The following is a 54,197-nucleotide window of genomic DNA, read 5'->3' on the forward strand; positions in this document are numbered from 1 at the left end:
CGCGCCGAAGTGACGCGGATCTGGCGGGAACAGCGCCGCGAGGTCCTGCTCGTCGCGGTCCTGTCGCCGATCGCCTACATCCTCGTGCTGTTCGCCCTCACCATGGCGCCGGTCAGCCTGGTCGCGCCCGCCCGGGAGCTGAGCATCGTGCTCGGCGGCCTCGCCGCGTGGCTGGTCCTGGGCGAGCGTGACGCCGTGCGGCGGCTGGCCGGGTCGGTGATCGTGCTGTCCGGCATCGCCGCGATTGCGGCCGCCTGAGCCCGTCCGGTAGGGATGGTCGGATGGAGATCCTGAAGAGCCGGCTGCTGATCCGCCCGCGGGACGTCGCCGCGTCCACGGCGTTCTACCGCGACACCCTCGGCCTGGCCGTCGAGCGGGAATTCCCCGGTGGCACCGTGTTCTTCCTCGGCCACGGCTCCCTGGAGGTCTCCGGTGCGGGCGAGACGGGCTCGTCGCCCGATCTGGTGCTCTGGCTGCAGGTCCGGGACCTCGCCGGCACCCTGGCCGAGCTGAAGGGCAACGGCCTGGAGCCGGTGCGCGACGCGCGGCGCGAGCCGTGGGGCCTCGACGAGGCCTGGATCGCCGATCCGGACGGCACGCGGATCGTGCTGGTCGAGGTGCCCGAGGGACACCCGATCCGCACGGACACCCGCTAGGCGGGCTTGACGGCGCGCAGCTGCGCGGCGAGCGCGGCGAACCCGGGCGGCTCCCAGGTCCAGGTCTGCAGGTCGGCGAAGCCCGCGGCGGCGGCTTCGTCGGCCAGGACGTGCCTGCTCACGGGCAGCCACTTCTCGTGCGCGGACAGCAGCAGCCGGCCGCCCGGGCGCAGCACCCGGAACAGCTCGGCGAACCCGGCCGCGCGGTCTTCCCACAGCATGACGTTGTTCACGCTCAGCACGACGTCGACCGAGCCGTCGGGCTCGCCGGTGTGCGCCGCCGACCCTTCGCGCAGCTCGGCGCGGTCGCCGCAGCGCTCGTGGCACAGCGTGAGCATCTCGGGGGAGGGGTCGACGCCGACGGCGCGCCCGGCCAGGCGGGCGGCGGCTTCCAGGCCGACGCCGGGGCCGGGCCCGACGATCAGGACGGTCTCGTCGGGCTCGAGCTTCGCGAGGTCGACGACGCGGTGTTCGGTGGCGGCGTTGCCGCGGGCCATGACCCAGCCGCCGAGGCGGCCGAGCGTGCCGGTGGGGTGACCGAACGTCCGGTCGAGGACGCGGGCGAAGCCGCTGGTCTCCGGCTGGGGAGGGGGTGCCGGCTGGTGCGGAGTACTCATACTTCGAGGGCACCACGGATCGCGAAACCCCGCATCGGGGATGACCCCCAACCGCACCCGGAGGGCCATGGGACCATAGAGGTGGCCATCCCCGACTTTCCGAGGACTCATTCGAGTGACGACGTTCGCCGACACGACCTTCACGCCTCCGGAGCTCATCCGGAACTTCTGCATCATCGCGCACATCGACCACGGCAAGTCCACCCTGGCCGACCGCATGCTGCAGCTCACCGGCGTCGTGGAAGAGCGGGCCATGCGCGCTCAGTACCTCGACCGGATGGACATCGAACGCGAGCGCGGCATCACGATCAAGGCGCAGAACGTCCGGCTGCCCTGGAAGGTCGACGGGCAGGACCACGTCCTGCACATGATCGACACCCCGGGCCACGTCGACTTCACCTACGAGGTCTCCCGGGCCCTGGAGGCGTGTGAAGGCGCTGTCCTGCTGGTCGACGCCGCGCAGGGGATCGAGGCCCAGACGCTGGCCAACCTGTACCTCGCGCTGGAGAACAACCTCCAGATCATCCCGGTGCTCAACAAGATCGACCTGCCCTCGGCCGACCCCGACAAGTACGCAGGTGAGCTGGCCCACATCATCGGCTGCGAGCCGGAAGACGTCCTGCGGGTCTCGGCCAAGACCGGCATGGGCGTCGGCGCGCTGCTCGACGAGGTCGTGAAGTCGGTTCCGGCGCCGCAGGGTGACGCCGACGCGCCCGCCCGGGCGATGATCTTCGACTCGGTGTACGACACGTACCGCGGCGTCGTCACCTACATCCGCGTCGTCGACGGCAAGATCACGCCGCGCGAAAAGATCAAGATGATGTCCACCGGCGCCACGCACGAGCTGCTGGAGGTCGGCATCATCTCGCCGGAGCCCAAGCCCAGCAAGGGCCTCGGCGTCGGCGAGGTCGGCTACCTGATCACCGGGGTGAAGGACGTCCGGCAGTCGAAGGTCGGCGACACCGTGACGTCGGAGCGTCACGGCGCGAAGGAAGCGCTGGCGGGCTACCGCGAGCCGAAGCCGATGGTCTACTCCGGGCTGTACCCGGTCGACGGTTCGGACTACCCCGAGCTGCGCGAGGCGCTCGACAAGCTCCAGCTGAACGACGCCGCGCTCGACTACGAGCCGGAGACGTCGGTGGCGCTCGGCTTCGGCTTCCGCTGCGGCTTCCTCGGCCTGCTGCACCTGGAGATCACCCGCGACCGGCTCGAGCGCGAATTCGGCCTCGACCTGATCTCGACGGCACCGAACGTGGTCTACGACGTGGTGCAGGACGACGGCAAGGAAATCCACGTCACCAACCCGTCGGACTGGCCGACCGGGAGCAAGATCGACAAGGTGCTCGAGCCGGTCAGCAAGGTCAGCATCCTGGCGCCGTCCGAATTCATCGGCACGATCATGGAGCTGTGCCAGAACAAGCGCGGGCAGCTGCTCGGCATGGACTACCTGTCCGAGGACCGGGTCGAGCTGCGGTACAACATGCCGCTCGGGGAAATCATTTTCGACTTCTTCGACACGCTGAAGTCGCGTACGCGCGGCTACGCGTCGCTGGACTACGAAGAGGCCGGTACGCAGGCGGCGGACCTGGTCAAGGTGGACATCCTTTTGCAGGGCGAGGGCGTGGACGCGTTCTCCGCGATCGTGCACAAGGACGACGCCTACAACTACGGCAACCGCATGGTGAACCGGCTCCGCGAACTGATCCCGCGGCAGAACTTCGAGGTGCCCATCCAGGCCGCCATCGGCGCGCGGATCATCGCCCGCGAAACGATCCGCGCCATCCGCAAGGACGTGCTCGCCAAATGCTACGGCGGTGACATCTCGCGTAAGCGGAAGCTGCTGGAGAAGCAGAAGGAAGGCAAGAAGCGGATGAAGACCGTCGGCCGGGTCGAGGTCCCGCAGGAGGCTTTCGTCGCCGCACTGTCCACTGAGGACTCCGGGAAGAACAAGAAGTAGCGGTTTCCGTTGAGGCGACTGTTTCTATGATGTGACAGCGGCACCCATATTCACGCTTCCGCGTGAATATGGGTGCCGAACCCGTGTTCGATGCGGTTTCTGTCGGTGCTCTCTGGTTTCCTCTGGTGCGAAGAGCGAAAGGAGAGCACCATGACGGTCATGGCGGACATCGAGCATCCCAACGATTCGGGCCCCCTGACGGTGCACGACCTCGAGGGGATCCCGTTCGATGGCCGACGCTACGAACTCATCGACGGGGTGCTCATCGTGAGCCCTGCGCCGGGACTCAGACACCAGAAAATCGCTTACCGGCTCTATGGCGTGCTGGAAGCTGCGTGCCCGCCCGATTTCGAGGTGGTCGGCGCGCCGTTCGCGGTGCACTCGGGTGACAAGATCGAACTACAGCCGGACGTCCTGGTCGGCCGGGACGAGGACTTCACGGACAAGGATCTCCCGGCGCCACCCGTGCTGGCGGTCGAGGTGCTGTCACCCAGCACGGCGATTCACGATCTCAACACCAAGAAGGCGGTCTACGAGCGGCTCGGAACCGGCAGCTACTGGGTGATCGATCCGGAGGAGCCCGCGCTGACGGTGTTCGAATTGGACGCGGACGGTCACTACCAGCAGGTGGCCAAGGCGGCCGGTGACGAAGTGGCCGAGATCGAGCGGCCGTTCCCGGTGCGGATCGTGCCAAGGACCTGCTGGGCCGGCTCGGCTGAGCCCGGTCAGTGGCGCCGGAGACGGGGGGTGCCGCGGAGCTGGGCGTGCAGCTGCCGGTGGCGCAGTTCCTTCCGGAGCCGGTCGAGCACGGCGTCGAACAGGGCCGGGGTGAGGATCGCCGTCTGCTCGAATTGCCTCCGCTCGGGCGGTGCCGGCTGCAGCTTGCTTCGCGGCGCGTAGCGCTGCACTGAGCTCTCGACGCCGCCGCCGGTGACCAGATCGACCCAGAGGGCGTCGCGCAGGTAGCCGTCGCCGAAGCGGGCCGAACGGCGAACGGTGACTTCCGCGATCTCCGGCCAGGGCACCAGGCGCGTGCTGAGCGTGCCCGCCGGCAGGCGGATGCCCTCGTCGCCGATGGTGAGGTCGCGCAGGCCCTCGAACCCGCGCTTGAGGTCGCGGGCCCGGGAGACGCGGTAGATCAGGACGGCGGCGAGCACGGTCGCCGCGTAGGCGCCGCCGATCAGCCACGGCGAGAGGCCGCGCACCAGCCCGGTGGCGAGCGCCCCGCCGAAGCCGGCGTCGGCGACGACGAGCAAGCCGACCAGGACCTTGACCGGCGTGGTCACGCGGGGCGGGGACTCGGACAACGGGACGACTCCTGGGGCCGGAAGGGTCAGGGATTGCCGATTATCCGGTCTGCCCGGATGAACACCGCGACCCGCCGCTCTTCGGCCATGACCCGGTCGTACTCGGCCCAGTCGTCGTGGGTGCCGGTGGCGGCGATGAAGACGTCACGCAGTAGCTGCGGCAGGCCCGCGGGGTCGAAGGCGGGGTCGGGATCGTCGGGCCCGATGAGGTGGGTGGCACCGGTGACGGAGAGCCAGTTCCAGCCGCGCCGGAAGGTGACGGTGGCGTGCCCGGACCGTCGCAGCAGGAGAAGCTTGTGCGCTCGGCCGACGGCGACGTAGGCGACACCCGGGGCACCGGTCACCGGATCGTCGAAGACGCCGACGTTGACGACGGAGGCGTGCACGGTGCCGTCCGCCCGCGTCGTGGCGACGGTGGCGAGGCCGTGCTCCTGCAGCGACAGCGTGCGAACCTGCTCCAGATCTGCGCTCATGCCCCAACCTAACCCGCCGCACGGGCCGCCCGTCCGGGTTTCACCGCGCGAAGTGCGCCGATAACCGTCCGCACAGGAGGTCGACGTCGGCGCGAGGCGCCCCGGGCCAGTCGACGTCCATCCACCCGACCTCGGCGGGAGTGCCCCGGTGCCGCACGAAGACGTGCTGGTGGAAGTGGTCGATGCCCCGTCCGGCCATGGCCGAGTGCACGGACTCGGGAGCCAGTTCGGCCCGCAGCGCCCGGGCAGCCACCCAGGCGGCCCGCGCGACGGTCAAGGCTTCGGCTTCGGTGAGCCCGTCGAGGTTCGCCACGTGCCGCCGGGTCTCGACGAAGAGGTAGCCGGGGAAGGCGCCGGGTCGATGACTGACGACGGCGAGCTCGTCGGCCCAGATGACCGGCCCCACCAAGGGGCCGGTACCGCTGTGCTTGGCGCAGATCGGGCACGGCATGACCGCAGCGTACTGCGCCACGGGTCAGGTCGAGGCTCGATCGGTGGGAGGCCAGACGTGGCCGGCGGCGTCATCCGCGACCCGGACGTGGTCGAGGACGACGGTCCGTTCGAAGGTCGCGGCGGCGAAGGAGACGGCGCCGCCGAACACCGCGCCGTCCGGGTGGGGTACGCCGTCGACCGTGCGCACGCCGCCGAACAAGGCCTCGTCGCGGAACACGGCTTCGTCGAACATCGCGCCGTTGTGGAAGACCGCTCCCCGGAAGAGCGCCGAGCGGTGGAAGCGGGCCCGTTTGAAGTTCGCGGACGTGCGGAACTCGCTGCCGCCGAAGATGGCGTAGCCGGTGAATTCGACGTCCTCGAAGCGGTTCCAGCCGGCGAACCGCGCACCGCCGAACCGGACGTTGCCGACCCGGCACCCCCGGAAGTCGAAGTGACACAGGAGCGCGCCCGTCAGGTTGAGGGTGATCCCGGGCCAGAACTCCGGACGCGGCTCGCCGGGAGCGTCGCCGGGGTAGAGGTGGTCGGCCAGGATGCGCTGGGCCGTCGCGCGCACCTCGAGCTCCTGGTCGCTCGCGTGCCCGTCGGTGCCGGTCGGTGCTGACTCCGCCGGGTCCTGGCTCGAACCGGGGGCGCGCAACGACGACCAGGGCGGCAGCCGGGGCCCGGTGGGCAGCGTGTACGGCAGCCGGAGGTAGGCGCAGAGGAGGTTGACGATCGTCTGCCGCTGGTCCGGCGTGTTCTGCGCCAGCCGCTCCAACGCGTAGAGACCGGCCAGCCGGATCGGTGTTTTCTCGGATCCCAGCTGGTCAGCCGCCTTCGTGTAGAGCTCGGTGATCCGCCGTTCCGCCGCGTCGACCCGGGCGTCTTCGGCCAGCCGCCGCTGGTGTGCGGCCGTGTCCGAGGCCACCTGCTCGACGTGCTTTTGCGCGTGGTCCCGCTGGGCGAGCTCCTGTTCCTTCCGGCGGAGTTCGAGCTCGCCCAGGCGCTGCCGTCGCGCGGCCAGCACGAGCGCGACGGCGCCGCCCGCGCCGAGGACCACGTTCCCGGTCGCGCGGAACACCTCCAGCTGCGCCTGGTCCGCGGGTGTGCCGGCGCCGAAGAGCGCCAACAGCAGCCAGAGCGTCCCGACCGCGACCACGACCACGATCAGCCCGGCGAACACGATGGCCCGCGTGGTGAGCACCTTGCCCAGGCGCTCCTCGCGAAGGCCGATCGTCTCCGCGCCCTCGCCGGCCGGTCGAGCTGGTGGTTTGCGCACCGCTCGACTGTGCCACGCCCGGGGCAGGCCCGGAACCAGTTCCGGGCCTGCCCCGGGAGGGAGGCAGCTCAGCAAGCGCCGTTGTCGGTCCATACTCCCCACTGGCCCGTGGTTCCCGGCTCCTCGCCCTGCGTCCACCACTGCGCCGTCCACTTGTGGCCGTTGTGGGACACCACGTTCCCGCTCGTGTACACCTGCGTCGCGGTCCACGCCGGGTCCGCGCACGTGCCCGGGTTCGTCGTCCCGCCCGTGTCCCACGCGATCTGCGCCGACCGGTAGAAGTTGATCCCCTGCGCCACCCAGCGGGGCGCCTGGGCGCCCAGCCGGGTCCGGAACGCCGTCCAGTCGTGCGTCGACCACGGTGACCAGCCCAGCTCCGCGTGCGCGGCCAAGCGGGGGAACGCCAGGTAGTCGATGTCCGAGGGTGTCACCACCGTTTCCGTCCACAGGGGCGACTCCACGCCGCGGACCGCCGGTTCGCCCACGCCCGACAGGTACGCTCCCGGGTTCCAGCCGTACGCGTCCTGGACCTCGATGTAGCCCGCCCACGACAACCCGATGGGCGTCGAGCTGTTGTACTTCATGTCCAGGTACGCCTTGTTCGCCGGCGACAGGATCACCTTGCTGCCGCGGGAAACCGCCGTCGACACGCCCGCGTCGGAGGTGGACGTCCCCCAGAACTGCGGGGTCGCCGAAGCCGGCAGGGACGCCTTCGCGATGTCGTGCCAGCCCACCACCGACTTGCCCGTGGCCGCCACCAGGGGGAGGACCTTGTTGACGAACGTGAGGTAGTCGGCCGCCGACGTCGAGGACGCTTCGTCGCCGCCGATGTGGAGGTACGGGCCCGGGGTCAGGGCCGCCAGCTCGCGCAGGACGTCGGCGATGAACGTGTACGTGATGTCCTTCGAGATGCACAACGAGCTGTAGCCGACCGCCGTGTCCGTGCGCAGGGCCGGGGCCACCCCGGTGCAGTTCAGCTCCGGGTACGACGCCAGCGCCGCGTTCACGTGTCCCGGCATGTCGATCTCCGGGATGACGGTGATGTGGCGCGAAGCCGCGTAGTTCACGATGTCGGTGTACTGCGCCTTCGTGTAGTAGCCACCCGCGCCGCCGCCGACCTGGGTGCTGCCGCCGTACGTCGTCAGGCGGGGCCAGCTGTCGATCTGGATGCGCCAGCCCTGGTCGTCCGCCAGGTGCAGGTGCAGGTTGTTGATCTTGTACTGGGCCAGCTGGTCGAGGTACCGCTTGACCGTCGACACGGGGTGGAAGTGACGGGCGACGTCGAGCATCGCGCCGCGGTAGCCGAAGCGCGGGTAGTCCACGATCGTCGCCCCCGGGACGCTCCACGGGCCCTGCTGGGCCGCCGGGCTTTCCACCTTGCCCGGCAGCAGCTGCCGCAGCGTCTGGACGCCCGCGAAGAGCCCGTCCGCGGTGGTGGCCCGCACGGTGACCGACGACGCCGTCGACACCAGCTGGTAGCCCTGAGCGCCGACGCTCGCGGGTGCGCCGCCGAGCAGCAGCGCGATGCTGTCGGACGGCACCGACACGGGGGCGTCGGACACCGGCAGCGCGAAGCCGGTCGACGGCCGCAGCACGCCGGCCAGGTAGTCGCCGACCTGCCTGGCCGGCGCCGAACCGGCCTCGGTGACGATCTTCGTCGTCGAGACCAGCGGGAACGCGACCCCGGCCGCCGGGGTCACCGAGACCGGCGCCGGCACGATCGACTGCAACGCCGGGGTGGCCGCCGCGGCCGGCGTGAGGTGGGTGGCTGTCGTGCCGGCGCCGATCAGGGCCAGCACGGCGAGTGCGCGGCCGAGCCGCCGCGCCAAGGACTGCTTCACCGGGGGACCTCCTGGCGGGAAGGGCGCGACCTCGCCGTCGCACCTGCCCGGATCGTCGCACTTCCGGCGGTCGTGGTCTAGACCAGTCTGGGTGGTTAAGCTCGCGCGGTGACGCGGGACTTCGTGCCGGGATCGCCGTTCGCGCTGCTCTCGGAAGCCGAAACGGCCGCCTGGTACGCCTACATGAAGGTGCACCTGCGCCTGGACTACGAGATGAACCGGCAGCTGCGGGCCGACAGCGGCCTCTCGCTCGCCGACTACCACGTCCTGGTCGCCCTGACGAGCGATGCCGCCGGCCGGATGCGGGTCACCGACCTCGCGATCCGCATCGGCTGGGAGCGCAGCCGGCTGTCGCACCACCTCAAGCGGATGCGGGACCGCGGGCTGGTCGAAACCGGGACGGCCGCCGAGGATCGCCGCGTCACCGAGGTGGCGCTGTCCGAGGCGGGTTGGGCGTCGTTGCGGCAAGCGGCCCCGGACCACGCCGGGTTCGTGCGCGAAGCGGTCCTGGGCGCCCTCGAGCCCGGTGAGCTGGCGCAGCTGACCACGCTGCTCGACCGTGTCTACGACCGGCTGGTCGAACGCGGCACCCTGCCCCGGCCGGACGACCACCCCTGACAGTTGCGTGACATGTCACCTAATATGGGTGTGAGACCCGAGGAGGACGTGATGGCGACGGTGGCCGAGCTGATGGAAGCCAATCTGCTGCAGGTGTTCAACGAACGGGACGACGAGCGGCGCGCGAAGGCGATCGCCGCGACCTACGCGCCCGACGTCGAGTTCGCCGACCCGGAAGGGGTCGCGACCGGCCACGCGGAGCTGAACGCCAAGGCCCGCGGGCTGCTCGAACAGTCGCCGGGCTTCGTCTTCGCACCCGGCGGTCCCGTGCTGGTCAACCACGACCTGGGCCACCTCGCCTGGCAATTCGGCCCGGAAGGCGCGCCGCCGGTCGTGCGGGGGATCGACATCGCGCTCGTCGAGGACGGCGTGATCAAGAAGCTGTACACGATGTTGCTGCCCGGCTGAGTACTACGCTCGGGGCATGTTCGACGAGCTGACGTTCCCGGTCGTCGCCGCGCCGATGGCCGGCGGTCCCACCACCCCGGAGCTGGTCGCCGCGGTGTCCGAGGCCGGTGGCTTCGGCTTCCTCTCCGCCGGCATGCTCACGCCCGCGGCGCTGAGCGCGCAGATCGACCGCACCGCCGAGCTCACCGGGCGGCCGTTCGGCGTCAACCTCTTCGTCCCGCAACCCGACACCGGCGCCGACGTCGGCGCGCACCGCGAGCGGCTCGAGGCGTTCGCCCGCGAGTACAACGTCGAGCTCGGCGAGCCGAAGTGGGACGACGACGCGTACCCCGCGAAGCTGGACGTCGTGCTCGAGAAGCGGATCCCCGTGGTGTCGTTCACCTTCGGGCCGCCCTCGCCGTCGGACGTGCTCCGGCTCCGCGACGCCGGGGCGAAGGTCGTCATCACCGTGACCACCCCGGAGGCCGCCCACCGGGCCGCCGACCTCGGCGCCGACGCGCTCGTCCTGCAGGGCTTCGAAGCGGGCGGGCACCGGAGCCTGTTCACCGACGACCCGCGGCTGCCCGGCGGCGGCGCGGAATACGGCGTCCTCGCGCTGCTCAGGCTGGTCGCCGCCCGCGTGGACCTGCCGCTGATCGCCGCCGGCGGGCTGGTGCACGGGGCCGACGTCGCCGCCGTGCTCGCCGCCGGAGCCGTGGCCGCCCAGCTGGGCACCGTCTTCCTGCGCGCGGACGAAGCGGGGACGTCGGAGGCGCACCGCAAGGCGCTCGCCCTCGCCGAGCGCGAGACGGCCTTCACCCGCGCCTTCAGCGGCCGCCCGGCCCGAGGCCTGGTCAACAAGTTCATGGACGCCCTCTCCGAGGGGGCGCCGGCCGCGTATCCGCAGCTCAACAACCTGGCGGGCCCGGTGCGCAGGGCGTCGGCGAAGGCCGGTGACCCGGAAGCGATCTCGCTGTGGGCGGGCCAGACCTACCCGCTCGCCTACGACGCCTCGGCCGCCGTGATCATCGAGCGGCTGAAGGTCGAGGCGCGCGAAGCCGCCACCCGCCTCGACCGGATCCGCTAGTGTCGCGCGTCCGAAGTTCAGTGACAGCGGCCCGGTCCCCGCTCTTCCCGGACGTCAAACAACTTGCGACGCGCGACACTAGCCGCCCGTGCGGTTCAGCAGCGAGTGCCGCCGGCTGTAGAGGAAGTAGACGACCAGGCCGATCACGAACCAGACGCCGAACCGGATCCAGGTTGCCGGCTGCAGGAACGTGATCAGCCAGAGCGAGAACACGATGCCGATCGCGGGCACCACCGGCATGCCCGGCGTCTTGAACGTCCGGGGCAGGTCCGGCTGCTTGTAGCGCAGCACGATCACCGCGACGCAGACGACGACGAACGCCAGCAGGATGCCGATGTTCGTCAGCTCGGCCGCCTCGCCGATCGGCAGCACCCCGGCGATGATGGCGGACGCGCCGCCGAGGATCCACGTCATCCGGCTCGGCACCTGGCGCTTCGGGCTGGTCTTGCCGAACCACGGCGGCAGCAGGCCGTCGCGGCTCATCGAGTAGCCGACGCGGGTGGCGCCCATCAGGAACGTGAACAGCACGGTGAGGATGCCGATGATGGCTCCGATCGCGATCACCGTGGCCAGCCCGGAGAGGCCGACTGACTTGAACGCCGTCGAGAAGCCGCTCTTCGGGTCGATCTCGGTGTACTTCTGCATGCCGGTCAGCACCAGGCAGGCCAGCACGTACAGCACCATCGAGATGGCCAGCGAGTACAGGATCGCCTTCGGCATGTGCCGCTGCGCATCCTTGGATTCTTCGGCCGCCGTCGACATCGCGTCATAACCGAAGACGGCGAAGAACACCGTCGCGGCGCCGGTCACCGCGCCGCCGAAGCCGGCCGGCGCGAACGGCGTGTAGTTGCCGGTCTTGACGTAGAAGAAGCCGACCAGGATGACCACCAGCACGATCAGGACCTTGATCCCGACCATGGCCGTCTCGAACCGGGCGGCGCTGCGGATGCCGCGGTTGAGCAGGTACGCGATCAGCAGGCACAGCAGCGCGGCGAACAGGTCGACCTTGTGGCCCGGACCGGTCCCGGGCGCACCGAGCATCCACGCCGGCAGGTCCAGGCCGAGCTGGCCGAGCAGGAAGCTGAAGTAGCCCGAGATGCCGATCGCCACCACCGCCACGATCGCGGTGTACTCCAGCAGCAGGTCCCAGCCGATGAACCAGCCGACGATCTCGCCGAGCACCGCGTAGCCGTAGGTGTAGGCCGAACCGGCCTTCGGGATCAGGCCGGCGAACTCCGCGTAGGAGAACGCCGCGGCGGCGCTGGCGACCCCGGCGATGAGGAACGAGATCAGCACGGCCGGCCCGACGCCGGGGATGCCCGCCGCGTCGTCGCCGTGCGCGACACTGCCGGCGAGGGCGAAGATCCCGGCGCCGATGATGCCGCCGACGCCGATGGCGGTCAGCTGCCACAGCCCCAGAGTGCGTTGCAGGCCGCCGCTTTCGGCCGGGTCCTGGATGTGGTCGATCGGCTTGCGCCGGAAGATGCCGGAGCTCGAGCCCAAGCCTCCTGGAGCGGACATCATCGTCTCCCGAACGGTCGGTGGAGGGCCCGGATCACGGACCCTCGCGGGAACCTACCGCCAACCCGGCGCGCCGACAGCCTGAGCGCGTCAGCCCGCCGCGGTGTCCTCGCTGACGGCCTTCGGTGCCGTCGCGGCCGCCCGCTTCGCCTGGGTGGTCCGGACCGCGCTCGCCGCGAAGTAGGTGAGCAGCTCCGCGACCTCCACCGGGTCGTCCAGCTGCGGGCAGTGCCCCCAGTCCTCGCGGACCAGCAGCCTGCTGTGCGGTACCAGGGTGTGCAGCTGCCGGCCGGACGCGGCGGTGACGAGCTTGTCCTTGCCGCACGCGACGACCAGCAGCGGGACCTCGACCGAGTCGAGCCGGTAGGCGTCGGCGAGTTCCGCGACGAGCTGCCGGGCCTCTTCCAGCCGGCTCTTGGTCGCGCGGTAGTCCGGGAAGAGCGCGGTGAAGCGCTGCACCTGGGTGGCGTCGGCCGCGCCCGAGTCGGCGTACAGCAGCCGGGGGACGAGCTGCTCGGCGACCTTGCGCACCAGGAACCCCGGCACCGGGAGGGGCAGGGACGAATACAGCCGCAGCGGCAGCGGGTAGCGCGCGACCGCGCGGATCAGCCACGAGTCGACGAAGCCCGGCGCGGCGATCGAGACGACGCCGGAGATCGGCACCCTGCTGTTCTGCGCCGCGCGCAGGCTCATGGTGCCGCCGAGGGAGTTCCCGGCCAGCACGACCGAGCCGAGCACGGCCTGTTCGCGGACGACGGCGGTGGTGAACGCGTCGAGCTGCGGCAGCATCGGACCCGGCCGCAGCGGCTGGGCGTCGCCGAACCCGGGCAGATCGACGGCGACCGCGGGGATCCCGGCGGCCGCGAGCTGCTCCAGGGCGGGGCGCCAGGTGTCGGCGCTGTCGCAGTAGCCGTGCAGCAGCACCAGCCGCGGAGCGGTGGGCCGGACGTGCGGGGTGGCAGACCTGCGGCGCAGGGAGCGGCGCGAAACCTCCGGCTCGGCGACGGTTTCGCCGACCTCGAGCACGCGGGTGCGGACACCGGCGTAGCGCCGGAAGGAGACCCGGATCGGGTCCTCGTCACTGGGCCGGCCGCCCGGGACAGCCGGCGCGGGCCGCTTCGTTGCGGTCATTCCTCAAGATTACCTGGCCGGGGTGGGGTTTTGGTGGAATTTCGGTGCTAACGACCAGGTCTCGAACTGAAGACGTGAAATATTCACGAGATGCCGGGCTGGGCGGATCAAAGGGTCCGCCCAGCTCACGGCGGGTCTAGCGGGTGAAGACGATCTTCCCGGCGGTGTCCCCGTCGAGCATCGCCTGGAAGCCCTTGGGTGCCTCGGCAAACGGAAGTTCCGCGCCGATCTGCGGCCGGACGCCGGTCAGGTCGAGGTAGGCGAGCAGGTCCGCGAGCTCGTCGCGGGTGCCCATGGTCGAGCCGGCGACGCGCAGCTGGAGGAAAAAGACGCGCTGCAGTTCCGCGTGCGCGTCCGGGCCGCTGGTCGAGCCCGAGACCACGATGATCCCGCCCGGCTTGAGCGACTTGACCGAGTGCGACCAGGTCGCCTTGCCGACGGTCTCGAACACGGCGTCGACGCGCTCGGGCAGCCGCGCGCCCGATTCGAACGCCTGGTGCGCGCCGAGACTGGTGGCGAGGGCGCGCTTCTCCTCGGTGCGGCCGGTGACCCAAACCCGGAACCCGGCCGCGCGGCCCAGCTGGACCAGCGCCGTCGAGACGCCGCCGGAGGCACCCTGCACGAGCATCGTCTGCCCCGGCCGCAGCCCGGACTTCACGAAGAGCATCCGGTAGGCGGTCAGCCAGGCCGTGCCCATGGTGGCGGCTTCGGCGAAGCTGAGCGCTTCGGGCTTCGGGACGACGTTGCGCGCGGGCACGACGACCTGGTCGGCGAAGGTGCCCTGGTGCTTCTCGGTGAGCAGCGTGCGCTTCGGGTCGAGGGTGTCGTCGCCCTGCCAGCCCGGCGCGTTGATCACCGAGTGGATGACGACCTCGGAGCCGTCGTCGAGGGTGCCGGCACCGTCGCAGCCGAGGATCATCGGGAACTGCTCCGGCTTGATCCCGACCCCGCGCAGCGTCCAGAGGTCGTGCATGTTGAGGCTGGCCGCCTTGACGTGCACGCGGACCCAGCCGTCGGGCACCTCGGGTTCGGGGCGCTCGCCCACGACGAGCGAGTCCAGCGGGCTGTCGGCGTTGGGTTCCTGCGCGTACACGGCGAACATGCCTCGCAAGGTACCGCCCCAGAGGCACGACGGCAGCAGAGCGCGCGTAGGCTCACACTGTGTTCAACGGGCTTGCCGACTGGTGGGACGGGGTCGAGCTGTGGCTCGCCCAAGCCTGGTTCCCGGTGCAGTTCGTGCTGGTCATGGTGGTCGTCGTGCCGCTGTGCCTCGCCGCCGCCTGGGTGCTCGACAAGGTCGTCGACCTCTTCGCGCGACGGTTGACTCCGGGGCGTGACGACGACTCCGACGGGTCGGCATAAGCTCGCGCACCATGTTCAACCGAAGGCGGATCACCGCCGCGCTGATCGGGCTCCTCGTGCTGGTGCTGGGGGGCTGGCTGGTCAAGGACGTCGTCAACGACGATGCGCCCGCACCGGGCACCTCGGCGAGCACACCCGCCCAGAGCAGCACACCCGCCAAGGGCGGCGCCGCTGTGCCGGGCGCGGACTCCGGGCTGCCGGTGAAGGCGCTTTCCGCGCTGCCGCCGCAGGCCTCGGACACGTGGAAGCTGATCGAGGCGGGCGGCCCGTACCCCTACCCGCGCAACGACGACGTCGTGTTCGAGAACCGCGAGAAGCACTTGCCCGGTAAGAAATCCGGTTATTACCACGAATACACGGTGAAGACTCCCGGCAGCGCCGACCGCGGCGCCCGGCGGCTGATCACCGGGCAGGCGCACGAGCTGTACTACACCGGCGACCACTACGCGTCGTTCGTCGTCGTGGACCCGGCCCGATGAGCGCCGACGAGCTGGCGAAGGCCGCCGCGGAAGAGGCGTTCGCCCGGGGCGCGTACCCGCACCTGGTGAACTCCCGGCCGACGGTCGACAAGGCCGGCACGCTGAGCGCCTTCGCCGAAGCACTGTCCTTTCCGGACCACTTCGGGCACAACCTCGACGCGCTCTACGACTGCCTGACCGACCTGTCGTGGCTGCCGCCGGGTGAGCACGTGCTGATCTGGCCGGGCTCGGATGCGTTGCGCAAGGCCGAACCCAAGACGTACCTGGCCATCCGCAGCGTGCTGTCGGACGCGCAGCGCGCACTCGGCCCGAGCGGTCGCAGCGCGGGTTCGTGGCGGCTCACGGTCGTGCTGCCGGACGCCTGAGCGGCGTCCCCGCGCGTTTGACCGTGCGGATCACCGGCGCGCTTTCGAGGGTCTGCACGCCGGGGATCCCGGCGACGCGATCGGTCAGGTAGCGGTAGAGGTGCCGGCCGTCGCGGCAGTTCACCATCGCGGTGAGGTTTGTCGTGCCGGTGGTGGCGACGGCGAACGACGTCTCGGGGTGGCCGGCCAGCGCCTCGCCCGCCTCGGCCAGGTGCGCGGGCGAAACCGTCAGCCACAGCCTCGTTTCGGACCGGAAGCCGAGCCGGGCCGGGGACACGTCGAGGTGGTAGGTCAGCGTGCCGTGCCGCCGCAGCAGCTCCATCCGGCGCCGCACGGCCGAGCCGGACCAGCCCGTGGCCGCGGCCAGCGCGGTGTAGCTCGCCCGGCCGTCGTGGGCCAGTGCGTCGAGGAGCGGCTGGTCCCCGGGAGCCGGTGGGAGGCCCGGGCCGCCGGGTTCCGGCGGGCGCAGCCGCTCGATCTGCCCGGGCGACAGGCAGTGCAGTCCGCTCCAGCCGTCCGGCAGCGCGAACGTGTGCAGCAGTTCGTGGGCGGAGACCGCGGTCACGCGGTGGGCGCGCGGCAGCTTGTGCAGCAGGAGGTCGTCGCGCCCCGCCGTGTCCGGGGCGTGGACGGTGCAGGAGATCTCGGTGCCGCCGGAGAGCAGGTGCACCCACGACACGTCGGGCCGGTCGGCGAGCGCGGCCGCGACGGCGGCTCCGGCGTCGGGGGTCGTGCGCAGGCGGAGGGTCCACGTCGTGTAGCCGGCTTCGCCGCCGCTGACCGCGCCGGTGATCTTGAGGACGCCGGCGGTCCGCAGCCGCTGGTAGCGCCGGGCGACGGTGTTCTCCGAGACGCCGAGCACCGCGCCGAGCGTCCGCATCGGCGCGCGGCCGTCGAGCTGCAGGGCGTGAAGCAAGCCGCGGTCGACGTCGTCGAGCGTGACGGGTTCCATGTCCGCAGCGTATTCGATGACGGTTTCCGGCGGACTTATCGACTTTTCTGGTGACTATCGGCGCTTCCCGCGCACTCTTCGGGGCACATCCGCGAAGGGAGTTTCGATGCGCAAGTGGTGGCCGTTGACCGTCGTCTGTGCGGGGTCGTTCCTGTTCCTGCTGGACACGACCGTCGTGACGGTGGCGCTGCCCCGTATCGGCGCCGATCTGGAGGCGCCGATCGGTCAGCTGCAGTGGGTCACGAACGTCTACACGCTGGTGTTGGCGGTGTTGATGCTCGCGATGGGGTCGCTCGCCGACCGGTTCGGCCTGCGGCGGGTGTTCCTCGCCGGGCTCGCGGTGTTCGGGCTGGCGTCACTGGCCTGCGGGTTGTCGCCGGACATCGGGGTGCTGATCGCGGCCAGGGGCGTGCAGGCGATCGGCGGTGCGGCGCTGGCGGTGACCGGGTTCGCGCTGCTGGCCGCTTCTTATGAGGGACGTGCGCGGGGGACGGCGATCAGCGTGTTCTTCGCGGTGAACGGGCTCGGCGCGGCGGCGGGTCCGGTGGTGGGCGGAGTGCTGACCGAGTACTTCGGCTGGCCGTCGGTCTTCTTCGTCAACGTGCCGCTCGCGTTGGCCACGGGGTCGTTGGCGCTGCGAGCGGTGCGGCTGGACGAGCCGGGGCGGCCGGGCCGGTTCGACGTCGCGGGCGCGGTGTGGTTCGCGGTCGGCGCCGCGAGCCTGGTGCACGGGCTGACCTCGGACCGGTGGGCGCTGGTGGTTTCGGTGCTCGGTTTCGCCGGGTTCGTCGTCGTGGAGCGGCGCCGGGCCGAGCCGATGCTGGACCTGCGGCTGTTCCGCGACGGCGGGTTCTCGACGCTGATCGCCTGCGCAGCGGCATCGACGTTGACGTTCGCTGCGCTGGTCTACGTCTCGTTGTGGCTGGGACTTTCGCGGTCGCCGGTCGCGGCCGGGCTCGAGCTGGCTCCCCTTGCGGTGTCGTCCTTCCTGACTTCGACGCTTCTCGGCAAGGCGCTGCACCGGTTCCCGCCGCGAACCCTGCTCGGAGCCGGAGTTCTGGTGGGCGCGCTCGGCTGTGTGTCGCTGCTGCTCGTGGCGATTCCGCTCGGGCTGGCGGTGACCGGCGTCGGCGTCGGCATCGCGGGCCCGGCGACGGGATCCGCGATCGCGGCGGCGGCACCGCCCGGGCGCGCCGGGATGGCGGCGGGGATCATGACGACGACCCGGCAGTTCGGGCAGACGCTCGGGGTCGCCGTGCTCGGGATCGCTTACCAGGCCGGGGGTCTGACGCCGGTGTACGTCGTCGCCGCGGTGGCCGGCGGGGTGACGGGCCTGCTCGCGCTGGTTCCCCGCCAGCAGGCCCGCGTCCCGGCTTAGTCCTGCGGGACCCAGTTCGGCTTGCGCTTCTGGGCGAAGGCCAGGATGCCCTCCTGGCCTTCCTCACCGGCGAAGAACTTCGCCGACAGGCCGAGCATCTCGTCGAAGCCGTCCGAGGGCGTGGCCGGGCGGGGACGGCTCAGCAGCGCCTTCGTCTCGGCCAGCGCCTTCGGCCCGCCCGCCGCCAGTGCCTTGACGTACCGGGCGACCTCGCCGTCGAGGTCCTCGGACGCCGAGTTCAGGAGGCCGATCTCGACCGCGCGGCGCGCGTCGAACGTGTCGCCGGTCAAGAACAGCTCGTGGGCCGCGCGGGGGTTGAGGCGGGGCAGGACCGTCAGGGAGATGATCGCCGGGACCACGCCGATGCGGACCTCGGAGAAGGCGAACGTCGCTTCCGGTACCGCCACGGCGATGTCGCACGCCGCCACCATGCCGATGCCGCCGGCGCGGGCGGGGCCGGCCAGCCGGGCGACCACCGGCTTCGGGCTGGTCCACAGCTGCTCGAGGATGCGCGGGAACTCGTTCACGCCCTGGTCGCCCGCGCCGGCGCCGCGGGCTTCCTTGAGGTCCATCCCCGCGCAGAACACCGGCCCGGTGTGGGTCAGCACGATCACCCGCACGGCGTCGTCGGCGGCCGCCTTGGTCAGCGAGTCCGAGAGCTCGCGACGCAGCTGAGCCGACAGCGCGTTGCGGTTGTGCGGGGAGTCCAGGGTGATCGTGGCGGTGCCGCCCACCACGTCGTAGTGCACCAGTTCGTCAGCCATGCCCGTCACCCTTGCACATCCGCCGCGGGTGGCCGGTGTTACGCGGGCCACCCCGCGGGCGGGAGCCCGCGGGGTGGCCCGGCGCTCAGCCGATGGTCGTCGTGGTGAAGACCGGGCTCGGGTTGGGGAAGCAGGCCGTCGGTGCGGTGAGGTCGCCGATGATCGTGCTCGCCACCGCCTTGAACGTCAGGCCCGGATCGCTATAGCTGGTCCCGCCCAGCTTCGTCTCGATCGTGCCCGACTGGCCCGCGGTCAGGTGCGCGGTGACGGTGGGCAGTTCGAACGTGGCGCCCCCGGCGATCGGGCCGGGGAAGCTCAGCGTGGCGACGCCGTTCGCGACGGAGAGGGTGGGCGGGGTCGAGCCGAGGCCGGAGCCGCCCGTCAGGTCCGCGCCGACGTACGACGAGTTGGCCGGGATCGGGATCTTGAGCGCGAAGGTGTTGATGTTCTTGACCTTGTTCCCGCTCACCGTCCCCGGCACCGTGTTCGGCGCGGGATCGACGACGACGTCGAACGCACCGCCCGGCGCGACCGTGGCGGGCGCGGTGACGTCCGCGTCCTGGTTCAGCGCCACCTTCTGCGGACCGACGATGGGGGCGTCGGCCTGGCAGTCGAAGGTGACGCTGGTGGCCGCCGACGCCGGAGCGGCGAGGGCGATCGGCAGGACCGCGGCCGCGGTCAGCGCGGCCAGCCGGGAGAAGTGAAGAGCTTTCATCTGTATCCACCTACCTGCGGTTTCACGAGGGGAGGGAAGAAAGCTGCGCAGCCGTTCAGATAGTTACCGGCAAGTTAACTAGCTCGTCAAGGATTCACCATTCCCATGCGCGCTGGGTAACGAAAATGTGAATAAGACTCACCTTGTGGCGGTGTCGCCGCCCCGCTACGCGTACTGGCGGAGCAGTCCGCTGACCGCGGACGCGTACCGGCTGACCACCACGTCCGCGACGCGCGGGTCGTCGGCCAGCGGCTTCGCGATGAACGCCTTCGGATCCGCCTCGCGGGCCAGTGCGGCGATCCGGTCGGGCAGCAGGCCCGGGGCCAGGAACCACGACGCGACGACCAGGTGCTGGGCGCCCCGCGACCGCAAGGCCGCCGCCGCGGCGGGGATGTCCGGCTGAGCGGCGGAAGCGAACGCCTCGCTCACCGGGACACCCAGCCGCTCTTCCCAGCGCGAAGCCAGCGAAGCGACCACGGCGTTCGCGGCAGCGTTCGAGGAGCCGACCGCGCTGACGATCACGCCCGTGCCCCGGCGGTGGGGCGCGGACGCCAGCCGGTCCAGGGCGACCTCCTGCAGGGCGGGGTCGGGGCCCAGCACGTCCGAAACCTGGATCCGGAAGCCCGGGCAGCCCGCGACGACCTCTTCGATCAGCGCCGGCAGGTCGACGCGGGCGTGGAACGCGCTGCCCAGCAGGAGCGGCACCACGACCGCGGCCCGGTGGCCGTCCGCGTACAACGCTCGCAGCACGTCCGTGACGAGCGGCGCCGAGAGGTCCAAAAAGGACTCGTACACCGAGACGCCGGGTGCCCGCGTGCGCACGACGTCGACGAGTGCCCGCACGGTCGCCGCCGAACGGGGATCACGACTGCCGTGCGCGACGGTGACCAGGGGTGGCGTCACGAGAAGCGCTCACCCACCAGCCCCGCGGCGAGGGTGTCGCCGTCCTTCGGGTCGATCACCAGGAACGCCCCGGTGCGCGGGCTGACGCCGTAGTCGTCGACGCCCAGCTCCTCGGCCAGCCGCAAGGAGACGCGGCCGATGTCGTTGAGCTCCAGCGACGCCGGCGAGTCCACACTGGACAGCGTTTGCTCGTCGAACCGGGCGTGCAGCTCGTCCACCAGCGCCTGCACCGTGCGCGTCCCGTGCTTGACGAGCACGCGCGCGCCCGGCTTCAGTGGCTTGGACGACAGCCAGCACAGCGTGCCGGTGATCTCGTCGGTGACGTGCGGCGGGGCGTCCGCGGCGGCGATCAGGTCGCCGCGGGAGATGTCGATGTCGTCGGTGAGCAGCAGCGTCACCGACGTCCCGGTGCCGGCTTCCGCGAGCGGCCCGTCCGCGGTGTCGATGCGCTCGACGCGGCTGCGGATGCCCTGCGGCAGCACGACGATCTCGTCGCCGGGGCGGACCGTGCCCGCCGCGATCTGGCCCGCGTAGCCGCGGTAGTCCGGGTACTCGGGCGTGCGGGGGCGGATCACGTACTGCACCGGGAACCGCAGCGCCGAGTCGTGCGGGTCGGGCGCGACCGGCACGTCCTCCAGGTGCTCCAGCAGGCTGGGCCCGGTGTACCACGGCGTCCGCTCCGAGCGGCTTGCGACGTTGTCGCCTTCCAGCGCCGACACCGGGATCGCGAGCACGGACCCCCGCGGGTAGCCCAGCGACAGGGCGTGCGCGGCGAACTCCTCGGCGATCACCGTGAACGTCGCCTCGTCGTAGCCGACCAGGTCGATCTTGTTCACCGCCAGCACCAGCTGCGGCACGCCGAGCAGGGCCAGCACGGCCGCGTGCCGCCGGGTCTGCTCGATCACGCCCTTGCGCGCGTCCACGAGCAGCACGGCCAGCTGCGCGGTGGACGCGCCGGTCACCGTGTTGCGCGTGTACTGCACGTGCCCCGGCGTGTCGGCCAGCACGAACGACCGCTTCGGCGTGGCGAAGTAGCGGTAGGCGACGTCGATGGTGATGCCCTGCTCGCGCTCCGAGCGCAGGCCGTCGACCAGCAGGGAGAGGTCCGGTGTGGACAGTCCCTTGTCGACGGACGCGCGGGTGACCGCGTCGAGCTGGTCGGCGAGCACCGACTTCGTGTCGTACAGCAGCCGGCCGACCAGGGTCGACTTGCCGTCGTCGACGCTCCCGGCGGTGGCCAGGCGCAGCAGCGAACTCATCAGAAGTACCCCTCACGCTTGCGGTCTTCCATGGCCGCCTCGGACATCCGGTCGTCGGCCCGGGTCGCGCCGCGCTCGGTGAGCCGCGAGGCCGAGACCTCGGCGATGACCTCTTCGACGGTGGCCGCGGTGGATTCGATCGCGCCGGTGCACGAGCCGTCGCCGACGGTCCGGTAGCGGACGGTCCGCTCCCGGACCTCTTCGCCCGGCCGCGGACCGCCCCAGGGGCCCTCGGCGAGCCACATCCCGTCGCGCAGGTACACCTCGCGCCGGTGCGCGTAGTAGATCGACGGCAGTTCGACCTTCTCGCGGGCGATGTAGTTCCAGACGTCGGCCTCGGTCCAGTTGGACAGCGGGAAGACGCGGACCTGCTCGCCCGGGCGGTGCCGGCCGTTGTAGAGGTTCCACAGCTCGGGCCGCTGCCGCCGCGGCTCCCACTGGCCGAAGGAGTTGCGGAGGCTGAAGATCCGCTCCTTGGCCCGGGCGCGCTCCTCGTCGCGGCGGCCGCCGCCGAAGACGGCGTCGAACTTGTTCTCGGCGATCGTGTCGAGCAGCGGCGTGGTCTGCAGCGGGTTGCGCATCCCGTCGGCGCGCTCTTCGAGGCGCCCGTCGTCGATCCAGTCCTGCACCTTCGCGACGACCAGGCGCAGCCCGTGCTGCTCGACGACGCGGTCGCGGAACTCGATGACCTCGTCGAAGTTGTGCCCGGTGTCCACGTGCAGCAGCGGGAACGGCACCGGCGCCGGCCAGAACGCCTTGATCGCCAGGTGCAGCAGCAGCGTCGAGTCCTTGCCGCCGGAGAAGAGGATCACCGGCCGGTCGAACTCGCCCGCCACCTCCCGGAAGATGTGGATGGCCTCGGACTCCAAGGCGGCGAGGTTGTCCTGAGCCGCGTCGGTGGCGGGTTCCAGTGTCGTCATGCGTCCCTCGGTGTCTGACATCAGCCGTGCAGTCCGCACTCGGTCTTGCTCTGCCCCGCCCACCGGCCGCTGCGCGGGTCCTGGCCCGGCGCCACGCGAGCGGTGCAGGGCGCGCAGCCGATCGAGAGGTAGCCGATCGACACCAGCGGGTTCTCGAGGATCCCGTGCTCGCGGATGTAGCCGTTGAACTCGTCGTCGGTCCACGCCGCGATCGGGTTGACCTTCACCAGGCCGTTGCGGTCGTCCCAGGTGACGATCGGGGTGTTCGCGCGGGTCGGCGCGTCCACGCGGCGGACGCCGGTGACCCACGCCGAGTAGTTCGCCAGCGTCTTGCGCAGCGGCACGACCTTGCGCAGGTTGCAGCACAGCGTCGGGTCGCGGTCGTGCAGCTTCGCGCCGTACTCGGCGTCTTGCTCGGCGACGCTCTGCTCGGCCTGGGCGTTCACGATCTTCACGCCCGGGTAGACCGTCTGGACGGCGTCACGCGTGCCGATGGTCTCGGGGAAGTGGTAACCGGTCTCCAGGAACAGAACGTCCACATCGGACTTCACCTTGGTGGCGAGGTCGATCAGGACGGCGTCCTGCATGTTGGACGCGACGATGAAGTCGTCGCCGAACGTCTCGACGGTCCAGCGGATCGCCTCGTCGGCGGTCGCGTCGGCGAGTTCTTTCGACGCGCGCTCGGCGAGGGTCTTGTAGTCGGCAGTGGCGGTCATCGGGACACCTCCGGAAGGGACAGTCCGAGGAACTTGACCGAGAAAACCCGGCGACAGGCGGAACACAGCCAGCCGCCGTTCTCTTCCGGCCGGAGATCCTCATCGCCGCAATAGGGGCAGTGGTACGGCGTCGCTCGTTCGGTCACTGCAGGGCGCTTTCGTCGGCCCGCGCGGCCCACTGCGGGAACCGTTCGCCCGGTTCGCGCCCGGCGACGTAGTTGCGTACGACCCGCTCGACGTACCCGGTCAGCTCGCCCGAAGTCACCTTGTGCCCGCGCAGCTTCCGGCCGAACCCGGCGTCGAGGCCGAGCCCACCGCCGAGGTGCACCTGGAAGCCTTCGACCTGGTGGCCCTCGGCGTCGGTGACGATCTGGCCCTTGAGGCCGATGTCCGCGGTCTGGATCCGGGCGCAGGAGTTGGGGCAGCCGTTGAGGTGCACGGTCACCGGCGTCTCGAGGCCGTCCTGGATGTCGGCGAGGGACTTCTCGAGGTCCGTGACGAGCTGCTGCGCACGCGCCTTCGTCTCGACGATGGCGAGCTTGCAGAACTCCAGCCCGGTGCACGCCATCACCCCGCGGCGCCACGGCGACGGCTTCGTCTCCAGCCCCAGCTCGGCCAGCTCGGCCGACAGGGCCGCGACCTGCGCCTCGGGGACGTCGAGCACGACGACCTTCTGCTGCGGGGTGAGCCGGACGCGGCCGGAGCCGGCCCGCTCGGCGGCCTTGGCGACGGCGACGAGCGTGCCCCCGCTGGACCGGCCGGCGATTGGCGCGGCGCCGACGTAGAACTTGCCGTCGACCTGCGGGTGCACGCCGACGTGGTCGATCGGGACGGCCGGGTCCACGGGCGGCGGGCCGTCGAGCAGCTCGCGCTTGAGGTACTCGTCCTGCAGCACCTGCCGGAACTTCTCCGCGCCCCAGTCCTTGACCAGGAACTTGAGCCGGGCCCGCGAGCGCAGCCGCCGGTAGCCGTAGTCGCGGAAGATCGAAATGACGCCTTCCCAGACGTCCGGGACCTCGTCCAGGGGGATCCAGGCGCCGAGGCGCTGCCCGAGCATCGGGTTGGTGGACAGTCCGCCGCCGACCCAGACGTCGAAGCCGGGCCCGTGCTCCGGGTGGTCCACGCCGACGAAGGCCACGTCGTGGATCTCGTGGGCGACGTCGGGCTGGCCGGAGATCGCGGTCTTGAACTTGCGGGGCAGGTTGGCGAACTCCGGCTTGCCGATGTAGCGGCGCTTGATCTCGTCCAGCGCGGGTGTGCCGTCGATCACCTCGTCCGCCGAGATGCCGGCGACCGGCGAGCCGAGCATGACGCGCGGGCTGTCGCCGCACGCCTCCATCGTGGTCATGCCGGCGTTCTCGAGCTTGGCCCAGATCGCCGGGACGTCCTCGATCCGGATCCAGTGGTACTGGATGTTCTGCCGGTCGGTGATGTCGGCGGTGTCGCGCGCGTAGGCCTGCGAGATCTCGCCGAGCACGGTGAGCTGCCCGGTCGTCAGCGCGCCGCCGTCGATCCGGACCCGCAGCATGAAGTAGCGGTCGTCGAGCTCTTCGGGCTCCAGCGCCGCGGTGCGGCCGCCGTCGATCCCCGGCTTGCGCTGGGTGTAGAGCCCGAACCAGCGGAACCGGCCGCGCAGGTCACCCGGGTCGATCGCGTCGAACCCGCGGTGGGCGTAGATGTTCTCGATGCGCGCCCGCACGTTGAGTGGGTGGTCGTCCTTCTTGGACCGCTCGTTCGGGTTCAGCGGCTCCCGGTAACCGAGCGCCCACTGCCCTTCGCCGCGCTTCTGCTTGGCGCGCGCGGGGCGGGCTGGGGTTTGGGGCGTGGCCATGGCGGCGTCCTCCGAGAGGCGTTTCGTGGCGGCGGAGGCCCGCCGGCTCGCGGGTTTCCTCCGGCGCCGGCTGTCCGAAATTCGTGGCAGGTGGTGGCGACGGCAGTCAGCGAACGGGTACGCAGAGGGCGCTGGCGACCCGCACGAGGTCGACGTGGCGGCGGGCCACGAGGAGAACACCGGCATGAGTCACGGCGTCAGATTGCCACGCGTCCACAATGTGGTCCAGGCCTGCCCGGATGGTGGGAGAAGGGTCACTCACCTGCGGAAACCGTGTCAACCGTTTCGGATGAGCGCTCTTGCGCGAGCCAGATCACTACGTCTATAGTACTTCAGGCACAGTGCTTTGGAGAGAGGAACCGGGGATGCAGGTCAAGGGTTTCGGGGCGGGCTACCTGGTCGACGACGTCGCGGCGACCACCCGCTTCTACGCGGACGTCGTCGGCCTGCCGGTCACCATCGAGCTGGACTGGTTCGCCAGCATCAACGCGGGCGCGCCGGGCTACGAGATCAGCTTCGTGCAGCGCGGGCACGAGTCGGTGCCGCCGGCCTACCGCGCGCGGCGGACGGCCGGGCTGATGTTCGGGCTCGTCGTCGAAGACGCGCACGCCGAGGCGAAGCGGCTGGAGGAGGCGGGTGCCGAGCTGGTGACCCCGGTGGTCGACGAGGTCTACGGGCAGCGCCACTTCTACGTCGCCGATCCGAACGGCGTGCTGCTCGACGTCATCGAGATGATCCCGGTCGACCCGGACTGGGCGGCGGCGAACCCGCCCGCGTCGTAACAGGTGTTAACCCGATCGGCCCCTTGAGGCGACCGGGCGTGACGGGGTGGACAATCCGAACGTGCCCGTGCTGCGTCCCGACCCCGCCACACCGATCGATCCGGCGTTGCCGGAAAGCGCGCTGAAGGGGCTCGGCAGCAGAGCCTTCGGCGTCTACGTGCACGTCCCGTTCTGCGCCACGCGCTGCGGGTACTGCGACTTCAACACCTACACCGCGGGTGAGCTCGACACCGGCTCGTCGCCGCAGTCCTGGCTCGAAGGGCTGCGCCGTGAGCTGGAGCTCGCCGCGCGCGTGCTCGTCGTGCCGCCCGCCGCGGACACCGTGTTCGTCGGCGGGGGCACGCCGTCCCTGCTCGGCGCGGACGGGCTGCGCTCGGTGCTCGACGCCGTCCGGGACGTCTTCGGGCTGGCGCCCGGGGCCGAGGTGACGACGGAGTCGAACCCGGAATCGACGTCACCGGAGTTCTTCGCCGGGATCCGCGAAGCGGGCTACACGCGGATCTCGCTCGGCATGCAGTCGGCCGCGCCGCACGTGCTGAAGATCCTCGATCGCGTGCACACCCCGGGGCGGCCGGGGAAGGCCGCCGCCGAAGCGCGCGCGGCCGGGTTCGAGCACGTGAACCTCGACGTGATCTACGGCACGCCGGGGGAGCGCGCCGACGACCTGCGCGCGACGCTCGACGCCGTGCTGGCCGCCGGCGTCGACCACGTCTCGGCGTACGCGCTGATCGTCGAGGAGGGCACGGCGCTGGCCCGCCGCGTCCGCCGCGGCGAGCTGCCCGCGCCGGACGACGACGTGCTGGCCGCGGACTACGAGATGATCGACGCGATGCTGTCCTCGGCGGGCCTGCGCTGGTACGAGGTGTCGAACTGGGCGGCCTCCGACGCGGCCCGCTGCCGTCACAACCTCGGCTACTGGCGGGGTGACGACTGGTGGGGCGCCGGTCCGGGTGCGCACAGCCACGTCGGCGGGGTGCGCTGGTGGAACGTCAAGCACCCGGCCCGCTACACCGCGCTGCTCGCCGGCGGCGACTCGCCCGCGGGCGGGCGCGAGGTGCTCACCGACGACGACCAGCACCTCGAGCGGATCATGCTCGAACTGCGCGTCGCCGAAGGGCTGCCGCTCGACGTGCTCGACGAGCCGGGGCTCGCCGAGGCGCGGGCGGCCGCCGCCGAGGGGCTGCTCGATCCGTCCGCTTTGGACTCCCGGGGCCGCGCGGTGCTCACCGACCGCGGCCGGCTGCTGGCCGACGGGGTGGTCCGCCGCCTCGCCGGGTAGGGATTAAAACCGGAGGCCGTGTCGTTGCTTGTATTCAGCAACGACTTTCGAGGAGGCCTCATGGCGCGCGCGATCAGGTTCGACGAGTACGGCGACGTGGAGGTCCTCCGGGTCGAGGACGTTCCCCGGCCGGTCCCGGGACCGGGTCAGGTGCTCGTCGAGGTGCGGGCCGCCGGGATCAACCCGGGCGAGGCCGGCATCCGGCAGGGCTTCCTGCACTCGCGTTTCCCGGCGACCTTTCCCTCGGGGCAGGGCAGCGACTTCGCCGGGGTCGTCACTTCGCTGGGCGAAGGCGTCGAGGAGATCGCTGTCGGCGACGAGGTGATCGGGTTCGTCGACACGCGGTCGAGCCACGCCGACTTCGTCGTCGCCGAGGCCGCGAACCTCACCCCGCGCCCCGACGGGGTGCCGTGGGAGGTCGCCGGCTCGCTGTTCGTCGCGGGTACCACCGCGTACGCCGCCGTGGGCGCGGTCTGCCCTCGCGAAGGGGAGACGGTCGTCGTTTCGGGGGCGGCGGGCGGCGTGGGCTCGCTCGCGGTGCAGCTGGCGAAACTGGCCGGCGCCACGGTGATCGGCCTCGCCGGCGAGGCGAACCACGACTGGCTGCGGGAGCTCGGCGTCATCCCCGTTTCCTACGGTGACGGTGTGCTCGAGCGGATCCGCGAAGCCGCGCCTTCCGGTGTGCACGCGTTCGTGGACACCTTCGGCTCCGGATACGTGGAACTGGCGCTGCACCTGGGGATCCACCCGGGACGGATCAACACGATCATCGACTTCGCGGCGGCGGAGACGTACAACGTGAAGAGCGACGGCAACGCGGCCGCGGCGTCGGCCGACGTGCTGCGCGAGCTGGGCCTCCTGCTGGACAAGGGATTGCTGACGCTGCCGATCGCCCGCGTGTACCCGCTGGACGAGGTCCGGGACGCCTACCGCGAGCTGGAGCAGCGGCACACGCGCGGCAAGATCGTGTTGCGGCCCTAATTCTTCAGTTCTTCACGGAGAGGGCCTTGAGGCCGGCGAGGTGGGTGTCGAGGGCGAACTCGAGGCGTTCCGCCGCTGTCTCCGCTGAGAAGAACTCGCCGACGTGCAGCATGTTGGGGAACGATTCGGCGGGCAGTGACCGCATGTACGCCACCATCTGCCTGCCGCGTTCGCCGGCTTCCGCCTGGTCGATTTCGCCCCAGGTCCAGCTGCTGGCTTCGTAGGCGTACGCCTTCGCGTAGAGGGAGAGGGCGTCGCCCGCGAAGGTCGCCTGCTTGAGCGTCAACCCGCCCGCGCGAAGCAGGGCGAGCATCCCCTCGCCCTGCTTCAGCGAGTTGGGCGTGACCGGCACGGCGATGTCCCACGCGATGCGCGCGATGCCGCGGTGCGCGGCCATCACCCGGATCTGGTCGCGGACGAGGTCCTTGACCTGCTCGTCCCAGCGCGCCGGGTCCGGCTCGGGGACCTGCACGTCGGCCAGCACGGCGTCGAGCATCAGCTCCGCCAGTTCGTCCTTGTTCGACACGTGCGCGTAGAGCGACGCCGGTCCGGTCTCCAGTTCCTGGGCGATCCGCCGCATGGTGACCGCGTCGAACCCCTCGTCGTCCAGCACGATCAAGGCCGCGCGGACGATCGAGGCCTGGGAGAGGACGGGTTTCGCGGCGCGTCGGCGGGGAGCGCTGCGCCAGGGGGGCGGCGGAAGTGTCACCCGAACACTGTACTTGACGCGAACAGTGTTCGAGAGTAGAACGGTGTACGTAAGGCGAACGTTGTTCGAAGGGGGATCCGATGACTGCTGCCGCTGAGGTTCGTGGGGTGCTGGGCCGGCTCACCGACGCCTGGAACTCGGGAGATGCCGCCGCGTACGGGCGGCTCTTCACCGAAGACGCGGATTACGTGACGTTCTTCGGGGCGAACTTCCCGGGGCGGGAGGCGATCGAGAGTTCGCACCGGGCTTTGTTCGAGGGGCCGTTGCGGGGGTCGAAGCTCACCGGGTCGCTGGGCGAGGCGGCGAAGGTGCGGTTCGTCCGGCCGGACGTCGTCGTGGCCGTCGTCGGCGGTGGCTCGTCGCTGAGCGGGGCGGAGGTCGCCGACGAAGGGCGCGAGTCGACCGTTTCCTTCGTGCTCGTCCGGGAAGGGGGCGAATGGCTGATCACCGCGTTCCAGAACACGCGGGTTTCGGATCCGCGCGGGTGAAAACGCTTGCGGAGGCGTCCGGGGTGGTCGCGCGGCCGCCGGCGGAGGTGTTCGAACGGTTGTGGCGGAAGCTGCGTAGTGGCTATGCGATGCGGATGGAGGTCGATAGGGAACGGGGATTCGTCGCGGTGCAGGGCGGTTGGTGGTATCGCGGGGAGTACCGCGTCACGGCCGATCCGGCGGGGGCGCTCGTCGAGCACCGGGTGGTCAACGCGGCTTCACGGGGGCGGTGGGGCGTGCCGTTGGCGAACCGGTTCTTCGTCGGGTTCCGGAAGGCGGTCGCCGCCGGGTTCGTGAAGTTGCTCGACGAGCTGGGTGCACCGGAGTAGCCGCACGCCACTTCCGGCGCGTAGGGTGAGTTAGGTAACCCTTAGCGATGGTTGGAGTGGCCGATGGCTGAAGCACCCCGGCGGTCCGGGCGTCCCGCGGCGCGACTGCGGGTGCTGCGGACGGAGCGGCTGGCCCCGCACATGATCCGGATCGTCGCCGGCGGTGAGGGGATCGCGGACTTCACGCCGAACGAGTTCACCGACGCCTACGTGAAGGTGCTGTTCAAGGTGCCCGGCGTCGAGTACCCGGAGCCGTTCGACGTCCAGGAGTGCCGGGCGACCATGCCGCGCGAGCACTGGCCGCGGCAGCGCTCCTACACCGTCCGCGGGTTCGACCCGCAGGCCGGTGAGCTCGTCCTCGACTTCGTCCACCACGGCGACGAGGGCATCGCGGGTCCGTGGGCGGCCTCGGCCCAGCCGGGCGACGAACTGCTGGTGCTGGGCCCAGGCGGCGCGTACGCGCCGGGCTCCGAGGCGGATTGGCACCTGCTGGCGGGGGACGAAAGCGCGTTGCCGGCCATCGCGGCGTCGCTCGAAGCATTGCCCGCCGGTGTCCCGGCGCACGCGGTGATCCTCGTCGAGAACGCGGACGAGGAGCAGCCGCTGGTCACGAAGGCGGACGCGCAGATCACCTGGCTGCACCGGGCGTCGGGCGGCGACGTCGCGGCCGCGGTGCGCGAGCTGCCGTGGCGCGAGGGCGTCGTCCAGGCGTTCGTCCACGGCGAGGCGGGGTTCGTGCGCGAGCTGCGCCGGCACCTGCTCGACGAGCGTGGGGTGCGGCGCGAGCTGCTGTCCATCTCGGGCTACTGGCGCTACGGGAAGAACGACGAAGCGTGGCGCGAGGAGAAGGCGGCCGAGCGGGCGCGGGAGAAGTAGCCTCGCCGCATGGCGGACTTCGAGGTGGACGTCGACCCGGCCGAGGCCGGCTTCGACGCGGCACGGCTTTCCCGGATCGACGCGCATTTCGACCGGTACGTCGAGGATGGCCGGTTGCCGGGCTGGCTCGCGGTGGTGAGCAGGCACGGCCGCATTGTCCACGTGGGCCGCGGCGGGCACCGGGACGTTGAAGCGTCGCTGCCGGTGGAGACGGACACGGTGTGGCGGCTCTTCTCGATGACCAAGCCGGTCACCTCGGTCGCGGCGATGATGCTCGCCGAAGAGGGCCTGCTGGAGCTGGACGACCCGATCTCGCGCTGGTTGCCGGAGTTCGCGTCACCGCGGGTGTACGTCAAGGGCTCGGCCCTGGCGCCGTTGACCGAGCCCGCCACTTCGCCGATCCGCGTCTGGCACCTGCTGACCCACACGGCGGGCCTGACGTACGGCTTCCACCACGGTCACCCGGTGGACGCGATCTACCGCGCGGCGGGCTTCGAGTGGGGCACGCCGCCGGGCCTTGACCTGGCGGCGTGTTCTACGCAGTGGGCGGCGCTGCCGTTGGTCTTCCAGCCGGGCACGGAGTGGAACTATTCGATCGCGACGGACGTGCTCGGCCGGCTCGTCGAGGTGGTGTCCGGTCTTCCGCTGGACGAGTTCTTCGAGTCGCGGATCTTCGCACCGCTGGGCATGACGGACACGGCCTTCGTGGCCTCTTCCCCGTCCCGCTTGGCGGCGATGTACGTGCGCGACCCGGCATCGGGTCGAGCCACCCGCAACGACGCATTCGGCCGCCTGGGCACAACCCGCCCGGACTGCCTTTCGGGCGGCGGCGGCCTGGTCTCCTCGGCGGCGGACTACTGGCGTTTCACGGAGATGCTCCGGCGTGGCGGAGAACGGGACGGCGTCAGGTTGCTCGCCCCGCGAACGGTGTCCTTGATGGCGAGCAACCACCTGCCGGGCCGCGTGGACCTGGAGGAGTTCGGCCGCCCGCTGTTCGCGGAGATGCCCTTCGACGGCCATGGTTTCGGATTGGGCTTCTCGGTACTGCAGGACCCGGTCAAGGCCCGAACGCTCTCCTCAGCAGGAGAGTTCGCCTGGGGCGGCGCGGCTTCGACGGCGTTCTGGGTGGATCCGGACAAGGATTTGACGGTGGGCTTCTACACGCAGCTGCTGCCGTCGACCACCTACCGCTTGCGACCCCAGTTGCGGCAGCTGGTCTACCAGGCGCTGGTGGACTGAACGTCAGCCCTTGCCGGAGTGCGTCGGCCTGGCGCCAGGGCACGGGCTTCCGCGTGCGCGGGGTTTCCTGGCCCCACCGACGGAGCCCGTCCTGCCAATCCCGAAGCGTCGTTGCCGGCCTCAGCCGAAAGGTCCGCGGTCCGGCGCGCAGACCGTGCCCGGGGCGGGCACCGCGCCCGTGCCGAAGTAGCGGTCGAGTGCCTCGTCTATGCAGGCGCTCTTGCCACGGGAACCGTGGCCGTACGCGTCCAGGGTCAGCAAGCGTGCGTTGGCCAGCAGGCGCTCCGTCCGTTGCGCGCCGGCATACGGCGTCTCGAGGTCGCCCTGGCGGTTTGCCAGCAGGAGGATCGGTGCCGTCGGGTGGTTCCACGGGCCCGCGTAGCGGCCCGTGTCCGTGAGGTCCCAAGTCGCGCACGGCACCGTCTTGTAGACGTCGTACGGGCCGAAACCGCGGGCGATCCGGTCGGCGCGGCGCGCGTAGTTCCACCACACCGCCGGATCGCGTGGGTTCTCCGCGTCCGAACACAGCGTTGCGCCGCCGCCGAGGAGGGAGTCGATGTCCGGTGGGCCCGCGGAAGCCGAAGCTGGGGCGGGGGAAGCCGGGTTGGCCAGTGCCGTCAGGAAGGCTGCCAGTTGCGGGGCGGCTTGGGCGTCGGTCAAATAGTTGTGGATCCGGGCGATCGCGCTCTGGTACGTGACGGTGACCTGCCGCCCGGCCGTGTCGGTCACCGTGATCGGGGCTGCCGTCAAGCGGTCGAGGATCGCGGGATAGTCGAACGCGCACCGAGCCGCGCAAGCGTCCAAAAAGGATTGGAGGGCACGCGTGGCGTCGGCGAAGCCCTGCAGGCGGTAGCTCATCGGGGCTGGGCCGGTCGACCAGCGGACCGGGTCATCGACCGCGTCGAGTGCCAAGGACCCCACGCGGCCGGGGAACAGGTTCGCGTAGGTCTCGCCGAGGTACGTGCCGTACGACTTGCCGTAGTACCGCAGCTTCGGCTCGCCGAACGCCGCGCGCAACCGGTCGAGGTCGCGGGCGATCGTGCCCGTCGACAGGTGGTTGGCCAGCGGGCCCGCGTTCTGTTCGCAGAGGTCGGTGATCGTGCGGGTGTCCGCGATCTGCTGCTGCTCGGCCGCGCGGGTCAGGGGGAACGTGCCCAATGCTCGTTGCAGCACTTCGAGCTGCGACGGGTCGGTGAAGCAGTGGATCTTCGAACTCGCCCCGACGCCGCGCGGGTCGAACCCGACGATGTCGTAACGCTCGTGCAGGAACGGTGTCAACGCCGGTGCGAACCGGCCGGACGAACCCGGGCCGCCCGGGTTGTAGAAGATGGTGCCCAGCTTGTGGTCCTGGTCGGTGGCGGGCAGCCGGCCCACGGCGATCGACGCGGAACCGGCGGACGGGTCCTGATAGGACAATGGCACGTCGAGGTGGCCGCATTCGTAGCCGGCCGTGCAGGAGGCTTCCCAGACTATTCCGGCGGGGCTCGCCACGGCCGCGGGCGCACTCACCGCGACCACGCTCGCGGCGGCCCCCAGAGCCAGCGCAGCACGGAGTTTCGGAGAATTCATGGCCCCGATCGTCCCGGCACCGGGACCGGGGGCGCGCTGGTGCGCACCCCCGGAACCGGGGTAGGGCGAGCCCTACGCGGTGAGCTTCGGGATGATCTGCGACCCGTAGGCCGCCAGCGTCGCCTCGCGGTCGTCGTGCATCAGGTACAGCGAGAACTGGTCCACGCCCAGCTCGGCCAGCTCCTGCAACCTCTCGACATGGGCCGACGGCGGCCCCAGCAGGCAGAACCGGTCGACGATCTCGTCCGGGACGAACTCCGTCGACGGGTTGCCCGCCTTGCCGTGGTGGCTGTAGTCGTACCCTTCCCGCTCGCGGATGTAGTCCGTCAGCTCCCGCGGCACCGCTCCCGACGAGCCGTAGCGCGCCACCAGGTCCGCGACATGGTTGCCGACCATCCCGCCGAACCAGCGCAGCTGCTCGCGCTGGTGCGGGAGGTCGTCGCCGACGTACGCCGGGGCCGCGACGCAGATCGTGATGCCGGCCGGGTCCCGCCCGGCCGCCCGGGCCGCGTCGCGGACCGCGCCGATCGTCCAGCGGGCGATCGCCGGGTCCGCGCACTGGAGGATGAAGCCGTCGGCGTGCTCGCCGACCGTCTGCAGCGCCTTCGGCCCGTAGCCGGCCATCCACATCTCGAGTTGCCCGTTCGAGATCCACGGGATCCGCACGGTCTTCTCGTTCATGGTCACCGAGCGGCCCTCGGCCAGGTCCTTGACCACGCGCATGCACTCGCGGACGGTGGCCAAGGTGGACGGCGGCTTGCCGACCACCCGGTGGGCGGAGTCGCCGCGGCCGATGCCGCAGACCGTCCGGTTGCCGTACATGTCATTGAGCGTGGCGAACGTCGACGCCATCACCGACCAGTCCCGCGTGCCCGGGCTGGTCACCATCGGCCCCACGACGAGCGACGACGTCGCCGCCAGGATTGCCGAGTAGATGACGAACGGTTCCTGCCACAGTACGCAGGAGTCGAACGTCCAGCCGTACCGGAACCCGGCGGCTTCGGCGTCCTTCATGAGCCGCACGACGTCCCGCGCCGGCGGGTCGGTCTGCAGCACGATCCCGAAATCCATCGCGGCCTCAGTTCAGGTACTGGTTCAGCGAACGGGACAGGAACTTGCCGTGGGACGTCGAGCCCGAGAAACCGGCAGGCGACACGACAACGCGCCCACGCGAAAGCACCGTGTGCACGCGGCCGGTGATCTCGAACCCTTCGTACGCCGAGTAGTCCACGTTCATGTGATGCGTCTCAGCCGACAGCGTCTGCGTCGCCGAAGGGTCGTAGATCACGATGTCCGCGTCCGAACCCGCCGCGATGACGCCCTTGCGCGGGTACAGCCCGAACATCCGCGCCGGGGTGGCCGAGCACGTCTCGACCCACCGGCCGAGCGTCAGCTGACCGGCGACGACGCCCTGGTGCAGCAGGTCCATCCGGTGTTCGACGCCCGGCATCCCGTTCGGGATGGCCCGGAAGTCGCCGCGGCCCAGCTCCTTCTGGTCCTTGAAGCAGAACGGGCAGTGGTCGGTGGACACCACGGACAGGTCGTTGGTCCGCAGCCCGCGCCACAGGTCGGCCTGGTGCGACTTTTCCCGCAGCGGCGGCGAAGCCACGTACTTCGCGCCCTCGAAGTCCGGCTTCGCCAAGTCCTCGATGGACAGGTACAGGTACTGCGGGCACGTCTCCGCGAAGACGTTCTGCCCCTCGTTACGCGCTTCCGCCACCGCCGCAAGCGCTTGCGACGCCGACAGGTGCACGATGTAGAGCGGCGAACCGGTCACCTTGGCCAGCTGGATCGCTCGTGATGTCGCCTCTCCTTCCAGCTCGGGCGGCCGGGTCAGGCCGTGCTGCACGGGATCGATGTTGCCCGCCTCGAAAGCCTGCGCGGCCAGCTGATCGATCGCGATGCCGTTTTCGGCGTGCATCATGATCGTAGCGCCGATTTCGCGCGCTTTCTGCATCGCCAGCAGGATTTCCCCGTCCGTGGAGTAGAACACCCCCGGGTACGCCATGAACATCTTGAAGCTGCCGACCCCGCCGTCGACGCAGGCTTCCATCTCCTTCAGCGACTGGTCGTTGACGTCGGAGACGATCATGTGGAAGCCGTAGTCGATCGCGCAGTTGCCGTCCGCCTTGGCGTGCCACTTGTCCAGTGTGGACAGCAGTGACGTGCCCTTGGCCTGCACGGCGAAGTCGATGATCGTGGTCGTGCCGCCCCACGCCGCGGCCGTGGTGCCGGTGGAGAAGGTGTCGACGGAATGCGTCCCGCCGAACGGCATCTCCATGTGGGTGTGCGCGTCGATGCCGCCGGGCAGCACGTACTTCCCGGTGGCGTCGATCGTCTCGTCGCCGGTCAGCGTCCCGGGCGCCCCGACGGCGGCGATGGTTTCGCCGTCGACGAGGACGTCCGCCAGGAGCGCGCCCGACGGCGAGACGACCTGACCACCCTGGATCAGCGTGGTCATCAGGCCTCCGCGAGGGGGCCGTAGGTGTCCGGCCGGCGGTCGCGGTAGAACGCCCACGTGTTCCGGACTTCCTCGAGCAGCGACATGTCGAGGTCGCGCACCACGACCTCGTCTTCGGTGTCGGAGGCGGCTTCGTCGACCAGCTGGCCGCGCGGGTCGACGAAGTACGTCTGGCCGTAGAAGTCGTTGTCGCCCAGCGGTTCCACGCCGACCCGGTTGATCGCGCCGACGAAGTACTCGTTCGCCACCGCGGCCGCCGGCTGCTCCAGCTTCCACAGGTACTGCGACAGGCTGCGGCTGGTCGCCGACGGGTTGAACACGATCTTCGCTCCGGCCAGGCCGAGCGCGCGCCAGCCCTCCGGGAAATGCCGCTCGTAGCAGATGTAGACGCCGATGCGGCCCACGGCCGTGTCGAACACCGGGTAGCCGAGGTTGCCGGGGCGGAAGTAGAACTTCTCCCAGAACCCCTTGACCTGCGGGATGTGGTTCTTGCGGTACTTGCCGAGGTAGGTGCCGTCGGCGTCGATCACCGCGGCGGTGTTGTAGTAGACGCCGGGCTGCTCGACCTCGTACATCGGCACGATCAGCACGATGCCGTGCCGCTCGGCCACCTCCTGCATGAGCTGGGTCGTCGGGCCGTCGGGGATGGCCTCGGTGTAGGAGTAGTAGTCCGCGTCCTGCACCTGGCAGAAGTACGGCCCGTAGAACAGTTCCTGGAGGCAGACGACCTGGGCGCCCTGCGAGGCGGCGGTGGCGATGTGGTCGACCGCCGCCTTGATCATGGACTCCTTGTCACCCGTCCACCGCTGCTGGATCAATCCGGCTCGGACGACGCTCACTTGCTTCCTCCTTGGTTGACGGAATGGAGAGGGCGGCGAAGACGGCGAAGGCGCCGACCAGGCCGATCACCCAGTTGTAGTCGTAAAGCGGCTTGAGGAACGGGATGAGCCCGTCGGCGGGGAAGGGCCCGCCATAGGCGCCACCGACGGCGAGCAGCGCTCCCACCAGCGTGGCGACCAGTGCGCGCCAGTTCCAGCCGCCGCTGAACCAATACACCCCATCGGGTGTGTAGAGGTCCTTCAGCCGCAGCTTCGTGCGGTTGACGACCCAGTACCCGGCGACGAGCACGCCGGCGACCGCGCCGAGCAGCCCGCCGTAGAAGCCGAGCCAGGCGAAGATGTAGATGTTCGGGTCGGAGTAGAGCCGCCACGGCTGGATCAGGATGCCGACGACGCCGGTGATCCCGCCGCCGACGGCGAACGTGATCTTCTTCGGGAACGCGTTCGAGAAGTCGTAGGACGGGCTGACGACGTTGGCCGCGAGGTTGGCCGAAATGGTGGCGAGCACCAGCGCGACCAGCGCGACGACGACCACGGCCGGGCTGGTGAACTTGTCGGCCAGCTTCGCCGGGTCCCAGATGTCCTCGCCGTAGAGCACGTGCCCGCCCGACGTCGTCAGGATGGCCACGATCGCGATGAACGTCATCGTCGTCGGCAGGCCGAGGATCTGGCCGCGGACCTGCTTGCGCTGGCTGCCGCCGAAGCGGGTGAAGTCCGGCATGTTCAGCGACAGCGTCGACCAGAACGCGATCATCGCCATCAGCGACGGCGCGAACACCTTCCAGAAGTCCGGGCCCCAGCCGAGCTTGCCGCCGTCGGACAGGATCGGGCCGAGCCCGCCCGCCTTGACCAGGACGTACCCGAGCATGATCAGGAAGCCGACCGACACCAGCGGCGCCGTCCAGTTCTCGAACCGGCGGACCGCGTCCATGCCGCGCCAGATGATGAGCATCTGGCCGATCCAGAACACCACGAAGGACAGCCAGAGCGTCCAGTGCTGCCCGCCGATGACGGCGGAGTCGCGCCACCACGAGCCGAGCAGGCGGCCGAGGATGACGTAGATGGCCTCGCCGCCGACCCACGTCTGGATGCCGAACCACCCGCACGCGATGAACGCGCGCAGCAGCGCGGCCAGGTTGGCGCCGCGCAGGCCGTAGAACGCGCGGGCGAACACCGGGAACGGGATGCCGTACTTGGTGCCCGCGTGGCTGTTGAGCAGCATGGGGGCGAGCACGACCAGGTTGCCGATCGTGATCGTGAGCAGCGCCTGCACCCAGTTCATGCCGAGCGCGATGAGCGACGCGGCCAGGGCGTAACTGGGGATGTTGTGGGCCATCCCCATCCAGAGCGCGAAGTAGTTGTAGGTGGTCCAGGTCCGTTTTCCGACCGGGACGGGGGCCAGTTCCTCGTTGAAGAACCGGCTGCCTTCGAGAGACCGGACGTCGGCGGGGTCGAGCTCGACCCGGCCGTCGTCGTGCACGCGCTGGTCTGCGGGTGTCGGCGCCATTGCGGAATCCTGCGCGCCTGGTCATCGCCGGGGCAACGGCAGTCTGTTCACTCTTCGCTGATCAGGAGTGCAGTCTGTCGATTGCGCGGAGGGGAGCGGAGTGCATGACCCGCGTCACACATCCGGCCGTCATCAACCGGAAAAGCGGGTGAAACGTCTCCACAGGATCTTCACACTTCACGCGAACCGTCTCCACCGGAGGTGCTTAGGGTCGTGGTCATGGAACTGGGTGGGCGGCGGGTGCTCGTCGTCGAGGACGACGTCACGATCGCCGCGTCGATCGCGGCCCGGCTGCGGGCCGAAGGGTTCGGGGTGGAGGTCGTCCACGACGGACCGGCCGCCGTCGAAGCGGACACCGCTTCGGAGCCGGACCTGGTGGTGCTCGACGTGATGCTGCCGGGGTTCGACGGCCTGGAAGTCTGCCGCCGGATCCAGGGGCGGCGGCCGGTGCCGGTGCTGATGCTGACCGCGCGGGCCGACGAGACCGACCTGCTGGTCGGTCTGGGGGTGGGCGCCGACGACTACCTCACGAAGCCGTTTTCGATGCGGGTGCTGACCGCGCGGGTGCACGCGCTGCTGCGGCGGGTCGAGCGCTCGGCTTCGGTGGCGGGCACCCGGATCGTGCTCGGCGACCTCGAGATCGACGTCGACCAGCGGCGCGTCGCCCGGGCCGGGGTCGCGGCGCAGCTGACGCCGATCGAGTTCGACCTGCTGGTGCACTTCGCGCGGCGGCCGCGGGTGGTGCAGCCGCGCGAACGGCTGCTGTCGGAGGTGTGGGACTGGGACGTCCACGGCACGTCCGCGGGCACCCGGGCGGTGGACAGCCACATCAAGGCGCTGCGGCGGAAGCTCGGCGCCGACCTGATCCGGACCGTGCACGGTGTCGGCTACGCGCTGGAGGCGGGCTCGTGAACTTCGTGCCGAGGCCGCTGGACCGGATCCGGTCGATCAAGCTGAAGCTGGCGATCCTGATGGTCGCCTCCGGTGGGGTGGCGTTCGCGTTCTTCAACTGGCAGATCGGCTGGCTGCCGCCGAGGACGACGATCACCGCGATGGTGCTCGCGCTGGTGTTGTCGCAGGTGCTGGCCCACGGCATGACGCGCCCGCTGCGCGAGATGACGGCGGCCGCGCGGGCGATGGCCAAGGGCGACTACACCCGGCGGATCCGGGCCACCACGCGGGATGAGGTGGGTGAGCTGGCGCAGGCGTTCAACCAGATGGCGGGGGACCTGGGCGACGCGGACCGGCGGCGCCGGGAGCTGATCGCGAACGTGTCCCACGAGCTGCGGACGCCGATCACGGCGTTGAGCGGGGTGCTCGAGAACCTCGTCGACGGCGTCGAGGAGCCCGATCCGGGGACGCTGAAGACGGCGTTGCGGCAGACCGAGCGGCTGGCGACGCTGGTGGACGAGCTGCTGGACCTGTCCCGGCTGGACGCGGGGGCGATCCCGCTGCACAAGACGTCGTTTTCGCTGTGGTCGCTGCTGTCGGAAGTGGTGGGGGAGGCGGCGTTCGCCGGCCGCGGGGTGACGTTCGAGGTGTCGGTGTCCCCGGAGGGCGCGATGGTGACGGCGGACCGCGGCCGGTTGTTCCAGGTGGTGGCCAACCTGCTGGAGAACGCCGCCCGCCACGGCCCGGCGGGTGGCCAGGTCCGGGTGGCCGCCCAGGTGCGGCCGGCCGACGTGCGCATCGACGTGTGCGACGAGGGGCCCGGGATCGCGCCGGCGGACCGGGAGCGGGTGTTCGAGCGGTTCACCCGCGGCGAGCGGCCCTCGGGCGGGGGCACCGGGCTGGGGCTGGCGATCGCCCGGTGGGCGGTGGAACTGCACGGGGGAACGATCGGGGTGGTGGATCCGGCGCCGGGGACGGGGAGCCGGATCCGGGTGACGCTGCCGGCCTAGTTCTCGGCTCGCCTCCGATGCCGCGAATGACTCATTCGGGACGTCGGAGGTCCCGAATGAGTCATTCGCGACCTTGCGGAGCGGGGGCTTGGGCAGCGATATTCGCGAAAGCAAACACAAAGGTGGGCGAGATGCCGAAGAGCAGCGTTGGCAGGGCCGGGGAACCGGGGGATCGGGTGCCGCGGGGGAAGCGGGCAGTGGGGGAGGCCGGGGGCGGACCAGGGGTTGGTGGGGATTCGGCCGGGGTGGCGAGGGGCGGGGGCGGGCGGGGTGGGGTCCCGGTGGGGCAGGCGCGCGCGGCTGGCTCGCGTGTCGAGACGGTGAGTGGGGTCCCGGTGGGGGAGGCGCGCGCGGCCGGCTCGCCTGTCGAGACGGTGAGTGGGGTCCCGGTGGGGGAGGCGCGCGCGGCCGGCTCGCCTGTCGAGACCGTGAGTGGGGCCCCGGTGGGGGTCCGGGAACACCCCGGCCGGCACTCCACCGCCGGCGGAGCCGCTTTCGGCGCGCCCGGTGCTCCGGCCACGGGCGGTAGGGTCGCCGTGGCCGCGCCGCCCGTGCTGATGCGGCCGTTGCCGCCGCCGAAGTCCGTCGTCGTTCCGCTGCCGCCCGCTGTCCTGCCGGCCGCCGGGCTGGCCGGGGTGGCCGGGGCGCTGCTGCTGCCCGTCGACCGGCCCGGGATCGGGTGGCTGCTCTCCGGGCTGGCCGTCGCCGCCGCGGTGGTCGTGGCCGATCGGCGTTCGCGTGCAGGGGCGGAAGGCGCTTTCACCTGGCGGAGCGGCGGGTGGGCCGCGCTCGCGCTCGGGCTGCTCGCCGTGGGGGCCGTGCGGGCGTCGGGGTGGCTGTTCGTCCTCTGCGTCATCGCCGCCGTCGTGGCCGGGTCGCTGGCCGTGGTCGGGGAGCGGACCGTGCACTCCGTCCTCTACGACATGCTCGCCGTCCCGATCGAGGCCTTCCGGGCCATTCCGTGGGTCGGGCGCGGGGCCGGCCGCTTCACCGCCCGCCGTGACGGGGTCGCCCGGCGGATCGCGCTGGCCGTGCTGGCCGCCGCCGGGCTCGTCGGGGTCTTCGTGCCGCTGCTGGCCAGTGCCGATGCCGCCTTCGCCGCCGTCGTCACCGCCATGGTCCCCGATCTCAGCGTCGCGACGCTCGTGCGGTGGTGTTCGGTGTTCGCCGTCGTCGGGCTGGTCGTCGCCGGCGCTTGCTACTTCCTCGCCGCGCCGGCGCCCCGCGCCTCGGGCGACCGTCCACACCGGAGCGGATACGGTCTGGAGTGGACGGTCCCGCTGGTCGTCCTCGTCCTGGTGTTCAGCGTCTTCGTCGGGGTTCGGCTGGTCGTGCTCTTCGGCGGCACCGAGTACGTCCTGCGCACCGGCAACCTGACGTCGGCGGAGTACGCCCGCGGCGGCTTCTGGCAGCTGTGCGCCGTCACCGTGCTGACGCTGGCCATCGTCGCCGCGGCGCTGCGGTGGGCGCCGGACTCGACGAAAGCCGACCGGCTCCGCCAGCGCGTCCTGCTCGGCACGCTCAGCGCGCTCACCCTGGTGCTCGTCGGCTCGGCGCTGAGCCGGATGTGGACCTACCAGCAGGCGTACGGCTTCACCGTGCTGCGGCTGCTGGTCGAGGTGTGCGAACTCTGGTTCGGCGCGGTGTTCGTGCTGGTGCTGGCATCGCTGATCCGGCTGCGCCCGGCGTGGCTGCCCCGCGCGGCGATCGGCACGGCCGCGGCGGCGCTGCTCGGCCTCGCCCTCCTCGACCCGGAACGCCTCATCGCCGACGCCAACCTCGACCGCGCGGCGGCGGGCAAGACCCTCGACGACCGCTACCTGGCCCGGTTTTCGGCCGACGTGGTCCCGGTCGTCTCGGACCGCCTGGCGGAACCACTGCGCACCTGCGTGCTGCGGCAGGTCCTGCGCGACGACACCCCGGACGGCTGGCCGGCCTGGAACCTCAGCCGCTCGGCGGCCCGGGATGTGAGGTTGGGCCCGGTCACCGCCTGCGGCTGAACCGGACCGGCGGGTAGCGCGTGGTTAGGAGTTACGCGGAAGCCACCGGGCCGTCGTGGGGGCGGCCCGGCGGCTTCCGCGCGCTCAAAGAGGCCACCAGGGCTTCCCACGATCGGGTGGTGACGGAGAGTGTGCCGCCCGCGCGGTCTTTCGTGTCGCGGATCTGCGACAGCCCGGCGAGCCGGACTTCGACACAGTTGCCTTTCGGGTCTTCGCCGCTGTAAGAGGACTTCCGCCAGGTGGCATCTGACATTTCAGGCCTCCAGTTCGGTGATCACCCCCTGGATGAGCTGCTCGGAATCATGCTCGCTCAACGCCAGGGCGGACAGGGTTGCGACTGCCGCACGGTAGTCGGCCAAGTGTTCGTCATGGTAGACGTACCCGTTGCTGCGGTAGTGCTCCAGATAGACGATGGGCGGCAGGTCCGCGAAGTCGAAGATCACGAACGGCCCGTAAAGCCCGGGGTGGTAGCCGCTGTGCTCCGGCAGCACGCGAACCGAAACGTTGCGTGCGCGGGATGCCGCGAGCAGGTGGCGGAGCTGCTCGGCCATCACCGGCTGGTCGCCGATGTTCTGGCGCAGCACGGCCTCGTTGAGCACGGCCCGGTACTGCAGCGGCGGCCGGCCGACCAGGACATCGCGGCGGGCGAGCCGGACCATCACGTGCTTCTCGATGTTCTGCTTCGGGCGCGCCGCGGCGGCGAAGACCGCCCGCATGTAGGCGGGGGTCTGCAGCAGTCCGGGAACCAGCCCCGAAGCCCACTCGAACATTTCGGTGGCGGTCCGCTCGTAGTCGACGAACGTCGCCGTCGGCGGCGCGTGCTGTTCGAGCCAGTTGGGGTCGTTGGCGTAGCGGGCGAGGTTGAGAAGCCGGGCGCGTTCGGCCGGATCCACCCTGAGGGCGCCGAGGATCGTGCCGAGCTCTTCGAGCTTCGGGATGCGTTTGCCGCTCTCCCAATTGGAAATGTTCTGGGGCAGCACGTCGATCAACCGGCCCAGTTCCCGGACCTTCAGATTCCGCGCCTGCCTGGCTCTCTTCATCCCGAACCCCAGCGCACGGGCCCGGGGAGTGGCGATCGGTGGTGGCATGGGCACAGCCTGCCCGGGAGCAGGCCGTGCCCCATCAGGTGATGCCGTTCAGCTGTCGCGGCGTTGCGTCAGAACGCGAAGACCCCGTCCGAATCCCGGTCGGCCTCGCAGCGGTTCGCGTACGTCGTGTCGAACGACACCGGTTTCCCGCGCCAGGTACCGATCGCCGCGACGTCCACCGGGGCGTAGATCAGCGTGCACGCCTGGTGCCGCGCGTTGATCCGCGAGAAATCACCGCCGGCACCCGAAAGCACCTCGCACGCCTTGTCGCGCTTGGGGTGCGTGCCACCCACCGGGTCGCACGTCAGCACCACCGAGCCGATCCGGCCGGCGGTGTCGTGGGTGGTCAGCTGCAGGGTCGAGGCCGGCGGCTGGGCCGGCGCGAGGCAGCCGAGACTCAGCACACAAGCTGCGAAGGGGAATAGGGCCATATCGGTGTCATCGGCCGTCCGGCGCCGATCACTGTGCTGCACGTCCGGGTGAGTCTTCTTCGCTCGGCCGGGTGAGGTCCGCCGCCAGCAGGGCCACGTACAGCGACAACATCGACTCCGGGTCCTCCAGCCGCACCCCCAAGACCTGCTCGATCCGGGCGAGCTGCTGGTAATAGGCCGTCCGGGAGGTGTGGGCCGCCGCGGCCGCCGCCGACTTGTTGCCGCCCTGCTCGCAGTAGTGCCGCAGCGCCTGCACCAGCCGGCTGCCGGTCGCGGCGTCGCGCTGGAGCAACGGCCCGAGTTCCCGGGCCGCGAAGGCCGTCACGCGGTCGTCGCCGGACAGCAGGTGCAGCAGGCCGCGCAGGCGGACGTCCGACAACCGGTGCACCACCCGGTCCGCGCCCGTGCCCAGCGCGGCCGCCGCGACCTGGGCCGCCTCCAGCAACGTCCGGCGGGCTTCGGCGGGGGACGACACCGTCGTGCCGACCGCGAGCACCCCCGGCGCGCTGCCGCGGGCTTCGTGGACGTCGGTGGCGAGCCGGTGCAGCACGGCCTCGGCGTTCGCCTCCGGGGACAGCGCGAGCAGGGCGCGCACCCCGAGATCGTCCGTCGCCACCAGTGCCGAGACCTTCGCGCGGCGGGCGGCCAGCACCGTCGCCTCGGCCAGCTCGCGCAGCACCGGCGGGGTGGACAGCGCCGGCCGCGGAACCCCGGTCAGCCGCGGCCGGACGGCCAGCCCGACCAGCTGCCGTCCGGGCAGCGGCACGGCCAGCGCCGAGGCGCGGGCCAGCAGTTCCGCCGTCGGGGCGGGCGAAGCGAGCAGCTCGGCGAGCACCGCACGGTGGGCTTGGCGTTCGAGACCGTCGGATTCCTTGGCGACCAGGCGGTGCACGGCCAGCGCGGACGCGGCCCGCTCGGCGACCACCCGGTGGCGGTGCGGCGGCTGGTCGGCGCAGACCAGGATCAGCCGTCCCCAGTCGTGCCCGCGCGCGCCGACCACGGTCACCAGCCAGCCCGAACCCGGGTGGTAGCCGGTGCGCTCGCCGACCTGGACCACCCGCGAGCGGGCCGGCCAGGCGGTGAGCAGCTCGGCCGGGTCGGTGCCGGCCGCGTCGTAGGCGAGGACCTCGTGGGAGAGCGTCTCCAGCACCACCGGCTGCTCGGTGAGCCGGGCGACCTCGCCCAGGACGACACCGGGTTCGGCGCCCGCCACCGTCAGCGCGGTGAACGTCTCGTGCACGCGCTCGGCCGCGCGCAGCTCGGCGACCTGGGCGTCGACGATCTGGCCGTTGACCGCCTCGGTGACGCTCACGAACCGCGTCTCCCGCGAGAGCGTGACCAGCGGCAGGCCGTGCTCCTCGGCCGCGCCGACCAGCGCGGCGGGCAGCTTGTCGCTCCAGTGCCGGACCAGCTCGACCACGACCCCGGCGGCACCGACCCCGGCCAGGTCGGCGACGTACCGGGCGAGCGCCGGGCCGTCGTCGGGCAGCGCGACGCCGGTGGTCAGCACCAGCTCGCCGCCGCGCAGCAGGTGCGCGATGTCGGCGACCTCGGCGACGTGCGCCCAGCGCACCGGCGCGTCCAGCCCGGCGGTGCCGGCGACGACGTGCGGACGGCCCTGGCGCAGCACCGGCAGCGCGAGGACCTCGGCGACGGTCGGGTACATGGCTCCTCGGCGTGGGAATGGGCAGGGACAGACTGTACGGCCGGAAGCCGACTGGCGTACACGTTGCCGATGGCCTGGCGTGGCGCGCGCCCGGAGACTCGGGGGGACGTTGCCGGAGTGAAGGAGTGCCCGCCGTGACCGACCGCATCAGCCACTGGATCGACGGCAAGCCGTTCGGCGGGACCGCCGCGCGGTCCGGCGAGGTCTTCGACCCGGCCACCGGGGAGGTCCGGGCGCACGTCGACTTCGCCGGCGAGGCCGAGATCGAAGCCGCCGTCGCCGCGGCCAAGGCGGCGCTGCCGGGCTGGCGGGGGACGTCGCTGGCCGGGCGGACGCGGGTGCTGTTCGCCGTCCGCGAGCTGCTGTCCGCGCGCAAGCACGAGCTGGCGAAGATCATCACGAGCGAGCACGGGAAGGTCGAGTCCGACGCGGCCGGCGAGATCGCCCGCGCGATCGAGAACGTCGAGTTCGCCTGCGGTGCCGCCCAGCTGCTCAAGGGCGGGTTCAGCGAGAACGCCTCCACCGGCGTCGACGTCTACTCGATCGCCCAGCCCCTCGGCGTGGTCGGCGTGATCTCGCCGTTCAACTTCCCGGCCATGGTGCCGCTGTGGTTCGTCCCGAACGCGCTGGCCTGCGGGAACACCGTGGTGCTCAAGCCGAGCGAGAAGGACCCGTCGGCGGCGGTGTTCATCGCGGAGCTGTTCGCCGAGGCCGGGCTGCCCGCGGGCGCGCTGAACGTGCTGCACGGCGACAAGGCCGCCGTCGACGGGCTCCTCGAACACGCCGACGTCAAGGCGATCTCGTTCGTCGGGTCGACGCCGATCGCGCGCTACGTCTACGAAACCGGCACCCGGCACGGCAAGCGCGTCCAGGCCCTCGGCGGGGCGAAGAACCACATGGTGGTGCTGCCGGACGCCGACCTCGACCTGGCCGCGGACGCCGCGGTGTCGGCCGGGTTCGGCTCGGCGGGGGAGCGGTGCATGGCGGTGTCGGTGGTCGTGGCCGTCGACCCGGTCGGCGACGCCCTCGTGGAGAAGATCACCGAACGGATGGCCCGGCTGCGCGTCGGCGACGGCCGCGACCCGGAGTCGGAGATGGGCCCGCTGGTCACCGCGGCCCACCACGCGCGGGTTGAGTCCTATGTGGATGCCGGGGTGTCCCGCCGGTGCGTCGCTGGTGGTCGACGGCCGGGGCATCGAGGTCTCCGGAGGCGGCTTCTGGCTCGGCCCGACGCTGTTCGACCACGTCCGCCCGGAGATGTCGATCTACGCCGACGAGATCTTCGGCCCGGTGCTCTCGGTGGCCCGCGCGGCCTCCTACGACGACGCGCTGGCGCTGATCAACGCCAACCCGTACGGCAACGGCACGGCCATCTTCACCGGCGACGGTGCGGCCGCCCGCCGGTTCCAGAACGAGGTCGAGGTGGGCATGGTCGGCGTCAACGTGCCGATCCCGGTGCCGGTCGGCTACTACTCGTTCGGGGGCTGGAAGGACTCGCTGTTCGGCGACAGCCACGCGTACGGGCCCGAAGGGTTCCACTTCTTCACCCGGACGAAGGTCGTGACGTCGCGGTGGCCGGACCGCTCGCACGCCGGGGTCAACCTGGGCTTCCCACGCAACTCCTGAGCGCGGCCCGGCTCGCCTCGTCCGCGGGCCGGCCGATCATCACCCGCTGATCGGTGTCCTGGAGGGGCAGGAGCACCTCGAAGTCCACCGCGAGGACGCCGGCCGCGGGATGGCGCAGCACCTTGCTCCCGCGGCCGGTGGCCTTGACGTCCCGCTCGGCCCACAGCCGCGCGAACTCCTCGTCCCGGGTGCATTCGGCGATGAGGCCGAGCAACGCCGGATCTTCCGGGTGGGCGGCCCACGCGGCGCGCAGGTGACCGACGCCTTCCCGCACCACGCGCTCGCGGTCGACGTAGGAGTCGCGGATCTCCGGGTGCCGCAGGCACAGCCACATCGCGTTGCGCCGCGACGGCGGCAGGGTGCCGAAATCCAGGAGCAGCCCCGCCATTTCGCCGTTCCAGGCGAGGATGTCGTAGCGGTGGTTCATCAGCATGGCCGGCAGCGGCGAGAGGTCGGCGACCAGCCGGGCCAGTGACGGCACGGCGGTGGTCGCGGGCTCGACGGCGTCGTCCGGGCGCTGCCGGGTCAGGTCGAAGAAGTAGGTGCGTTCGGCCGGCGTCAGGCGCAGCGCCCGGGACAGGGCCGCCACCACATCCGCCGAGGGCCGCAGCCCCCGCCCCTGCTCGAGCCGCACGACGTAGTCGACGCTGACGCCGGCCAGTTCGGCGACCTCTTCGCGGCGCAGACCCGGGGTCCGGCGGGCTTGCCGGCGAGCGGGCAGCCCGAGGTCGCCCGGGTCCAGGCGCTCGCGCCGGGTCCGCAGGAACGCGGCGAGCTCCTCGGTCGGGGTGATCATGCCGGGTACAACCGCCGGGGGTAGGACTCGTGTTCCCAGGAAGTCCTCTCCCTTACCTGCGGTCCGCGGTGATCACAGGCTGGTGCCCGACGGATTCCGAGCACAGGAGGACCTGATGTCCCTCACCCTTGACACCTACCGGCTGCTGGGCCGCTCCGGGCTGCGGGTTTCCCCGCTGGCGCTGGGCACGGCGACCTTCGGCACCGAGTGGGGCTGGGGCGCGGAGAAAGCCGAGGCGCGCAAGCTGTTCGACACCTACGTCGAGCGAGGCGGCAACTTCGTCGACACCGCGGCCACCTACACCGACGGCAGCTCCGAGCGCCTGCTCGGCGAGTTCGCGCGCGACCACCGCGAGAGCCTGGTGCTGGCGACGAAGTACACCACGCTGCGCCGGCCCGGTGACCCCAATTCCGGCGGCCCGCACCGCAAGAGCCTCTTCGCGTCGGTGGAGGCCAGCCTGCGGCAGCTGAACACGGACTACCTCGACCTGCTCTACCTGCACGTCTGGGACTTCACGACGCCGGTCGAAGAGATCCTGCGCGGCCTGGACGACCTGGTTCGCGACGGCAAGATCTTGTACGTGGCGATGTCCAACGTCCCGGCCTGGGAGGTCTCGCGCATGCAGGCCATCGCCGACCTGCGCGGCTGGTCGCCGCTGATCGCGCTGCAGGTCGAGTACAACCTCGTCAACCGGGCGGCCGAGCGGGACCTGATCCCGATGGCCCGGGCGATGGGGCTGGGGGTGACGCCGTACTCGCCGCTGGCGGGCGGCCTGCTCACCGGCAAGTACCGCCGCGCCGACCTGACCTCGGCGAACGCCGAACCCGGCGAAAGCACCCGCAAGAGCTTCAACGCGGGCCTGGGCCTGGTCACCGAGCGCAGCCTCGCCGTCGCCGACGTCGTGACGGAGGTCGCCGCCGAGCTGGGCCGCACCCCCGCCCAGGTCGGGCTGGCGTGGACCCTGCAGAACCCGGGCGTGACGGCACCGATCATCGGCGCCCGCACCCCCGCGCAGCTGGAAGACAACCTGGGTGCCCTGGAGGTCGCCTTCACCGCTTCGCACCTGGCTCGCCTCGACGAGGTCTCCGCGATCGACCTCGGCTACCCGCACGACGTGCTCGCCAGTGACCACCTCCGCGCGGTGACCCGCGGCGACCTGCGCATCGAAGCCCGCCGCTGACCGCAGGTCTAGGCGGGGAGGACGTTGACCAGCAGCTTGCTCCGGGATGCGACGAGCACGGTGTTGGTCCGGCCGGGCTGGATCCGCTCGCGGAGCTTCCGCTCCAGCGGGTAGGTCCGGCCGCCGGCGCGGAGGCTGAACGACTCCAGGCTCTTGAACCCCTCCGGGCTGCGGTGCAGCCCGATCGGGTACTCGTCGGTGAGACGGGCGGTGTCGAAGTCGTGCGTCCAGCCCGTCACCGCGACCAGCCGGCCGCCGAAGGCGTCGGCGAGCCGGCGCCAGCAGACGAACGCGAACCAGCCGGTGATCGCCAGGAGCGGGACCACGGTGCCCAGGACCGCGCCCGCGGTCTCCGCCACGGTGGCGAGGGTCACCGTCACCACCAGACCGGCGACGACGAGGGCCGCCGCCACCCAGAAGTTCAGGTCGAGCAGCGCGCCGCGCTGCGCGGGGTGGAGCCGGCCGTTGCGGTTGGCCAGCTCCACCTCGGGCCGGTCGTTCACTCGCCCTCGCCTTCGGGGTGTTCCTTCTCGTAGGCCTCCTGGGCCTCGTGGTAGCGGTCGTACTGCTCGTTCTCCTGGCGGCGGCCTTCGGTCGCCACGCCGACGGTGTCGGCGGTGTTCCAGTGCACCTTTTCGTTCGGGTCGAGGACCTTGTGCTGGTTCAGCACGCTGCGGCCCTCCTCGGAGTACTGGCCCGGGCCTTCCAGCTTCTCGCGGCCCGGGACGTGCTCCTTGGCGGCGTCGCTCCAGCCCTTCGCCGTCTCTTCGGCGGACTTCGCTTCCCGGCCCGCCTGCTTGAGCTCGGTGGCCTTCCGCTCGATGCCCGCCGCCGTCTCGACGCTCTTGTCCACGATCCGGTCGGCCGCCTTGCCGGCCTTCTTCAGCGCGTTCGCCGCCCCTTCGAGGGCCGCCTTGGACTTGCCCGCGCCCTTCGCCAGGCCCTCCAGCTTCTCGACGATCTTCGCGATGCGGGTGCTGATCTTCTCCGCGAGCACGCCGCCCTCGATCACCGTGTCCGCGATGAACGCCGCGATCGTGCCGCCGAAGGTGCACCACGACGCCGCCAGCGCGGCCAGCGCCTTGACGATCAGCTCGCCCACGAACGACGAGATCAGGTCGCGGATCAGCCCGCGCTCGGTGCCGACCAGCGCCGCGCCGACGTTCATCGCGGTCGACGCGCCTTCGGCGTGGGACGCGGCGCCGCGCAGGACGCCGACGTAGCTTTCGGCCGTCCGCTGGTACGCCTCCGCGGACCCGCAGTCGCTGAACGACTGCTGGACCTTCTTCGCCTTCTGTTCGTAGCTTTCGGCCGTCTCGGTGAGCTGCTTCGCGATGTTCGTCCAGGTCACGGCCTTGGCGGTGATCGCTTCGGGCTTGCCGGCGAGCTTGTCGAGGCCGTCCTTGAGGAAGCTGATGTGCTCGATCAGCCAGCCGACACCCGCGCTCGCCAGGGTCCCGAGCGGGTCCATCGCCGCGCCGAGCAGGTCGAGGGCGTCGGTGCCGACGTCCATGGCGAGGTTGCCCCAGTCGCCGTTGCGCGCGTCGGTCAGCGTCGAGGCGGCGTCGCTGAAGATGCCCGCGCCGCCGGTCTGCGCGTTGACGTTGTCGAGTTCGCCCTTCGAGCCGTCGCCCATGCCGCTCCAGAAGCCGCCGGCCGGCTCGGCCGTCGCGACCAGCGGGTTTTCCTGCGTCTCGGTCATGCCGGCAGCTCCTTGCCGATGCCTTCGATCAGGCTCTTCGTCTTCTGCTCGTGCTCGCGGAACGCCGTGTGCGCGGTCTTCACCCGGTCGGCGACTTCGTGGCCGGCCTCGACCGCCGCGGCGAGGAAGCCGTCGGCCGTGGTCAGCCACGCCTGGATGGGGAGCGCGAAGACCTGGCCGACCAGCCCGAACGCGTCGAAGTCGAGGGCCTGCGCGGTGCCGGCGGCGTCGAGCGCCTGCTGGACCTTGGCGGCGATCTCGCGGATGTCGTCCTCGTGGCCGCCGAGGACGTCGAAGTCGACCCGCATCGCCATCAGAGCCCCCGGCGCAGGATCGGGCTGCCGAAGTCGTCGTCGGACGGCGGTTTCCGGCGCGGTTCTCCGGTGCGTTCTTCGGGGACTTCGGGTGCCGGAATCTGTTCCTTGAGGAATTCCATCGCCTCGCTGCGCTCGCCGATCACCGGCGCCATGATGCCGGTCAGCTGCTGCGCCGCGTCGAGCTGGGCCCGGCGCGCCGTGGCCAGGACCGCCTGGGCCAGCCGGGTCCGCGGCAGCTCGTCCGCACGCGGGCCGAAGCTGAGTTCCTGCAGCGCACCGGCGGTGTTGACGGTGACCGTGACGGCCCCGTCGGCGCTCGTGGCGGTCGCCGAGACACGCTGCAACCGCTCCTTCGCCTCGGCCGCGCGCCGGGCGATTTCGGGCATTCCGGCCGAAGCCGGGTCAAAATTGTTCACGGCGACCTCGTCAGTCGGGGAAGGGTGCGTGGCTCAGAGGGAGCAAACCGGTTTTCGGTTCCCCATTCAAGCGGGAAACCCATTTCCAGAACAATTCATGGGCGGCGGTTTGCGTGCTCTTTACCCGGCGCGGGCGGGCGCGTTGAGCGCGACCGGCTCAGGCTTCCGTAAACTCGGGTCGAGCAGCGAGCGAGGTAGGTGAGGAACCGGTGGCCAACGCGGATGAGCGCCGCTTCGACGTGCTGCGCGCGATCGTGGCCGACTACGTGTCCAACCAGGAACCGGTCGGGTCCAAGGCGATCGTCGAGCGGCACAACCTGGGTGTGTCGAGCGCCACGGTGCGCAACGACATGGCGACGCTCGAAGAAGAGGGTTACATCACGCAGCCGCACACCAGTGCCGGCCGCGTCCCGACCGACAAGGGCTACCGCCTCTTCGTCGACCGGCTCTCGGAGATCAAGCCGCTCTCCACCGCCGAACGCAAGGCCATCACCACGTTCCTCGACAGCGGCACCGACCTCGACGACGTCCTCAAGCGCTCGGTCCGGCTGCTCGCGCAGCTGACCCGGCAGGTCGCCGTCGTCCAGTACCCGATGCTGACCAACGCCAAGGTGCGCCACCTCGAAGTGGTGCCGCTCACCCCGGCGCGGCTGATGCTGGTGCTGATCGCCGACAACGGGCGCGTGGACCAGCGCACGGTCGACCTCGGCGACGTCATCACCGAAGAAGACGTCGCCCGGCTCCGCAGCGTGCTCAACGCGGCCATGGCCGGACGGCGGCTCAACGACGCCGCGGCGCGGGTCGCCGAACTGCCCGACAAGTCGCCCGGCGAACTGCGGGACACGCTCATCCGCGTCACCACGGTCCTGGTCGAGTCACTGGCCGAACACCCCGAAGAACGCCTGGTGCTCGGCGGTACCGCGAACCTCACGCGCAACGTCGCCGACTTCCCGGGTTCGCTGCGCCAGGTCCTCGAGGCGCTCGAAGAACAGGTCGTCGTGCTCAAGCTCCTCGCCGCCGCGCGCAACCCCGGTGCGATCACGGTGCGCATCGGTGAGGAAAATGAAGACGAGCAGATGCGCAGCACCTCGGTCGTCTCGATCGGCTACGGCCGCGACGACGTGGTGCTCGGCGGCATGGGGGTGGTCGGCCCGACCCGGATGGACTACCCCGGCACGATCGCCGCGGTGCGGGCGGTCGCCAACTACGTGGGGCAGATCCTGGCCGGCCGCTGAGCCGGGCAGAGCAGAAGGAGAAGCAGAGACGGTGGCGAGGGACTACTACGGCATCCTCGGGGTGGCCAAGAACGCGAGCGATCAGGACATCAAGCGCGCGTACCGGAAGCTGGCCCGGGAGCTGCACCCCGACGTCAACCCGTCGGAAGACGCGCAGCACAAGTTCGGCGAGGTCACGACGGCCTACGAGGTGCTGTCCGATCCGCAGAAGCGCAAGATCGTCGACCTCGGCGGCGACCCGATGGACGGCGGCGCGCGCGGCGGCGGTGGCGGCGACCCGTTCGCCGGCTTCGGCGGCCTCGGCGACATCATGGACGCCTTCTTCGGCGCGGCCGGCGGTGGCGGCGGGCGCGGGCGCGGCCCGCGCAGCCGCGTCCAGCCCGGCTCCGACGCGCTGATCCGGCTCGGCCTCTCCCTCGAGGAGTGCGCCACCGGGGTCGACAAGGAGATCGCCGTCGACACGGCGATCGTCTGCGACCTCTGCCGCGGTGCGGGCACCAGCGAGGGCACCTCGGTCAAGACCTGCGACACCTGCGGCGGCGCCGGCGAGGTCCAGTCCGTCCAGCGGTCCTTCCTCGGCCAGGTCGTCACGGCCCGGCCGTGCCCGGTCTGCCGCGGCTTCGGCGAGGTCATCCCCGACCCCTGCCGCCAGTGCGGCGGCGACGGCCGCATCCGCGCCCGCCGCAACGTCACCGCGAAGATCCCGCCGGGCGTCGGCGACGGCATGCGCATCCGGCTCTCCGGCCAGGGCGAGGTCGGCCCCGGCGGCGGCCCCGCCGGCGACCTGTACGTCGAGATCGACGAGACCCCGCACGAGGTGTTCGTCCGGCAGGGCCACGACCTGCACTGCAACTTCCGCATCCCGATGACCACGGCCGCGCTCGGCGCCACGGTGCCGATCTCGACCCTCGTGGACGGCGACTACGAACTCGACGTCGAGCCGGGCACCCAGCCCAACGCCGAGCTCGTCCTGACCGGCAAGGGCATGCCGCGGCTGCGGTCCTCCGGCCGCGTCGACGGCCGCGGCGACCTGCACGTCCACATCGACGTCGTGGTCCCGACCAAGCTCGACGAAGCCCAGCGCGAACTCCTCGTCGAGCTGGCCCAGCAGCGCGGCGAAGAGGTCCCGACACTGGCGTCCAACGGCACCAAGCACGGCGGGCTGTTCTCCAAGCTCCGCGCCAAGAACCACCGCTGACCGTGCCCGACACCACCCTGCCGGTCTTCCTCGCCGCGTCGGTGCCGGCTTCCGGCCGCGCGGTCCTCGACGGCGAGGAAGCCCGGCACGCGGCCACTGTCCGCCGCCTGCGCGCGGGGGAGCGGCTGGTCCTCTCGGACGGCGCCGGGGCGATGGCCCGGTGCGTCGTCGAAGGCGTCCAGGCCGGGCGCGAACCGCTGCTCACGCTGGCGGTCGAGGAACACTGGACCGAGCAGCCGCCCGCCCTGCGCGTGCTGGTCGCACAGGCACTGGCCAAAGGCGACCGCGGCGAACTCGCCGTCGAACTCGCCACCGAGGCCGGAGCCGACGCGATCGTCCCGTGGCGGGCGGCTCGCAGCGTCGCGAAGTGGGAGGACGGCGGCCGCGGCGAGAAGGCCCTCGCGAGGTGGCGAGCCACCGCTCGTGCGGCCGCGAAGCAGGCCCGGCGGGCCCACGTGCCGGAGGTCACCGAGCCGGTGACCACCGGAGAGCTGGCCGGGCTGGTGGCGACCATGTCGCTGGCCATCGTGCTGGAATCCGACGTCCCCGAGCGGCTCACCGACCTGCCGCTGCCCGACACCGGCGACGTGCTGCTCGTCGTGGGACCGGAGGGCGGCGTCACCGACGAGGAG

Annotated in this window: 58 protein-coding genes and 2 pseudogenes (2 of these 60 only partly in view); 26 read left to right on the forward strand and 34 right to left on the reverse strand. The window is 71.2% G+C overall.

The annotated features are described in order from the left end of the window. Together AB0M30_RS25025 and AB0M30_RS25030 are read left to right on the forward strand one after the other, a co-directional pair. A protein-coding gene (locus AB0M30_RS25025; RefSeq protein WP_364587849.1) for a DMT family transporter crosses the window boundary here: on the forward strand, positions 1-258 show its final stretch. The gene continues 606 nt to the left of window position 1, outside the view; the window shows 258 of its 864 coding nt (coding positions 607-864); the start codon falls outside the window, past its left edge; its stop codon occupies positions 256-258. 23 nt (positions 259-281) lie between these two features. Continuing rightward, positions 282-656 (forward strand): VOC family protein, encoded by a 375-nt coding sequence (locus tag AB0M30_RS25030; RefSeq protein WP_360178648.1) that lies wholly within the window; start codon positions 282-284, stop codon positions 654-656. Here AB0M30_RS25030 and AB0M30_RS25035 read toward each other — a convergent pair. Continuing rightward, complete coding sequence (locus tag AB0M30_RS25035) at positions 653-1,273, reverse strand: class I SAM-dependent methyltransferase (RefSeq protein WP_364587852.1); 621 nt, start codon at positions 1,271-1,273, stop codon at positions 653-655. The genes AB0M30_RS25030 and AB0M30_RS25035 overlap by 4 nt on opposite strands. Before the next feature lie 115 nt (positions 1,274-1,388). Here AB0M30_RS25035 and lepA point away from each other — a divergent pair, with 115 nt between their 5' ends. Continuing rightward, a complete protein-coding gene (lepA, locus tag AB0M30_RS25040; protein ID WP_364587855.1) occupies positions 1,389-3,230 on the forward strand; it encodes a translation elongation factor 4 in 1,842 nt (613 codons plus the stop codon). A gap of 150 nt (positions 3,231-3,380) precedes the next feature. After that, positions 3,381-3,949: pseudogene (locus tag AB0M30_RS25045) on the forward strand (Uma2 family endonuclease). A gap of 6 nt (positions 3,950-3,955) precedes the next feature. Here the strand turns inward: AB0M30_RS25045 and AB0M30_RS25050 are convergent. From AB0M30_RS25050 to AB0M30_RS25070, 5 genes are all read right to left on the reverse strand, one after another. Continuing rightward, positions 3,956-4,537, reverse strand: a complete 582-nt coding sequence (locus tag AB0M30_RS25050) for a hypothetical protein (RefSeq protein ID WP_364587858.1) — start codon at positions 4,535-4,537, stop codon at positions 3,956-3,958. 26 nt (positions 4,538-4,563) lie between these two features. After that, positions 4,564-5,010: a pyridoxamine 5'-phosphate oxidase family protein gene (locus tag AB0M30_RS25055; RefSeq protein WP_364587861.1), complete on the reverse strand. Its 447-nt coding sequence runs from the start codon at positions 5,008-5,010 to the stop codon at positions 4,564-4,566. Between the two features lie 40 nt (positions 5,011-5,050). Then, a complete protein-coding gene (locus tag AB0M30_RS25060) occupies positions 5,051-5,461 on the reverse strand; it encodes an HIT domain-containing protein (protein ID WP_364587864.1) in 411 nt (136 codons plus the stop codon). Between the two features lie 24 nt (positions 5,462-5,485). Then, a complete protein-coding gene (locus AB0M30_RS25065; RefSeq protein WP_364587867.1) occupies positions 5,486-6,721 on the reverse strand; it encodes a pentapeptide repeat-containing protein in 1,236 nt (411 codons plus the stop codon). Positions 6,722-6,789: 68 nt separating this feature from the next. Then, positions 6,790-8,562 carry a family 20 glycosylhydrolase gene (locus tag AB0M30_RS25070; RefSeq protein ID WP_364587870.1) on the reverse strand — a complete coding sequence of 591 codons (1,773 nt, stop codon included), beginning with the start codon at positions 8,560-8,562 and terminating at the stop codon, positions 6,790-6,792. 108 nt (positions 8,563-8,670) lie between these two features. On the opposite strand from AB0M30_RS25070, the gene AB0M30_RS25075 reads away from it, so the two are divergent. Genes AB0M30_RS25075 through AB0M30_RS25085 form a run of 3 tightly spaced genes read left to right on the forward strand, consistent with a single transcriptional unit; the run spans position 8,671 to position 10,654 of the window. After that, entirely contained in the window at positions 8,671-9,180 is a 510-nt protein-coding gene (locus AB0M30_RS25075) for a MarR family winged helix-turn-helix transcriptional regulator (RefSeq protein ID WP_364587873.1), read from the forward strand. Between the two features lie 30 nt (positions 9,181-9,210). After that, positions 9,211-9,588, forward strand: a complete 378-nt coding sequence (locus AB0M30_RS25080; RefSeq protein WP_364587876.1) for a nuclear transport factor 2 family protein — start codon at positions 9,211-9,213, stop codon at positions 9,586-9,588. 16 nt (positions 9,589-9,604) lie between these two features. Further along, complete coding sequence (locus AB0M30_RS25085; RefSeq protein ID WP_364587879.1) at positions 9,605-10,654, forward strand: nitronate monooxygenase; 1,050 nt, start codon at positions 9,605-9,607, stop codon at positions 10,652-10,654. Positions 10,655-10,732: 78 nt separating this feature from the next. Here the strand turns inward: AB0M30_RS25085 and AB0M30_RS25090 are convergent, their stop codons facing one another. The 3 genes from AB0M30_RS25090 to AB0M30_RS25100 form a co-directional block, all read right to left on the reverse strand. Then, positions 10,733-12,175 carry an amino acid permease gene (locus AB0M30_RS25090; protein ID WP_364587882.1) on the reverse strand — a complete coding sequence of 481 codons (1,443 nt, stop codon included), beginning with the start codon at positions 12,173-12,175 and terminating at the stop codon, positions 10,733-10,735. A gap of 90 nt (positions 12,176-12,265) precedes the next feature. Beyond that, positions 12,266-13,306, reverse strand: coding sequence for an alpha/beta hydrolase (locus AB0M30_RS25095; RefSeq protein WP_364587884.1), 1,041 nt, complete (start codon positions 13,304-13,306; stop codon positions 12,266-12,268). 136 nt (positions 13,307-13,442) lie between these two features. Beyond that, positions 13,443-14,408, reverse strand: coding sequence for a zinc-binding dehydrogenase (locus AB0M30_RS25100; protein ID WP_364587887.1), 966 nt, complete (start codon positions 14,406-14,408; stop codon positions 13,443-13,445). A gap of 59 nt (positions 14,409-14,467) precedes the next feature. Between AB0M30_RS25100 and AB0M30_RS25105 the strand changes: the two genes are divergently transcribed. The 3 genes from AB0M30_RS25105 to AB0M30_RS25115 are packed head-to-tail and all read left to right on the forward strand — an operon-like array spanning position 14,468 to position 15,512. Beyond that, positions 14,468-14,668, forward strand: coding sequence for a hypothetical protein (locus tag AB0M30_RS25105; protein ID WP_103343465.1), 201 nt, complete (start codon positions 14,468-14,470; stop codon positions 14,666-14,668). An 11-nt stretch (positions 14,669-14,679) separates the two neighbouring features. After that, complete coding sequence (locus tag AB0M30_RS25110) at positions 14,680-15,147, forward strand: ribonuclease domain-containing protein (protein ID WP_364587891.1); 468 nt, start codon at positions 14,680-14,682, stop codon at positions 15,145-15,147. Continuing rightward, positions 15,144-15,512, forward strand: coding sequence for a barstar family protein (locus AB0M30_RS25115; protein ID WP_360178602.1), 369 nt, complete (start codon positions 15,144-15,146; stop codon positions 15,510-15,512). The genes AB0M30_RS25110 and AB0M30_RS25115 overlap by 4 nt, the downstream gene beginning before the upstream one ends. On the opposite strand, the gene AB0M30_RS25120 is transcribed toward AB0M30_RS25115, so the two are convergent. Further along, positions 15,487-16,464, reverse strand: a complete 978-nt coding sequence (locus AB0M30_RS25120; RefSeq protein ID WP_364587895.1) for an Lrp/AsnC family transcriptional regulator — start codon at positions 16,462-16,464, stop codon at positions 15,487-15,489. The genes AB0M30_RS25115 and AB0M30_RS25120 overlap by 26 nt on opposite strands. Before the next feature lie 106 nt (positions 16,465-16,570). On the opposite strand from AB0M30_RS25120, the gene AB0M30_RS25125 reads away from it, so the two are divergent. Beyond that, positions 16,571-17,842, forward strand: a complete 1,272-nt coding sequence (locus AB0M30_RS25125; RefSeq protein ID WP_364587898.1) for an MFS transporter — start codon at positions 16,571-16,573, stop codon at positions 17,840-17,842. Here AB0M30_RS25125 and AB0M30_RS25130 read toward each other — a convergent pair. The 9 genes from AB0M30_RS25130 to AB0M30_RS25170 all read right to left on the reverse strand — a co-directional run bounded on the left by AB0M30_RS25130 (position 17,839) and on the right by AB0M30_RS25170 (position 25,212). Further along, complete coding sequence (locus tag AB0M30_RS25130) at positions 17,839-18,606, reverse strand: enoyl-CoA hydratase family protein (RefSeq protein WP_364587901.1); 768 nt, start codon at positions 18,604-18,606, stop codon at positions 17,839-17,841. The genes AB0M30_RS25125 and AB0M30_RS25130 overlap by 4 nt on opposite strands. 85 nt (positions 18,607-18,691) lie before the next feature. Continuing rightward, on the reverse strand, positions 18,692-19,321 hold the full coding sequence (locus AB0M30_RS25135) for a cyclase (protein WP_364587904.1): 630 nt from the start codon (positions 19,319-19,321) through the stop codon (positions 18,692-18,694). Between the two features lie 165 nt (positions 19,322-19,486). Continuing rightward, a complete protein-coding gene (locus AB0M30_RS25140; protein WP_364587907.1) occupies positions 19,487-20,224 on the reverse strand; it encodes a sirohydrochlorin chelatase in 738 nt (245 codons plus the stop codon). Continuing rightward, positions 20,221-21,483, reverse strand: coding sequence for a GTP-binding protein (locus AB0M30_RS25145; RefSeq protein ID WP_364587910.1), 1,263 nt, complete (start codon positions 21,481-21,483; stop codon positions 20,221-20,223). The genes AB0M30_RS25140 and AB0M30_RS25145 overlap by 4 nt, the downstream gene beginning before the upstream one ends. Continuing rightward, on the reverse strand, positions 21,483-22,403 hold the full coding sequence (gene cysD, locus AB0M30_RS25150; protein WP_360178582.1) for a sulfate adenylyltransferase subunit CysD: 921 nt from the start codon (positions 22,401-22,403) through the stop codon (positions 21,483-21,485). The genes AB0M30_RS25145 and cysD overlap by 1 nt, the downstream gene beginning before the upstream one ends. 20 nt (positions 22,404-22,423) lie before the next feature. Beyond that, positions 22,424-23,119 carry a phosphoadenylyl-sulfate reductase gene (locus AB0M30_RS25155; RefSeq protein ID WP_364587913.1) on the reverse strand — a complete coding sequence of 232 codons (696 nt, stop codon included), beginning with the start codon at positions 23,117-23,119 and terminating at the stop codon, positions 22,424-22,426. Beyond that, positions 23,116-23,265, reverse strand: a complete 150-nt coding sequence (locus AB0M30_RS25160) for an Insertion element protein (RefSeq protein ID WP_360178576.1) — start codon at positions 23,263-23,265, stop codon at positions 23,116-23,118. Before AB0M30_RS25160 ends, AB0M30_RS25155 begins: the two co-directional genes overlap by 4 nt. Further along, entirely contained in the window at positions 23,262-24,950 is a 1,689-nt protein-coding gene (locus AB0M30_RS25165) for a nitrite/sulfite reductase (RefSeq protein WP_364587916.1), read from the reverse strand. Before AB0M30_RS25165 ends, AB0M30_RS25160 begins: the two co-directional genes overlap by 4 nt. A gap of 106 nt (positions 24,951-25,056) precedes the next feature. Then, a complete protein-coding gene (locus tag AB0M30_RS25170; RefSeq protein WP_364587919.1) occupies positions 25,057-25,212 on the reverse strand; it encodes a putative leader peptide in 156 nt (51 codons plus the stop codon). 103 nt (positions 25,213-25,315) lie between these two features. Here AB0M30_RS25170 and AB0M30_RS25175 point away from each other — a divergent pair, with 103 nt between their 5' ends. The 3 genes from AB0M30_RS25175 (at position 25,316) to AB0M30_RS25185 (ending at position 27,992) form a co-directional block, all read left to right on the forward strand. Beyond that, the gene (locus AB0M30_RS25175; protein ID WP_364587922.1) at positions 25,316-25,732 is read left to right on the forward strand and encodes a VOC family protein; all 417 of its coding nucleotides are present in this window, start codon (positions 25,316-25,318) and stop codon (positions 25,730-25,732) included. Between the two features lie 61 nt (positions 25,733-25,793). Continuing rightward, entirely contained in the window at positions 25,794-27,011 is a 1,218-nt protein-coding gene (gene hemW / locus AB0M30_RS25180) for a radical SAM family heme chaperone HemW (protein WP_199191712.1), read from the forward strand. 60 nt (positions 27,012-27,071) lie between these two features. Further along, positions 27,072-27,992 carry an NADP-dependent oxidoreductase gene (locus AB0M30_RS25185; RefSeq protein ID WP_364587926.1) on the forward strand — a complete coding sequence of 307 codons (921 nt, stop codon included), beginning with the start codon at positions 27,072-27,074 and terminating at the stop codon, positions 27,990-27,992. A 4-nt stretch (positions 27,993-27,996) separates the two neighbouring features. Here AB0M30_RS25185 and AB0M30_RS25190 read toward each other — a convergent pair whose 3' ends face one another. Then, positions 27,997-28,701 carry a TetR/AcrR family transcriptional regulator gene (locus AB0M30_RS25190; protein ID WP_364587929.1) on the reverse strand — a complete coding sequence of 235 codons (705 nt, stop codon included), beginning with the start codon at positions 28,699-28,701 and terminating at the stop codon, positions 27,997-27,999. Between the two features lie 80 nt (positions 28,702-28,781). Between AB0M30_RS25190 and AB0M30_RS25195 the strand changes: the two genes are divergently transcribed. From AB0M30_RS25195 to AB0M30_RS25210, 4 genes are all read left to right on the forward strand, one after another. Next, a complete protein-coding gene (locus tag AB0M30_RS25195; protein ID WP_364587932.1) occupies positions 28,782-29,189 on the forward strand; it encodes an SgcJ/EcaC family oxidoreductase in 408 nt (135 codons plus the stop codon). Further along, entirely contained in the window at positions 29,186-29,518 is a 333-nt protein-coding gene (locus tag AB0M30_RS25200) for a hypothetical protein (protein ID WP_364587935.1), read from the forward strand. Before AB0M30_RS25195 ends, AB0M30_RS25200 begins: the two co-directional genes overlap by 4 nt. A 63-nt stretch (positions 29,519-29,581) precedes the next feature. Continuing rightward, entirely contained in the window at positions 29,582-30,394 is an 813-nt protein-coding gene (locus tag AB0M30_RS25205) for a siderophore-interacting protein (protein ID WP_364587938.1), read from the forward strand. A gap of 9 nt (positions 30,395-30,403) precedes the next feature. After that, positions 30,404-31,633: a serine hydrolase domain-containing protein gene (locus AB0M30_RS25210; protein ID WP_364587941.1), complete on the forward strand. Its 1,230-nt coding sequence runs from the start codon at positions 30,404-30,406 to the stop codon at positions 31,631-31,633. A 120-nt stretch (positions 31,634-31,753) separates the two neighbouring features. Here the strand turns inward: AB0M30_RS25210 and AB0M30_RS25215 are convergent, their stop codons facing one another. From AB0M30_RS25215 to AB0M30_RS25235, 5 genes are all read right to left on the reverse strand, one after another. Next, positions 31,754-33,202: an alpha/beta hydrolase gene (locus AB0M30_RS25215; RefSeq protein ID WP_364587944.1), complete on the reverse strand. Its 1,449-nt coding sequence runs from the start codon at positions 33,200-33,202 to the stop codon at positions 31,754-31,756. A 72-nt stretch (positions 33,203-33,274) separates the two neighbouring features. After that, entirely contained in the window at positions 33,275-34,273 is a 999-nt protein-coding gene (locus AB0M30_RS25220; RefSeq protein ID WP_364587947.1) for a TIGR03842 family LLM class F420-dependent oxidoreductase, read from the reverse strand. A gap of 7 nt (positions 34,274-34,280) precedes the next feature. After that, a complete protein-coding gene (hydA, locus tag AB0M30_RS25225) occupies positions 34,281-35,663 on the reverse strand; it encodes a dihydropyrimidinase (protein ID WP_364587949.1) in 1,383 nt (460 codons plus the stop codon). Next, complete coding sequence (locus AB0M30_RS25230) at positions 35,663-36,445, reverse strand: nitrilase-related carbon-nitrogen hydrolase (protein WP_364588063.1); 783 nt, start codon at positions 36,443-36,445, stop codon at positions 35,663-35,665. Before AB0M30_RS25230 ends, hydA begins: the two co-directional genes overlap by 1 nt. A 10-nt stretch (positions 36,446-36,455) precedes the next feature. Continuing rightward, positions 36,456-38,009, reverse strand: a complete 1,554-nt coding sequence (locus AB0M30_RS25235; RefSeq protein ID WP_364587952.1) for an NCS1 family nucleobase:cation symporter-1 — start codon at positions 38,007-38,009, stop codon at positions 36,456-36,458. A gap of 219 nt (positions 38,010-38,228) precedes the next feature. Here AB0M30_RS25235 and AB0M30_RS25240 point away from each other — a divergent pair, with 219 nt between their 5' ends. From AB0M30_RS25240 to AB0M30_RS25250, 3 genes are all read left to right on the forward strand, one after another. Continuing rightward, positions 38,229-38,921, forward strand: coding sequence for a response regulator transcription factor (locus AB0M30_RS25240; RefSeq protein WP_233226002.1), 693 nt, complete (start codon positions 38,229-38,231; stop codon positions 38,919-38,921). Further along, positions 38,918-39,910, forward strand: coding sequence for an ATP-binding protein (locus AB0M30_RS25245; protein WP_364587955.1), 993 nt, complete (start codon positions 38,918-38,920; stop codon positions 39,908-39,910). The genes AB0M30_RS25240 and AB0M30_RS25245 overlap by 4 nt, the downstream gene beginning before the upstream one ends. 536 nt (positions 39,911-40,446) lie before the next feature. After that, positions 40,447-41,910 carry a DUF4173 domain-containing protein gene (locus tag AB0M30_RS25250; RefSeq protein ID WP_364587958.1) on the forward strand — a complete coding sequence of 488 codons (1,464 nt, stop codon included), beginning with the start codon at positions 40,447-40,449 and terminating at the stop codon, positions 41,908-41,910. Between the two features lie 31 nt (positions 41,911-41,941). Here the strand turns inward: AB0M30_RS25250 and AB0M30_RS25255 are convergent, their stop codons facing one another. The 4 genes from AB0M30_RS25255 to AB0M30_RS25270 all read right to left on the reverse strand — a co-directional run bounded on the left by AB0M30_RS25255 (position 41,942) and on the right by AB0M30_RS25270 (position 45,095). Further along, entirely contained in the window at positions 41,942-42,163 is a 222-nt protein-coding gene (locus AB0M30_RS25255; protein WP_364587961.1) for a DUF397 domain-containing protein, read from the reverse strand. A 1-nt stretch (position 42,164) separates the two neighbouring features. Beyond that, the gene (locus AB0M30_RS25260) at positions 42,165-42,998 is read right to left on the reverse strand and encodes a helix-turn-helix transcriptional regulator (RefSeq protein WP_364587964.1); all 834 of its coding nucleotides are present in this window, start codon (positions 42,996-42,998) and stop codon (positions 42,165-42,167) included. Positions 42,999-43,066: 68 nt separating this feature from the next. Continuing rightward, positions 43,067-43,429 (reverse strand): SSI family serine proteinase inhibitor, encoded by a 363-nt coding sequence (locus AB0M30_RS25265; RefSeq protein WP_364587967.1) that lies wholly within the window; start codon positions 43,427-43,429, stop codon positions 43,067-43,069. 28 nt (positions 43,430-43,457) lie between these two features. Then, complete coding sequence (locus AB0M30_RS25270; RefSeq protein ID WP_364587970.1) at positions 43,458-45,095, reverse strand: PucR family transcriptional regulator ligand-binding domain-containing protein; 1,638 nt, start codon at positions 45,093-45,095, stop codon at positions 43,458-43,460. Between the two features lie 134 nt (positions 45,096-45,229). Between AB0M30_RS25270 and AB0M30_RS25275 the strand changes: the two are divergent. Further along, positions 45,230-46,721: pseudogene (locus AB0M30_RS25275) on the forward strand (CoA-acylating methylmalonate-semialdehyde dehydrogenase). On the opposite strand, the gene AB0M30_RS25280 reads toward AB0M30_RS25275, so the two are convergent. Beyond that, a complete protein-coding gene (locus AB0M30_RS25280; protein WP_364587973.1) occupies positions 46,693-47,517 on the reverse strand; it encodes a helix-turn-helix transcriptional regulator in 825 nt (274 codons plus the stop codon). The pseudogene AB0M30_RS25275 and the gene AB0M30_RS25280 sit on opposite strands and share 29 nt — an antisense overlap. A gap of 115 nt (positions 47,518-47,632) precedes the next feature. Between AB0M30_RS25280 and AB0M30_RS25285 the strand changes: the two genes are divergently transcribed. Then, entirely contained in the window at positions 47,633-48,697 is a 1,065-nt protein-coding gene (locus AB0M30_RS25285) for an aldo/keto reductase (RefSeq protein ID WP_364587976.1), read from the forward strand. Positions 48,698-48,705: 8 nt separating this feature from the next. Here AB0M30_RS25285 and AB0M30_RS25290 read toward each other — a convergent pair whose 3' ends face one another. Genes AB0M30_RS25290 through AB0M30_RS25305 form a run of 4 tightly spaced genes read right to left on the reverse strand, consistent with a single transcriptional unit; the run spans position 48,706 to position 51,102 of the window. Continuing rightward, positions 48,706-49,200: a hypothetical protein gene (locus AB0M30_RS25290; protein ID WP_364587979.1), complete on the reverse strand. Its 495-nt coding sequence runs from the start codon at positions 49,198-49,200 to the stop codon at positions 48,706-48,708. Further along, positions 49,197-50,399: a hypothetical protein gene (locus AB0M30_RS25295; RefSeq protein WP_364587982.1), complete on the reverse strand. Its 1,203-nt coding sequence runs from the start codon at positions 50,397-50,399 to the stop codon at positions 49,197-49,199. The genes AB0M30_RS25290 and AB0M30_RS25295 overlap by 4 nt, the downstream gene beginning before the upstream one ends. After that, positions 50,396-50,713, reverse strand: coding sequence for a type VII secretion target (locus AB0M30_RS25300; protein ID WP_103340843.1), 318 nt, complete (start codon positions 50,711-50,713; stop codon positions 50,396-50,398). The genes AB0M30_RS25295 and AB0M30_RS25300 overlap by 4 nt, the downstream gene beginning before the upstream one ends. After that, complete coding sequence (locus AB0M30_RS25305) at positions 50,713-51,102, reverse strand: YbaB/EbfC family nucleoid-associated protein (protein WP_364588066.1); 390 nt, start codon at positions 51,100-51,102, stop codon at positions 50,713-50,715. The genes AB0M30_RS25300 and AB0M30_RS25305 overlap by 1 nt, the downstream gene beginning before the upstream one ends. Positions 51,103-51,341: 239 nt before the next feature. Between AB0M30_RS25305 and hrcA the strand changes: the two genes are divergently transcribed. The 3 genes in view from hrcA to AB0M30_RS25320 are tightly spaced (at most 31 nt apart) and all read left to right on the forward strand, a layout consistent with a single transcriptional unit that may run on beyond the window. Further along, positions 51,342-52,367, forward strand: a complete 1,026-nt coding sequence (gene hrcA, locus AB0M30_RS25310) for a heat-inducible transcriptional repressor HrcA (protein WP_364587986.1) — start codon at positions 51,342-51,344, stop codon at positions 52,365-52,367. Positions 52,368-52,398: 31 nt separating this feature from the next. Continuing rightward, positions 52,399-53,565, forward strand: coding sequence for a molecular chaperone DnaJ (dnaJ, locus tag AB0M30_RS25315; protein WP_103340846.1), 1,167 nt, complete (start codon positions 52,399-52,401; stop codon positions 53,563-53,565). Between the two features lie 2 nt (positions 53,566-53,567). Further along, positions 53,568-54,197, forward strand: the 5' portion of a protein-coding gene (locus tag AB0M30_RS25320) for a 16S rRNA (uracil(1498)-N(3))-methyltransferase (protein WP_364587989.1). It continues 123 nt past the right edge of the window; 630 of the gene's 753 nt are visible here — the first part of the coding sequence; the start codon lies at positions 53,568-53,570; its stop codon lies off the right edge, out of view.

The sequence above is a fragment of the Amycolatopsis sp. NPDC051716 genome (genome assembly GCF_040681595.1).
In the GTDB taxonomy this organism is placed as follows: domain Bacteria; phylum Actinomycetota; class Actinomycetes; order Mycobacteriales; family Pseudonocardiaceae; genus Amycolatopsis.

Excerpts from the sequence above, each read along its gene's own strand:
- AB0M30_RS25030 (WP_360178648.1), top strand. The coding sequence starts at position 282 with ATGGAGATCCTGAAGAGCCGGCTGCTGATCCGCCCGCGGGACGTCGCC.
- AB0M30_RS25035 (WP_364587852.1), bottom strand. The coding sequence starts at position 1,273 with ATGAGTACTCCGCACCAGCCGGCACCCCCTCCCCAGCCGGAGACCAGC.
- AB0M30_RS25055 (WP_364587861.1), bottom strand. The coding sequence starts at position 5,010 with ATGAGCGCAGATCTGGAGCAGGTTCGCACGCTGTCGCTGCAGGAGCAC.
- AB0M30_RS25060 (WP_364587864.1), bottom strand. The coding sequence starts at position 5,461 with ATGCCGTGCCCGATCTGCGCCAAGCACAGCGGTACCGGCCCCTTGGTG.
- AB0M30_RS25085 (WP_364587879.1), top strand. The coding sequence starts at position 9,605 with ATGTTCGACGAGCTGACGTTCCCGGTCGTCGCCGCGCCGATGGCCGGC.
- AB0M30_RS25090 (WP_364587882.1), bottom strand. The coding sequence starts at position 12,175 with ATGTCCGCTCCAGGAGGCTTGGGCTCGAGCTCCGGCATCTTCCGGCGC.
- AB0M30_RS25095 (WP_364587884.1), bottom strand. The coding sequence starts at position 13,306 with ATGACCGCAACGAAGCGGCCCGCGCCGGCTGTCCCGGGCGGCCGGCCC.
- AB0M30_RS25100 (WP_364587887.1), bottom strand. The coding sequence starts at position 14,408 with ATGTTCGCCGTGTACGCGCAGGAACCCAACGCCGACAGCCCGCTGGAC.
- AB0M30_RS25110 (WP_364587891.1), top strand. The coding sequence starts at position 14,680 with ATGTTCAACCGAAGGCGGATCACCGCCGCGCTGATCGGGCTCCTCGTG.
- AB0M30_RS25115 (WP_360178602.1), top strand. The coding sequence starts at position 15,144 with ATGAGCGCCGACGAGCTGGCGAAGGCCGCCGCGGAAGAGGCGTTCGCC.
- AB0M30_RS25120 (WP_364587895.1), bottom strand. The coding sequence starts at position 16,464 with ATGGAACCCGTCACGCTCGACGACGTCGACCGCGGCTTGCTTCACGCC.
- AB0M30_RS25125 (WP_364587898.1), top strand. The coding sequence starts at position 16,571 with ATGCGCAAGTGGTGGCCGTTGACCGTCGTCTGTGCGGGGTCGTTCCTG.
- AB0M30_RS25130 (WP_364587901.1), bottom strand. The coding sequence starts at position 18,606 with ATGGCTGACGAACTGGTGCACTACGACGTGGTGGGCGGCACCGCCACG.
- AB0M30_RS25135 (WP_364587904.1), bottom strand. The coding sequence starts at position 19,321 with ATGAAAGCTCTTCACTTCTCCCGGCTGGCCGCGCTGACCGCGGCCGCG.
- AB0M30_RS25145 (WP_364587910.1), bottom strand. The coding sequence starts at position 21,483 with ATGAGTTCGCTGCTGCGCCTGGCCACCGCCGGGAGCGTCGACGACGGC.
- cysD (WP_360178582.1), bottom strand. The coding sequence starts at position 22,403 with ATGACGACACTGGAACCCGCCACCGACGCGGCTCAGGACAACCTCGCC.
- AB0M30_RS25155 (WP_364587913.1), bottom strand. The coding sequence starts at position 23,119 with ATGACCGCCACTGCCGACTACAAGACCCTCGCCGAGCGCGCGTCGAAA.
- AB0M30_RS25165 (WP_364587916.1), bottom strand. The coding sequence starts at position 24,950 with ATGGCCACGCCCCAAACCCCAGCCCGCCCCGCGCGCGCCAAGCAGAAG.
- AB0M30_RS25175 (WP_364587922.1), top strand. The coding sequence starts at position 25,316 with ATGCAGGTCAAGGGTTTCGGGGCGGGCTACCTGGTCGACGACGTCGCG.
- AB0M30_RS25185 (WP_364587926.1), top strand. The coding sequence starts at position 27,072 with ATGGCGCGCGCGATCAGGTTCGACGAGTACGGCGACGTGGAGGTCCTC.
- AB0M30_RS25195 (WP_364587932.1), top strand. The coding sequence starts at position 28,782 with ATGACTGCTGCCGCTGAGGTTCGTGGGGTGCTGGGCCGGCTCACCGAC.
- AB0M30_RS25205 (WP_364587938.1), top strand. The coding sequence starts at position 29,582 with ATGGCTGAAGCACCCCGGCGGTCCGGGCGTCCCGCGGCGCGACTGCGG.
- AB0M30_RS25210 (WP_364587941.1), top strand. The coding sequence starts at position 30,404 with ATGGCGGACTTCGAGGTGGACGTCGACCCGGCCGAGGCCGGCTTCGAC.
- AB0M30_RS25215 (WP_364587944.1), bottom strand. The coding sequence starts at position 33,202 with ATGAATTCTCCGAAACTCCGTGCTGCGCTGGCTCTGGGGGCCGCCGCG.
- AB0M30_RS25220 (WP_364587947.1), bottom strand. The coding sequence starts at position 34,273 with ATGGATTTCGGGATCGTGCTGCAGACCGACCCGCCGGCGCGGGACGTC.
- hydA (WP_364587949.1), bottom strand. The coding sequence starts at position 35,663 with ATGACCACGCTGATCCAGGGTGGTCAGGTCGTCTCGCCGTCGGGCGCG.
- AB0M30_RS25230 (WP_364588063.1), bottom strand. The coding sequence starts at position 36,445 with ATGATCAAGGCGGCGGTCGACCACATCGCCACCGCCGCCTCGCAGGGC.
- AB0M30_RS25235 (WP_364587952.1), bottom strand. The coding sequence starts at position 38,009 with ATGGCGCCGACACCCGCAGACCAGCGCGTGCACGACGACGGCCGGGTC.
- AB0M30_RS25240 (WP_233226002.1), top strand. The coding sequence starts at position 38,229 with ATGGAACTGGGTGGGCGGCGGGTGCTCGTCGTCGAGGACGACGTCACG.
- AB0M30_RS25255 (WP_364587961.1), bottom strand. The coding sequence starts at position 42,163 with ATGTCAGATGCCACCTGGCGGAAGTCCTCTTACAGCGGCGAAGACCCG.
- AB0M30_RS25260 (WP_364587964.1), bottom strand. The coding sequence starts at position 42,998 with ATGCCACCACCGATCGCCACTCCCCGGGCCCGTGCGCTGGGGTTCGGG.
- AB0M30_RS25265 (WP_364587967.1), bottom strand. The coding sequence starts at position 43,429 with ATGGCCCTATTCCCCTTCGCAGCTTGTGTGCTGAGTCTCGGCTGCCTC.
- AB0M30_RS25270 (WP_364587970.1), bottom strand. The coding sequence starts at position 45,095 with ATGTACCCGACCGTCGCCGAGGTCCTCGCGCTGCCGGTGCTGCGCCAG.
- AB0M30_RS25280 (WP_364587973.1), bottom strand. The coding sequence starts at position 47,517 with ATGATCACCCCGACCGAGGAGCTCGCCGCGTTCCTGCGGACCCGGCGC.
- AB0M30_RS25285 (WP_364587976.1), top strand. The coding sequence starts at position 47,633 with ATGTCCCTCACCCTTGACACCTACCGGCTGCTGGGCCGCTCCGGGCTG.
- AB0M30_RS25295 (WP_364587982.1), bottom strand. The coding sequence starts at position 50,399 with ATGACCGAGACGCAGGAAAACCCGCTGGTCGCGACGGCCGAGCCGGCC.
- AB0M30_RS25300 (WP_103340843.1), bottom strand. The coding sequence starts at position 50,713 with ATGGCGATGCGGGTCGACTTCGACGTCCTCGGCGGCCACGAGGACGAC.
- AB0M30_RS25305 (WP_364588066.1), bottom strand. The coding sequence starts at position 51,102 with ATGCCCGAAATCGCCCGGCGCGCGGCCGAGGCGAAGGAGCGGTTGCAG.